This window comes from Nonomuraea longispora (assembly GCF_004348345.1).
GTDB lineage: Bacteria > Actinomycetota > Actinomycetes > Streptosporangiales > Streptosporangiaceae > Nonomuraea > Nonomuraea longispora.
This window is the reverse complement of sequence record NZ_SMJZ01000050.1, coordinates 1-46253: the sequence shown is the minus strand read 5'-3', so window position 1 is coordinate 46253 and position 46253 is coordinate 1. Positions and strand designations below refer to the sequence as shown.

Genomic DNA, 46253 nt, shown 5'->3' with positions numbered 1-46253 from the left:
ACCTGGCGCTCACCGTGGACGACGCCCGCGCCGAGCACGCCCGGCTGTCGGCGGCCGGCGTCACGTTCGTCAGCCCGCCCGCCGAGATCACCGCCGGTGTCAACGAGGGCGGCTACGCCTGCTACTTCCTCGACCCCGACGCGATCACCCTGGAACTCGTCGAACCTCCGCGCGTCCCTGGCCGGCCGTGTGTACGCTCAAAACGATCATGCGAGGAGGACGGATGACCGTCGTTGACGCCCACCAGCACTTCTGGAACCTGGAGACGGGGTCCTACCCGTGGCTGACCCCCGCGTCCGGGCCGATCTTCCGCACCTTCGAGCCGGCCGAGCTCCTCCCCCAGCTCGCCGCGGCGGGAGTCGAGCGCACGGTGCTGGTGCAGGCGATGGACTCCTACGCCGACACCGACGCCATGCTCGCGCGGGCCGACGCCCACGACGTCATCGGCGCGGTGGTGGGCTGGGTGCCGCTGTGGCGGCCCGGCGAGGCGGCCGAGGCCCTGGAGCGCTACCGGCGTCATCCGAAGTTCGCCGGGGTGCGCCACCTCATCCACGACGAGCCCGACCCCGACTGGGTGCTGCGGGACTCCGTGGTCGAGGGGCTGCGGCTGCTGGCGGCGGCGGGGCTGCCGTTCGACGTGGTGGCCGTGCTGCCCCGGCACCTGGAGCACGTTCCGGTGCTGGCCGAGCGGGTGCCGGGGCTGCGGATGGTCATCGACCACCTCGCCAAGCCGCCCATCAAGGAGAAGGGCTGGGAGCCGTGGGCGTCGCTGCTGGCCCGGGCGGCGGAGTGCCCGCAGGTGTACGCCAAGGTGTCCGGGCTGAACACCGCGGCCGACGCCGCGATCTGGACGGCGGACGACCTGCGGCCGTACGTGGAGCACGCGCTGGAGTCGTTCGGGCCCGAGCGGCTGATGTTCGGCAGCGACTGGCCGGTGGCGCTGCTGGCCGGCGACTACGCGAAGGTGTGGCGGGAGACGGGCGCGGTGTTGTCGGGGCTGCCGGCGGCCGGGCGCGCGGCCGTACTGGGCGGCACCGCGACGCGCTTCTACGGCATGGAGGAGCCCGGATGATCGACGTGTTCGCGCCCATCGCGGCCGCGGCCGACCTGTCCGTCCCCGCCGGTCACCGGCTGCCGATCGCGGTGGTCGGCGCCGGGGCGATCGTCGACGTGGCCCACCTGCCCGCCTACCGGAAGGCCGGGCTGGAGGTGACGGGCCTGTACGACCTCGACGCCGCCCGCGCGGCCGAGGTGGCGGGCCGGCACGGGGTGCCGCGGACGTACGGGTCGCTGGCGGAGCTGCTGGCCGACGCGCGGGCCGCCGTGGTGGACATCGCGGTCGCGCCCGAGGCGCAGCCCGGCATCGCGAGGGAGGCGCTGGCGGCCGGCAGGCACCTGCTGTGCCAGAAGCCGTTCGCGCCCGACGTCGCGACAGGCCGGGAGATCGTCGAGCTGGCGGCGGCCCGCGGGCTGAAGGTCGCGGTCAACCAGCAGCTCCGCTTCGACGAGGGCATCGCCGCCGCCCGCGCCATGGTCCGCGCGGGCTGGATCGGCGAGCCGACGGCCATGACGTTCACCGTGAACATCCACACCGACTGGAGCGCCTGGGAATGGCTCGTCGGCGCCGACCGGCTGGAGATCGTCTACCACTCCATCCACTACCTCGACGCGATCCGCTCGATCCTGGGCGACCCCGAGCTCGTCTTCTGCGCCGGCGGCCGCACGCCCGGCCAGGTCGCCAGGGGCGAGACGAGGACGATGAGCACGCTGGTCTACCCGGGAGACGTGCGGGCGCTGGTCCACGCCACGCACGAGAACCGCACCGGCGACCAGGAGGCGTCGTTCCGCATCGACGGGACGCATGGCGCGGTCAAGGGCACGCTGGGCCTGCTCTACGACTATCCCCACGGCCGCCCTGACACCCTGGCCGTCCACAGCCGCTCGTTGCCCACGGACGGCTGGTTGCCGTACCCGGTGACCACGCGCTGGCTGCCCGACGCGATGGCCGGGCCGATGGGCTCGCTGCTGCGGGCGATCGCCGAGGGCGGCGAGCCGGAGACGTCCGGCTCGGACAACCTCGGCACGCTCCGCCTGCTGCACGCCCTCTACCGCTCGATGGACACGGGTGAGAGCGTGCGCCCAGGATCGACGGCATGAAGCGCTCACGGGTCACGCTCTCCGACGTCGCCGCGATGGCGAGGGTCGACAGGGCCGTCGTCTCCCGGGTGATCAACAAGGACCCCACGCTCAACATCCGCCAGGAGACGCGCGAGCGGGTGCTGGCCGCGATCGACCGGCTCGGCTACCGGCCGAACGTGGCCGCGCGGAGCCTGCGCACCGCGCGTGCGCACATGTTCGGGCTGTTCATCCCCGACTTCGCCAACCCCGTCTACGCGGAGATCATCAAGGGCGCCGAATCGGAGGCGGCCTCCCAGGGATACGTGCTGGTCACCGGCAGCGCGAGCGGCGCCGGGCTCGGCGAGTACATGGACCGGATCGGGCAGGGCCGCATCGACGGCCTGCTGCTGGCCGGGGCGGGCGACGAGTCCGGGCTGGTCGAGCATCTCGACAGGGCCGCCATTCCCTGGATCATGCTCAACAACCGCAGCAGGAGCGTCGAGCGGTACGTCATCCTCGACGACGAGCGGGCCGCCGCGCTCGCGGTGGAGCACCTCGTAGGCCTCGGTCACCGCCGCATCGCGCACCTGGCGGGACCGGCCCACGCCGACACCGCCGGCCGCAGGTCGGCGGGATACGCGGCGGCGATGCGCGAGGCCGGGCTGCCGCTGGGACCGATCGTGGCGGCCGACTACACGCCGGCCGGCGGCGCGGCGGCGATGACCCGCCTGCTCGCGGGCCCCGGGCGGCCGACGGCGGTTTTCGTGGCGAACGTCGCCTCGGCGATCGGCGCGATGGAGGGCGCGCGCTCGGCCGGTCTCGAGATCCCGCGCGACGTCTCGATCGTCGCCGTGCACGACCTTGAGCTGGCCGGCTACCTGTTCCCGGCGCTGACCACCGTACGCATGCCGCTGGCGGAGCTGGGCCGCCGCGGTGTCACCCTGCTCGCGGGGCTCAAGCCCGACGGCAAGGTGAGTGAGGTGCTGGCCGGGCCCATCGAGCTCGTCCAGCGCCGCTCCACCGCTGCGCCGCCCGGGTGACGCGACGGTGCCCTGGTGGTGGCTGTGGCGCAGCGCGGCAGGCACTGTTAGCGCTAACATCGGGGACGAAAGCGGCTTGAACGTAGCCCGGCCAACGCCCCCTGTCAAGCCCGGCAGCGGGCGGCGTGCGGCGGGCCCGGTCGGCCGTGAAAGTTTCATCCGGCGGTTGACGTCCGTCAGAAGCCGGGTTTACATGTCGTCCGGCGCAGCGTCAGGCAGGCGAACGGCGAGCGGCGGCACTCCGCCCCCCTCGCCACCCCTCTCCCGTCCCCGAAGGAGGACCCCTGTGCGTCGCCTGTCACGTCTCATCGGCACCGCGTCCGCCGCGCTCGCGCTTCTCGCGAGCACGGCCTTCGCCTACCCCGGCCCCGGCCACGTCACCGGAGACGTCGTCGTCCACGACCCCACGATGATCCGCACCTCCACCGGATATGTGCTCTACTCCACCCACGGCTACCTGGAGGCGCGCACCTCCGCCGACCGCGTCGCCTTCTCCCGCGCCGGCTCCGCCTTCCGGACGCCGCCGTCGTGGTGGCGTACCTACTCCTCCGGCAACGACCCGTGGGCGCCCGACATCTCCCAGCACGGCGGGCGCTACCTGCTCTACTACGCGGTTTCCGGCTTCGGCTCCAACCACTCCGCGATCGGGCTGGCCACCAGCACGACCGGGCAGCCGGGCTCGTGGAGCGACCAGGGCGTCGTCTACGCGACCACGACGAGCTCCGACCACAACGCCATCGACCCGAACCTGCTCGTCGACTCCTCCGGCCGGTGGTGGCTGAGCTTCGGCTCGCACTGGACCGGCATCCGGATGATCCGGCTGGACCCCTCGACGGGCAAGCGGCTGCCCGGCGACGGCACGCTCCACCACCTCGCCACCCGCCCGGACGCGCCCCACGCCGTCGAGGCGCCCCACATCGTCCGGCACGGCGGCCACTACTACCTGTTCGCCTCCTACGACCAGTGCTGCGCCGGCACGAGCAGCACGTACAAGATCAAGGTGGGCCGCTCCACCAGCCCGACCGGCCCGTACGCCGACCGCTCGGGGCGGTCCATGCTGAACGGCGGGGGCACGACGGTCCTGGAGACGCACGGCCGGATCGTCGGCCCCGGCGGGCAGAGCGTCATGCGGGACGTGGACGGCGACCTGCTCGTCTACCACTACTACGACGGCGCGGACAACGGCACCCCCAAGCTCGGGGTCAACCTCCTCGGCTGGGACGCCGACGGCTGGCCATACGTTCGCTGAGGCCCCATGCGCGTGCCCCGGCCATACGGACGCGGCCGGGGCCGCCTTTCCGGACGTCCGAATCAACGCCATTGACATCCCCGCAAAACGGACTCTAGGTTGTGCGAAACGTTTCGACTACCGTATCGGCCCCCTCCGGCCGAGCGTGCCCAGGGTCGGGAGCAGGATGTCGTCATTACGTGATGTGGCCGAGCGCGCACAGGTCGCGGTCAGCACCGTGTCCGCCGCGCTCAACGGCACCCGGCCGGTCGCGGCCGGCACCAAACGCCGCATCGAACAGGCGGCGGCCGAGCTCGGCTACCGCCCCAACCTGCTGGCCAGGGGCCTGCAGAGCAAGCGCACCCGCATCCTCGCCCTGCTCTACCCGGCGCCGCGCAGCGGCTTCGGCCTGACGGAGATGCAGTTCGCCACCGGGGCCGCCGAGGCCGCCCGCGAGCTGGGCCACCACCTGCTGCTCTCCCCCGAGAACGCCGACCCGATCGAGGAGCTGCGCCACCTCACCGGCCTGGGGCTGGTGGACGGGGTGCTGCTCATGGAGGTCGGCCTCGACGACGAGCGCGCGGCCTTCCTGGCAGCGGCGGGCGTGCCGTTCAGCATGATAGGACGCACCCGCGACCCCGGCTCGATCGACTACGCCGACATCGACTTCGCGGCCACGGCCGGGGACGCCGTGGCGCACGTCGCCTCGCTCGGCCATCGCAGCCTGGCCCTCTTCAACCTCTCCGCCGGCGCGTACGGCGACGGCTACGGCCCCGCGATCCGCGCGGGCGAGGAGTTCGCCGCCGCCGCGCGGGCCGCCGGGATCGGTTACGTGGACGGCCACCGTCCCGGGTCGGCGGAGGAGGGCCGGGAGGCGTTCGAGCGGCTCATGGACGCGCATCCCGACGTGACCGCGCTGGCCGTGATGGACGACCACGCGGCGGTCGGGGTGATCGCGGCCGTGGCGGCGCGCGGATGGCGGATCCCCGACGACCTGACGCTGATGCTGGTGTTGTCGTCGGCCAGGGTCGCGGAGATGTTCCATCCCCGGCTGACGACGCTGGAGCCGCCCGGCACCGAGCTCGGCAGGCTCGGCGCGCGCATGCTCGTCGACCGGCTGAGCGGCGACGGGCCGCCCCAGCAGCGGCTTGTTCCCTGCCGGCTGGTCGCCGGCGACAGCAGCGCGGCGCCCCCACCGAAGCCGCGTGAGAGGAGGCCGGCATGACCGCACGGCCGGGCATGCACACGCTCACCGCGGGCCGCGGGCTGCTGTTCGGCGGCGACTACAACCCGGAGCAGTGGCCGGAGGAGGTGTGGCCGCAGGACGCCGAGCTGATGCGCGCCGCCGGGGTCAACCTGGTCACCGTCGGCGTGTTCAGCTGGGCCAGGCTCGAGCCCGAACCGGACATACGGGACTTCGCCTGGCTCGACCGGGTGCTCGACCTGATGCACGAGAACGGCGTCGCGGTGGACCTCGCCACCCCCACCGCGTCACCGCCGCCGTGGCTGGGCCACCGCTGGCCGCAGACGCTCCCCGTCGACGAGTCGGGGCACCGGCTCTGGTACGGCGCGCGCAACCAGTTCTGCCCCTCCTCCCCCGTCTACCGCGAGCGTGCCCTGTCGATCGTCTCCGCCCTGGCCTCCCGGTACGCGGGCCACCCGGCGCTTGCCCTGTGGCACGTGGGCAACGAGTACGGACAGGTGTGCCACTGCGACGAGTCGGCGGCCGCGTTCCGGGCCTGGCTGCGCGGGCGCCACGGCGACCTGGAGACGCTCAACGACGCGTGGGGCACCACGTTCTGGAGCCAGCGCTACGGCGACTGGGCCGAGATCGTCCCCCCGCGGCGGGCCCCGTACACCGTCAACCCGTCGCAGCGCCTCGACTGGCGGCGGTTCTGCTCCGACGCGCTGCTGGAGCACTACCGGGCCGAACGCGACGTCCTGCGGGAGCACACCCCCGGTACGCCGGTCACGACGAACTTCATGGGGCTGTTCAAGCCGGTCGACTACTGGTCGTGGGCGGCCGAGGAGGACATCGTCTCCAACGACTGGTATCCCGAGCCGGGCGACCCGCTGGCCCCGGCGCGCACGGCGCTCACCCACGACCTGATGCGCGGGCTCGCGGGAGGCCGGCCGTGGCTGCTGATGGAGCAGGCCACGAGCGCCGTCAACTGGCGCCCGCACAACCTGCCCAAACCGCCCGGCCAGTTCCGGCTGGAGTCGCTGCAGGCGCTGGCCCGCGGCGCGGACGGGCTCTGCTACTTCCAGTGGCGGGCCTCCCGGTTCGGCGCCGAACGTTTCCACGCCGCGATGGTGCCGCACGCCGGGCCGGACACGCGGCTGCACGCCGCGGTCCGCGCCCACGGCCGGGAGCTGCGCGGGCTGGCCCGCGTGGCGGGCACGCCGGTGCCCGCGCGGGTGGCGATGGTGTTCGACTGGGCGAGCTGGTGGGCGCTGGAGGAACGGGGCCGACCCAGTGACCGGATCAACGCGACGGACCAGCTGCTGAGCTACTACCTGCCGCTGTGGGAGCGCGGCGTGAGCGTGGACGTGGTGCCGCCGTCGGCGGACCTGTCCGGCTACGCGCTGGTGGTGGCGCCGAACCTGTTCCTGGTCGGCGACCGGGACGCGGCGGCGCTGACCGCGTACGCGCGCGGCGGAGGCGTGCTGGTGGTCGGGCCGTTCTCCGGGGTGGTGGACGAGCGGTCACACGTGCGTACCGGGCGGTTCCCCGCGCCGCTGCGCGAGGTGCTGGGCGCGTCCGGCGAGGAGTGGCTGCCCGCGCCCGACGACGAGCCCGTGCGCTGCCGGTGGGCCGGCGGCGCCGCCTTCACCGCGCGCACCTGGACGGAGCTGGTGGCGGCGGAGGGCGCCGAGGCGGTGGCGGAGTTCGCCGACGGCGACCTGGCCGGCCACCCCGCCGTGCTGCGTCACCGCGCCGGCGACGGCGTCGCCTGGTACGTCGCGACCATGCCCGAGGCCGCCGCGCTCGGCGAGATCGCCGAGCGTGCGCTGGTCGACGCCGGCGTGGCCGGCGCGCTGCCGCGGCTTCCTCCCGGCGTCGAGGCGGTGCGCCGCGGCGACGTGCTGTTCCTGCTCAACCACGGCGCCGAGACGGCCGCCGTGCCCCTTCCCGAGCCGGCGCGGGACCTGCTGACCGGAGCCGTCGCGGACGGCCAGGTCACGCTGGCGCCCCGCGACGTCGTCGCGCTGCGCCCTGGCGCGTAGCACCCCCCACCCCACTGATGTGAAAGGAGGGCGCTGCCCGCGCCGGTCCCCGCCGGCGTGGCAGCGCGCCACGATGAAGTTCAAGGACGGCTACTGGCGGATGCGCCCGGGGGTGCGGGGCGACTACGCCGCCTGCGCCCACGACGTGAGCGCCGACGCGGGCTCGCTGCGGGTGCTCGCCCCCACCCGGGAGATCACCCGCCGCGGCCACACCCTCGACGGCCCGGTGCTGCGGCTCGACCTGTCGTCGCCGATGCCGGACGTGATCAGGGTCCGTACGGTGCACTTCGCCGGGTCGGTCCCGGACGCGCCCGTCTTCGAGGTGCGCGACGAGCGGCCGGAGGCGCGGGTCGCCGTGGACGGCGAGACCGCGAGCCTGACCAGCGGCGGCCTCACCGTACGGGTGCGCAGGGACGCGCCGTGGGAGATGACCTTCAGCGCCGCCGGCCGCGAGCTGACCCGCAGCGCCGGCAAGAGCCTCGGCGTGATGCACGACGCGCAGGCCCGGCACTTCATGGTCGAGCAGCTGCGCCTGAGCGCCGGGGAACTCGTGTACGGCCTCGGCGAGCGCTTCGGCCCTCTGGTGCGCAACGGGCAGTCGGTGGACGTCTGGAACGAGGACGGCGGCACCAGCAGCGAGATGGCCTACAAGAACGTGCCCTTCTACCTCACCAACCGCGGCTACGGGGTGTTCGTCAACCATCCCGGCCGGGTGTCGTTCGAGGTGGGCTCGGAGTCGGTGTCGCGGGTGCAGTTCAGCGTCGAGGGCCACGACCTGGAGTACCTCGTCGTTCACGGGCCGACGCCGGCCGACATCCTGCGCCGCTACACGGCGCTGACCGGCCGCCCCGCGCTGCCGCCCGCGTGGTCGTTCGGGCTGTGGTTGTCGACGTCGTTCACCACCGACTACGACGAGGCCACGGTGACGTCGTTCGTGGACGGGATGGCCGGGCGGGACCTGCCGCTGAGCGTCTTCCACTTCGACTGCTTCTGGATGCGGCGCTACCGGTGGTGCGACTTCGAGTGGGACCCGGAGGTGTTCCCCGACCCGAGGGGCATGCTGCGCCGGCTCAAGGAGCGCGGGCTGCGGGTGTGCGTGTGGATCAACCCGTACATCGGGCAGGCGTCGGCGTTGTTCGACGAGGGCGCCGCCGCCGGGCACCTGCTGCGCCGCCGCGACGGGACCGTCTGGCAGGATGACCACTGGCAGGCTGGCCGGGCGCTGGTGGACTTCACCTCCCCCGCCGCCAGGGAATGGTACGCGGCGAAGCTGCGCGGGCTGCTCGACATGGGGGTGGACGCGTTCAAGACCGACTTCGGGGAGCGCATCCCGACCGACGTGGTCTACGCCGACGGCTCCGACCCCGAGCGGATGCACAACTACTACAGCCTGGTCTACAACGAGACCGTGCACCGGGTGCTGGCCGAGCGGGGCGCGCCCGTGCTGTTCGCCCGGTCGGCCACCGTGGGCGGGCAGCGCATGCCGGTGCACTGGGGCGGCGACTGCGAGTCGACGTTCGAGGCGATGGCCGAGTCGCTGCGGGGCGGCCTGTCGCTGGGCCTGGCCGGGTTCGGGTTCTGGAGCCACGACATCGGCGGCTTCGAGGGGCGGCCCGATCCGGCGGTGTTCAAGCGGTGGGTGGCCTTCGGGCTGCTGTCGTCGCACAGCCGGCTGCACGGCAGCGGGTCCTACCGGGTGCCGTGGTCGTTCGACGAGGAGTCGGTCGACGTGCTGCGCGCGTTCACCCGGCTCAAGGCGCGGCTGATGCCCTACCTGTACACCGCCGCCGTCCAGGCCGTCCAGGAGGGCCTGCCGGTGATGCGGGCGATGCAACTGGAGTTCCCCGATGACCGGGCCTGTGACCACCTGGACGCCCAGTACATGCTGGGGCCGGACCTGCTGGTGGCGCCGGTGATGTCCGCCGATGGCGACATTTCCTATTACGTCCCCGAGGGGGTGTGGACCCGGCTGCTCGACGGCGCGACCGTCACCGGGCCCGGCTGGCGTACCGAACGGCACGGGTTCGACAGCCTGCCGCTGCTGGTGCGGCCCGGCGCGGTGCTGCCGCTCGGAGCCCGCGACGACCGGCCCGACTACGACTACTCCGACGGCGTCACCCTGCGGACCGGCCACCTCGCCGACGGCGAGAGCCGCACGGTCACGGTGCCCACGCCCGTGGACGGCGGCGTCGCCGCGGTGTTCGAGGTCTCGCGCACGGGCGATCGGGTACGCGCCCGCCGCGTCCTCGGCGCCCCCGCGCCCTGGAATCTGCTGCTCGCCGGGGTGCGCGAGGCTCTGCACTCCGACCTTGAGACGACCCCCGGCGGCGTGCGGGTGGCCGCCGGGCCCGGCACCGACGACATCGAGATCATCCTCCGAGGAGCAGCATGATCACCTTTCCCGAGAACTTCCTGTGGGGCACCGCCACCGCCGCCTACCAGGTGGAGGGCGCCTGGAACGAGGACGGCAGGGGCCCGTCGATCTGGGACACCTTCTCCCACACCCCCGGCCTCGTCACGAACGGCGACACCGGCGACGTGGCCTGCGACCATTACCACCGCCTGGAGGAGGACCTCGACACGCTGGCCGCGCTGGGCGTCCGCGCCTACCGTTTCTCCGTCTCCTGGCCGCGCGTGCAGCCCGGCGGCAGCGGCCCGGTCAACCGGCCGGGACTCGACTTCTACTCCCGCCTGGTGGACGGCCTGCTCGCCAGAGACATCGCGCCCGTGGCCACGCTCTACCACTGGGACCTGCCGCAGGAGCTGGAGGACGCGGGCGGCTGGCCGAACCGCGACACGGCGGAGCGCTTCGCCGAGTACGCCCGGCTCATGGGCGACGCGCTCGGCGACCGCGTGCACACCTGGATCACGCTGAACGAGCCGTGGTGCTCGGCCTACCTCGGCTACGCCTCCGGCGTGCACGCACCCGCGCGGACCGAGCCCGCCGCCGCGCTGGCCGCGCTGCACCACCTCAACCTCGGCCACGGCCTGGCCGTCCAGGCGCTGCGCACCACCGCCGCCTCCTCCGCGCAGATGTCGGTCACGCTCAACCTGCACCACGTGCGCGGCGTGTCCGAGCGCGACGCCGACGCCGTGCGGCGCGCGGACGCGCTGGCCAACCGGGCCTTCCTCGGCCCCATGCTGGAGGGCGCCTACCCGCGCGACCTCATCGCCGACACCGCCTCGGTGACCGACTGGTCGTTCGTCCGCGACGGCGACGAGGCCGCCGCGTGCCGGTCGCTGGACGTGCTCGGGGTCAACTACTACAACCCCACCCTCGTACGCCAGTGGGACGGCTCCTCGCGGCGGGAGACCGCCGACGGGCACCAGGACGGAACGGCCTCGCCGTGGATCGCGTGCGAGGACGTCGAGTTCGTCCGCCAGCCGGGGCCGTACACCGAGATGGGCTGGAACATCGACGAGAGCGGCCTGACCGAGCTGCTGCTGCGGCTGCACCGTGACCACCCCGGCCTGCCCCTCGTGATCACCGAGAACGGGGCCGCGTTCGCCGACGTCGTGGACGCCGACGGGCGCATCCGTGACGAGCGCCGCATCGACTACCTGCGCCGCCACCTGACGGCCGTGACCGAGGCGATCGCGGCCGGGGCGGACGTGCGGGGTTACTTCGTGTGGTCGCTGATGGACAACTTCGAGTGGGCGCACGGGTACGCCAAGCGGTTCGGCATCGTACGGGTGGACCGTGACACCATGCGGCGCACCTGGAAGGACAGCGCCCACTGGTACCGCGAGGTGGTCGCCACCGGCAAGCTGCCGTCCTAGGGTTTGCGGGCCACGCCTCCGACGAAGGTGTGGTAGGTGACGCCCGGCGTCGCGTGGTCGTCGGCGCCGGGCCGCCACTCCGGCAGCGGCACCAGGCCGGGCTCCAGCAGGTCCAGCCCGCCGAAGAAGGCGAGGATCTCCTCGCGGGTGCGCCAGCGACCGGTGCCGAGGTGCTCGTTGAAGAGCCTCTCCGCGGCGTACGCCTGCCGCGACACCTCGGGCATGGCCTCGCCCGGGTTGCGGAAGTGCGAGATCACCACGTGGCTGCCCGGGGCGAGCGGCCGGACGAGCCGGGCCACGATGCCGGCCGGGTCCTCGTCGTCGCGCAGGTGGTGCAGGATCGCGTACATCAGCAGCCCGACCGGCTGGGAGAAGTCGATGAGGCCGCGCGTGTTCCTGTCGGCGAGGATGGCCTCGGGGTCACGGGCGTCGGCTTCGATGATCGTGGTGGTCTGGTCGACGGCCAGCAGCGCGCGGCCGTGCACGAGCACGATCGGGTCGTGGTCGACGTAGACGACGCGGGAGCGCGGGGCGACGGCCTGGGCGATCTCGTGCACGTTGCCCTGCGTCGGCAGGCCCGAGCCGAGGTCCAGGAACTGGCGGATGCCGGCCTCCGCCGTCAGGTGGTGCACGGTGCGGCGGAGGAACTCCCTGTTGGCTCTGGCCGACTCGGGCGCGTCCGGCGCGATCTTCAGCGCCATGGCGGCCATCTGGCGGTCGACCTCGTAGTTGTCCTTGCCGCCGAGCATGTGGTCGTAGACGCGGGAGACGCTGGGCTTGCTGGTGTCGATACCGGGCGGGGCTTTTTCCTGCTCGCTCTCGGACACGGCCGGCTCCTCGGATGGTCATGGGTGCTAGGCCCATGATCCTAGATCGACATCCTCATATATGCGGACATTTCATGACCAAAGGACCGCCCTCTGGGAGGCGGCCAGCCGCCGAGGCGGACCCCGCCGAGCGAGGTGTAGCGCACGGACGCACGACCACGCCGTCCGCCTCCCCCTCAGGTCCCGCCCAGGCGTCCACGTCCACCGCCGCCGCACGGGCGCGCAGCCCCCGGCGTGCTGCATACGATCATGGTGAAGGAGCGGCGCCCTCACGCGCCGGCGCGGTCATGATCGGCCGAGCTCTTCCCGCAGCAGGAGGGCCGCGCCCGCCATGGCGCGCATCTTGCCCTCCGCCGACTCCCTGGGCAGATATTTCATCCCGCAGTCCGTGGCGATGACGACGCGCTCGGGCGGCACCCGGTCGAACGCCTTGCACACCCGATCCGCCACCACCTCGACCGGCTCGACGTCGGACGTGGACAGATCGATCACCCCGAGGATGACGGTCTTGTCCTTCAGATCGGACAGCACCCCCAGGTCGAGACCGGACTGGGCGGTCTCTATCGACACCTGCTCGACCGGGCAGCCGGCCAGCTCGGGCAGGAACGAGTACGCCTCGGGCCGCTCATGGATGATCGCCGCGTACCCGAAGCAGATGTGCACCGCGGTCGTGCCGGTGACGCCGTCGAGCGCGGCGTTCAGCGCGGCCAGCCCGTAGGCGCGCGCCTGGTCGGGCCTGGCCTGCATGTACGGCTCGTCGATCTGGACGATGTCCGCGCCTGCCGCGAACAGGTCGCGGATCTCGGCGTTGACGGCCGCCGCGTAGTCCATCGCGGCCGCCTCGGCGTCGGGATAGTGCTCGTTCTGGGCCTGCTGGCTCATCGTGAACGGGCCCGGCACCGTCATCTTGATCGTGCGGGCGGTGTGGGCGCGCAGGAACCGAAGGTCCTCCACCTCGATCGGGCGGGTGCGGCGGATCGGGCCGACGATGCGCGGCACCGGGTTGGGATGCCCGCTGCGGTCGAGCGCCGTGCCGGGATTGTCGATGTCGATGCCGTCGAGGGCCGTGGCGAAGTGGTTGGAGTAGCTCTCGCGCCGGATCTCGCCGTCGGTGACGATGTCCAGCCCGGCGCGCTCCTGCGCCCTGATGGCCAGCTCTGTGGCGTCGTCCTGGGCCTGGGCGAGCAGCTCGGGCGCGACGCGCCACAGCTCCCTGGCCCGCACCCGCGGGGGGAACCGCTCGGCCAGCCGGGCGCGGTCGATCAGCCATTCGGGCTGGGCGTAGCTTCCGACCAGGGACGTCGGCAACGTGGGCAGGGGGATCACGGGCTCTCCTTCACATAGGTGCACATAGGTGGTGCTACGACTGCGGCTTACCAGCGATCGAGGTGGAGCACCTCGTCGAGCGGCTGCCGATGGGCGGGCCTGAACGTCTCACCGGTGTAGTAGGCGGTGGGGATGAGCACGCCCTGGCGGACGTCGGCGGGGATGCCGAGCAACTCGGCGATCTCGCTCTCGTACGCCAGGTGCAGGGACGTCCAGGCGGTGCCGAGGCCCCGGGCGCGGGCGGCCAGCATATAGCTCCACGCGGCGGGCAGCAGCGAACCCCAGAGCCCGGCCTGGTTGCCCTCGGGCAGCCCGCCGGGCGTCTGGATGCACCCGAGCACCAGGACCGGCACGTCGCCCATGCGCTCGCTCAGGTAGCCGGCGCTCTCGGAGACCCGCCGCTGGGTGGCGGCCCGCGCCGGATCGTCCTCGAACAACGACCCGGCCGAGCCGCCCGAGGCCCGGTACGCGCCGAACGAGCGCCGGTAGTAACCGCCGATCGCCTTGCGCAGCTCAGGATCGCTCACCACCACCCAGTGCCAGCCCTGCCGGTTGCTGCCGCTGGGCGCCTGAAGCGCGACCTCCAGGCACTCGCGCACCAGCTCCGCAGGCACGGGACGGGTCAGATCGAGGCGCTTGCGCACGCTTCGGGTGGTGGTGAGCAGTTCGTCGGGGCTCAGCGGAATGATCGTCACACGGCCATCATGTCAACCCCGCCGCGTGATCCACAGGACCCCGTGAGCCGGACTCGGCCGGGCTCCGCGCTCAGAGGCGGCCGAGCGCCTCCATCGCGGGCAGCGCCCGGTCGTCATAGCCGAACAGCGCCTGGTTCTCCCAGGCGTTGCCCGACGACGGGTCGGCCGGATCCCAGCCGTTGCCGCGCACGCCGGTCCACGTGGCCTCCCACGTGAACAGGCCGAGGCCCAGGCCGCCCGGCACCCGGCGGACGATTTCGGCCACGCTCGTCAGCATCGCCGCCTGCCCCTCCGGGCTCGCCCGGTAGCCGGGGTACGGCTCGGTGGCCGTGATGATGTTGGCCCAGCCGTCGTCGTCGGCCGTCGTGAACGGGTACGCGGTCTCCACCACGACCACCGGCTTGCCGTACCTGGCGGCCACGTCGTTGATGTTGGCCCTGAACGTCTCCAGCGTGCCGTGCCAGTAGGCGTAGTACGACATCCCGATCACGTCGTGGCGCACGCCGTTCGCGTTAGCGTTGTCGAACCACCACCGGTAGAGGCCGTTGTCGCCGCCGTCGGCCAGGTGCAGCACGACCTTGGTCGAACCCGACACCCGCTTGACCGCGTCGTAGCCGGCGTTCAGCAGCGCCGCCGTGTTCGGCCAGGCCGAGGTGGAGCCGTCGGGCCAGAGCAGGCCGCCGTTGATCTCGTTGCCGACCTGCACCATGTCGGCCGTGGTGCCCTGGCGGCGCAGCGCGTCGAGCACATCGTACGTGTGGTCGTACACGGCCTGCCTGAGCCGGTCGAACGGCAGCGACTCCCAGGCGGCGGGTTTGTACTGCTTGCCCGGGTCGGCCCACGTGTCGGAGTAGTGGAAGTCGATGAGGAGCTTCATGCCCTGGGCCTTGGCCCGCCTGGCCAGGCCCAGCACCTGCGTCTTGGTGTTGTAGCCGTCGGCCGGGTCCACCCAGACCTTGAGCCTGACGTGGTTGAGGCCGGCCCGCGACAGGATGCGCAGCGCGTCGCCGGTGCGGCCGCGGGCGTCGCGGTAGACGCCGCCGAGCGCCTCCGACTTCGCCAGGCTGGAGACGTCGGCGCCCCTGATCTGCAGCGCCGCCCTGGACGTACCGGCGTGCGCGGGCTGGACGGCGGGCTGGACGACGGGCTGCACCGCCGCGGCGACCAGCAGCAGTGCGGTGAGTAACCGTTTCATCGCATCTCCCTGGGGATGGGGGTTTCGGCGACGACGGTGACCGCGCCGGGCGCGACGGTGACCGCGCCGTCGTGCCGTACGCCGTCGAACACGCTGACGCCGCTCACCCCCTCGACCGTCACGGGCTCGTCGCCGTGGTTGATCAGGAAGACGTGGCCGCCCCTGCGCACCAGTTCGAGGGTCTCGGGCAGGCCGGGCGGCCGGGACACGCCCGCGTGGTCGAGCACCTGCGCGAGGAGGCCGCGCAGGCCGGCGACGGGTGCCGTGGCGAGGTACCAGGCGGTGCCGGCGCCGAGGTCGTGACGGGTGAAGGCGGGGTGTCCCGCGTCGGGCCCGCCGGAGAAGGAGCGCACGGTGACCGCGCCGGCCGGGCGGACCCGCTCCGACCAGACGCGGGCGGTGAGGCTCGCGGGGCCGTCCAGCTCGACCGTCTCGTGCTCGCGCAGCGGGTGGAACTCCTCGATGGACAGGCCGAGCAGCTCGCGCAGGGCGCCGGGATAGGCGCCCGGGTGGAGGGTGTCGTGCTGGTCCACGATGCCGGAGAAGTACGACATGAGCAGGTGGCCGCCTGCTTCGACGTACCGGTGGAGGTTCTTGGCGGAGGCTTCGGTGAGGAGGTACGAGCTGGGCGCGACCACCAGCCGATAACCCGAAATATCGGCGGAAGGGTGGACGAAGTCCACCGTCACGTGCTCCCGCCACAACGCCTCGTAGAAGGCGTCCATCCGCTCACGGAACGTCAGGTCCACCGACGGCCGCCAGTCCAGCTCCAGCGCCCAGTACGACTCCCAGTCCCAGACGATCGCCACCTCGGCCCGCACCCGGCCGCCCCTGACGCCGGCCAGCGCGCGCAGGTCGGCGCCCAGCCGCACCACCTCGCGCCACTGCTCGGAGTCGGTCCCCGCGTGCGGGACCAGGCCCGAGTGGAACTTCTCCGCCCCGAACCGCGAGGCCCGCCACTGGAAGAACAGCACGCTGTCCGAGCCGCGGGCGACGTGCGCGAGGCTGTTGCGGCGCAGCTCGCCCGGCCGTTTGGCGAGGTTGCGCGGCTGCCAGTTGACCGCGCCCGCCGAGTGCTCCATGAGCATCCACGGCGCCCCGCCGGCGACCGAGCGGGCCAGGTCGGCGGACATCGCCAGGTCGATGTGGTTGTCGGGCAGCTCGGCCTTCAGGTAGTGGTCGTTGGCGATCACGTCGACCTCGCGGGCCCACCGCCACAGGTCGGTGGACTTGCAGTTGACCGTACCGGCGAAGTTCGTGGTCACCGGGACGCCCGGGGTGAGCTCGCGCAGGATGTCACGCTGGAGCGCGTAGTGCTCGCGGTGCTGGCCGTCGCTGAAGCGGGCGTAGTCGAGCCGCTGGGCCGGGTTGAGCACCGTGTGGTTGGCGCGCGGGGCGTCGATCTCGGACCAGTCGGTATAGGTCTGTCCCCAGAACGTGGTGCCCCAGGCGTCGTTCAACGCCGCGAGGTCGCGGTACGTCCGGCGCAGCCAGCCGCGCCAGGCCGCCACGCTGTGCTCGCAGTAACACTCGCCCAGCGGGGCTCCGTACTCGTTGTGCACGTGCCACATGACCACGGCGGGATGGCCGCGGTAGTGCTCGCCCAGCGCGCGCACCAGGCGCGCGGTCGCCTCGCGGAAGGCCGGGGCGCTGGAGCAGGCGCTCTGCCTGCCGCCGAACCCGATCCGCGTGCCCTCCCTGGTCACCGGCAGCACGTCGGGATGCCGGGCGACGAACCAGGCGGGCGGCGCGGCGGTGGGCGTGGCCAGGTCGACCGCGACGCCCGCCTCGTGCAACCGGTCGACGACCTCGTCCAGCCGGCCGAACGTGTAGCGCCCTTCCTCGGGCTCCATCGACGCCCACGTGAACATGCCCAGGCTGACCAGGTTGACCCCGGCCTCGCGCATCAGGGCCACGTCCTCGTCGAGAATGTCGCGCGGCCACTGCTCTGGGTTGTAGTCCCCGCCAAAGGCGATACCGGCAGGACGCTCCGGATACATCCATCCCCCTCGAAATACTTCTGTGAACGTGCACAGTAAGGCACGCTGTCGAACATGGGAACCGTCACCGTGCAAATTGCTGCGAACGCGGAAGGTTAACGAGAGCGTAACAACCCCTTGACGGCCTTTTCCGCCCTCATCCACTCTGTGCACGTTCACAGAACTTCTGGAGGTACGCATGCGCGCCAACCGCCTTGGAGCAGCCCTGGCCGTCGCACTCTCGGTGACCTGCGTGTCGGGCGCCCTCGTGAGCTGCGGGTCCGGCGAGCCCGCCGGGAGCCCCGAGGCGGCGCCGGAGACGGCCGCCCCCCAAGGGCCCGTCAAGCTCACGTACTGGGCCTGGGCCCCCAACATGGACAAGATCGTCAAGGTCTGGAACGCCGCCAACCCCGACATCCAGGTGACGGTCAGCAAGCAGGCCGGCGGCGACGACGCGGCCGCGAAATACCTCACGGCCGCCAAGGCCGGCAACCCGCCCGACCTGGTACAGGCGGAGTACCAGCACCTGCCGTCGTTCATCGCCGCCGACGCCGTGGCCGACCTCAAGGCCGAGACCGCCCCGATCAAGGGCGAGTTCTCCGACGGCCTGTGGAACCTCGTCACCCTCGGCACCGACGCGGTCTACGGCGTCCCCCAGGACAGCGGCCCGATGATGCTCTTCTACCGCAAGGACCTGTTCGACAAGTACGGCATCGAGGTCCCGGAGACCTGGCAGGACTACGCCGAGGCGGCCCGCACGGTGCGCAAGAAGGACCCCAAGGCGTACCTGGGCACGTTCTCCAGCAAGGACCCGGGAGCGTTCACAGGCCTCGCCCAGCAGGCCGGAGCGCAGTGGTGGTCGATCAGCGGCGAGTCGTGGAAGGTCAACGTCGCCGACGAGCCCACCAGGAAGGTCGCCGACTACTGGGGCGGGCTCGTCAAGGAGGGCGCCATCGACGACATGCCGTACTTCACCCCCGAATGGAACAAGGCGCTCAACGACGGCAAGCTGCTGACCTGGCCGTCGGCCGTGTGGGCGCCCGGCGTGTTGTCGAGCAACGCGCCCAAGGCCAAGGGCAAGTGGGCCGTCGCGCCGCTCCCCCAGTGGAACGCCGGCGAGAACTTCAGCGGCTTCTGGGGCGGCTCGTCCACCGCCGTGTCGGCCAGGACGCCGCACAAGGCCGCCGCCACGAAGTTCGCCACGTGGCTCAACACCGACCAGGAGGCCATCGACCTGCTCGTCAAGGAGGCCGCGATCTACCCGGCCACGACCAAGGCGCAGTCGGCGCTCGGTGAGGCGCCCGCCTACTTCTCCAACCAGCCCGACTTCTGGCAGCAGGCCGCCACCGTGTCCGCGGGTGCGCGCGGCTTCACCTTCGGGCCGAACGTCGGCGTGACGTACAACGCCTTCAAGGACGGCTTCGACAAGGCGCTGCAGGACGGCACGCCGTTCTCCGCGGCCGTGCGGGCCATGCAGGACGTCACGGTCGCCGACATGCGCAAGTCCGGCTTCCAGATCGCGCCATGAGGCGTCCGGGAAGGGGGGCGTGGCCGTACCTGTTCCTGACCCCCGCCATCGTGTTGTTCACGCTCTTCCTCGCGGTGCCCATCGCCTACACCGTCTACCTGGCGATGCACAGGACCAGGGTGTCCGGGCTCGGGCTCGGGAAAGGCGCGCGCCGCGAGGTCTTCGTCGGGTTCGACAACTTCGCCGCCGCCCTGGCCGACGCCGAGTTGTGGCAGGGCTGGCTGCGGGTGCTCGGCTACGGCGCGCTGGTGCTGGTCGTGATGCTCGGCCTGGCGCTGCTGTTCGCCCTGCTGCTGGACTCGGCGCGGGTGCGGCTGGCCCGCTTCTCCCGGATCGCGATCTTCCTGCCGTACGCGGTGCCGGGGGTGGCGGCCACCCTGCTGTGGGGGTTCCTCTACCTGCCCTCGCTCAGCCCGCTCAAGGCGGTTCTCGACGTCGACTACCTGGGCGCGACCACCGTCACGTACTCCATGGCGAACGTGGCCGTGTGGGGCGGGACCGGCTTCAACATGCTCGTGCTCTACACCGCGCTCCGGGCGATCCCCCGCGACCTGTACGAGGCCGCCCGCCTCGACGGCGCCTCCGAGGTGCAGATCGCGCTCCGGGTCAAGATCCCGATGCTGACCCCCGCGATCGTCCTCACCACCGTGTTCTCGATCATCGCTACCATCCAGGTGTTCACCGAGCCCACCGCGCTCCGGCCGCTGACGAACACGATCAGCTCGACGTGGAGCCCGCTCATGAAGGTCTACCGCGACGCCTTCGTCACCGGCGACCTGTACTCGGCCGCCGCCACCTCGATCGTCATCGCGGCGATCTCTCTCTTCCTGTCGTTCGGCTTCCTGCGCGTGGTCCGCGACCGCGCCTTCAGGGAGGGCTGATGGCCGGGGTCACCGCCGCCACCGCACACCGCCGCCGCGCGCACGGCGCGTTCGCGGGCAGGCCCTGGGGGGTGGCGCCCACGGCGCTGCTCCTCCTCGGCGCGATCTACTGCCTGTTCCCCGTGTTCTGGGTGCTGATCGCGGCCACCAAGTCGCCCGGCGAGCTGTTCAGCACCCCGACGCTCGCGTTCGGCACCGGCTTCTTCGACAACGTCGCGGAGTTGTTCGCCTACCGCGACGGGGTGTTCTGGCTCTGGGCGGCCAACACGCTCATCTACGCGGGCGGCGGCGCGCTGCTGTCGACCGCGGTCTCGGCCGTTTCGGGGTACGCCCTGGCGAAATACCGTTTCCCCGGCCGTAACGCGATCTTCAACCTGCTCATCGGGGGCATCCTCGTGCCCGCCGTGGTGCTGGCCATCCCGCAGTATCTGCTGTTCTCCCAGATCGGCCTGGCCGACAGCCACTGGGCCGTGCTGCTGCCGCAGATCCTGCACCCGTACGGCATCTATCTGGCCCGCGTCTACGCGGCCGCCGCGATCCCCGACTCACTGCTGGAGGCCGGGCGGATCGACGGGGCCGGCGAAGGGCACCTCATGACGCGGGTGGCGCTGCCGCTGATGGTGCCGGGCATGGTGACGATCTTCCTGTTCCAGTTCGTGGCCATCTGGAACAACTTCCTGCTGCCGTTCATCATGCTCGGCGACGACCAGAAGTTCCCGCTCACGGTCGGCCTCTTCACGCTGCTGCAGGCCGGGGCGAACCAGCCGGCCCTCTACAACCTGATCCTCACGGGCGCGCTGCTGTCGATCGTGCCCTTGATCGCGCTCTTCCTCACGATGCAGCGATACTGGAAGACCGACCTGTCCTCCGGAGCCGTCAAGTGAAACGCCCCACGATCCACGATGTCGCCGCCGCCGCGGGCGTGTCCCGCGGCACGGTGTCCCGCCTGCTCAACGGCGACAAGTACGTGAGCCCGGCGGCGCGCGTGGCCATCGAGAGGGCGATCTCCGAGACCGGCTACGTCGTCAACCGGGCCGCCCGCAGCCTGGTCACCCAGCGCACCGGCTCGGTCGTGATGGTGCTCTCGGAGCCGTACGAGAAGTTGTTCGAGGACCCCAACTACAGCACCCTCATCAGGGTCGCCATCAAGATGCTGGCCGAGCGCGACCTGTCGCTGGTCATGATGCTGGCGGGCGACGCGGCCGAGCGGGAGCGGGTGGTGCGCTACGTGCGCGGCGGCCACGCCGACGGCGTGCTGCTGGTCTCGACGCACGCGGGCGACCCCCTCGTGGAGGCGCTCGGCTCCGGGCCGCCCGCCGTCTCGTGCGGCGCCGTCATCGGCCACGAGAACGTCATCCCGTACGCCGCCGCCGACGAACGGCTCGGGGCCCGCCAGATGACCGAATACTTCGTCGACCAGGGCCGCAGGCGCATCGCCATGATCACCGGCCCGATGGACACGCCGGGCGGCATCCAGCGGCTGGAGGGCTTCGCCGAGGTGCTGGGGCGCAGGGCCACCTCGAAGCTGATCGCGCACGGCGACTGGACCCGGGCCAGCGGCGAGCGGGCGATGGCCGAGCTGTTGGAGCGCGCGCCCGACATCGACGCCGTCTTCGTGGCCTCCGACCTGATGGCGGCGGGCGCGCTGGCGGCGTTGCGGGCGGCCGGGCGCGGCGTGCCGGGCGACGTCGCGGTGGGCGGGTTCGACGACTCCTCCGTGGCCCTGTCCACGCATCCGCCGCTGACCACGGTCCGTCAGCCGCTGACCGAAATGGCCCAGGAGACCATCCGCCTGCTGCTGGCGCTCATCGACGGGGCAGGCGGCCTGGAGCCGGTGATACTCCCCACCGAACTCGTGATCCGCGAGTCCGCCTGACCCGTCCTGACATCGTCCCTGACTGTCCTTTACCCATATCGGCGATAAGCCGTAAATATCGACAGTTCAGCGGTATGATCGCGCCAGTCGTCTTCGTGACGTTGCCCCAAAGGAGCCGACGATGGCCGAGAGCGAGCCGGCGCGCCCGCCGCAGGACGTGGACACCACCAGGCCCAGCGTCTCCCGCGTCTACGACTACATGCTCGGCGGCAAGGACAACTACGAGGCCGACCGCGTGATGGCCCGGCTCGCGCTCGAAGTCGCCCCGGACGCGCCGCAGGCGGCGCGGGCCAACAGGGAGTTCCTCAAACGCGTCGTCCGCCACCTCGCGGCGGAGGCCGGCATCCGCCAGTTCCTCGACATCGGCTCGGGCCTGCCCACGCAGGGCAACGTGCACGAGATCGCCCAGGCGTCCGCACCGGGCACGCGGGTGGTCTACGTCGACAACGACCCCATCGTCCTCGTCCACGGCCACGCCCTGCTCGCCGTCGACGACACCACCGCCGTCGTCGAGGCCGACCTGCGCGAGCCCGAAGTGATCCTCGACCACCCCGAGGTCAGGAAGCTCATCGACTTCGGCGAGCCGGTGGGGCTGCTGATGCTCGCCATCCTGCACCACCTGACGGACGCCGCGAACCCGGCCGGCATCGTCGCCAGGATGCTCGCCCGCCTCCCGCCCGGCAGTCACCTGGCCGTCTCCCACTTCTGCAACCCCGGCCAGGCGCACCCGGAGGTGTCCAGGCAGGCGTACCAGGCGGAGAAGCTCTTCAACGAGCACCTGGGCGCCGGGCGGTGGCGTACCCGCGAGGAGATCCTCACCTGTTTCGACGGGCTCGAGGTGCTGGAGCCCGGCCTCGTGCCCCTGCCCGAATGGCGGCCGGACCCCGGCGACCAGGCCGAGCTCGGCATCACGTACCACGCCTTCGTCGGAGCGGTGGCCCGCAAGCCATAGCGCCGGGGGCGCAGCTCGGCGGCTTCCCCGTCCAGTGGCAGCCGCCCCGGCCTCGGACCACGTGAAGGGCCGGTGCGCCCCGAGGATGGCGGTGCTCCTCCATCTCGCCCGCACGGCCGCGTTCGACGTGCGTGTGCCCGCCGAGCCGCCTCCGCGCCGCTACCCCGCTCGAGTGATCTCCCCGAGTTGTGCGGTGAGACCGGACAGCGTGAGGCCCAGCGGGGCGTCCACGGTGAGGGTGGCGTCGGCGTCGCCGCCGGTCGGGCCCTGGTTGACGATGGCGATCGGGATGCCGAGCTCGGCGGCCCTGGTGACGAACCGCAGCCCCGACCTGATCTTGAGCGAGGAGCCGAGCACGAGCAGCGCCCGCGCCCCCGCCACCAGACCGAAACATTCGTCGACGCGGGTCCGTGGCACGTTCTCGCCGAAGAAGATCACGTCGGGCTTGAGCAGCCCGCCGCACCCCGCGCAGTCGACCACCCGGAACCCCGACACCTGCGCGTCGGTGAGCACGGCGTCGCCGTCGGGGTTGATCGCGCCGGAAGCCGCCCACCCGGCGTTGGCCTCGCGCAGCCGGCGTTCCAGCTCGGCGCGGGAAGTGCGCTCCCGGCACGACAGGCAGACGACCCGGTCGAGCCCGCCGTGCAGCTCGATCACCCGCCTCGCGCCCGCCGCCTGGTGCAGCCCGTCGACGTTCTGGGTGACGATGCCGGACAGCAGGCCGCGCCGCTCCAGCTCCGCCACGGCCAGGTGCCCGGCGTTGGGCCGCGCGTCGCCGATCTGCCGCCAGCCGACGTGGCTGCGCGCCCAGTAGCGCCGCCGCGCCTCCGCGCTGCCGACGAACCTCTGGTACGTCATCGGCTCGGCGCGGCGCGAGCGGCCCGTCGGCCCCCGGTAGTCGGGGATGCCCGACTCGGTGGACAGGCCGGCGCCGCTGAGCACCGCCACCCCGCCCTGAGCGACCAGTCCGGTCAGCTCCGCGAGCTTCGTGGTCGTCGTCACACGATCCATGGTGCCCGACACCGCGTGGTGCGTCGCCCGCGGGCGCCGACGGGTGAACCGACCCCACGATCGGCGCGTACCTCCACACATCGGACACGTGTTCCATGGAGGTGTCGTGGAGCTCAGCCTCTTGCGGGCACAGGCGCACAGCCCGTCGTACTTCTCCCTCATGCGCGGCTCGGCCGGAGAGCGCGCACCGGTGGACTTCTGCATCCCGTGCAATCCCTATTTCCCGACGTCCGAAATCTTCGAGCATCTCGGGAGGAACCTGGAGACGATCCTCAAGTTCTATCCGAGCGACGCGAACACCATCGCCGAGGAGCTCTGCTCCACCCTCGGCCTGCACCCCAAGACGGTCGCCATGGGCAACGGCTCGACCGAGCTGATCACCTGGATCGACCACCTCCTGGTGCGCGAGAGCCTGGCGGTGCCGATCCCGACGTTCGGCCGCTGGACGGACCAGCCGCTGGAGACGGGCAAGCGGGTGGACATGTATCCGCTGCTGGAGAGCCGCAACTTCACGCTCGACGTGAACGACTACGTCTCGTTCATCCGTACGCGCGGCTCGCGGGTGGCGGTGATCTGCAATCCCAACAACCCTGACGGCGGCTACCTGCCCAAGCACGAGGTCCTGCGGCTCCTGGACGAGCTGATCGACCTCGACCTGGTGATCGTGGACGAGTCGTTCGGCGAGTTCGTGGACGCCGAGCCGTACCCTGGCATGGCCGCCGAGGCCGCGGTCCGGCCGAACGTGATCGTGCTGCGCAGCCTGGGCAAGAGCTTCGGCCTGCACGGCATCCGCTTCGGCTACATGGTCGCCAACCCGGCGCTGGCCGGGCGGGTGCGCGACGCGCTGCCCAAGTGGAACCTCAACTCGTTCGCCGAGGTCGTGGTGTTCATGATGCGGCAGTTCTGGCCGGAATACCAGGAGAGCCTCAAGCGGCTCGGCAACGACAGGCGGGCGATGTTCCAGCAGCTCAGCACGATGCCGGGGCTGTCGGTGTTCGCGTCGCAGGGCAACTTCCTGCTGGTGAAGCTGCCGCCGGGCCACGACGGGGTGCCGCTGCGCGACCACCTGCTCACCGAGCACGGCGTGTACGTCAGGGAGTGCGGCAACAAGCTCGGCACGACCAGCCGGTTCCTGCGCCTGGTGGTGCGCCCGCAGGAGGATGTGCGGCGGCTGCTCATCGGCATGACGCAGTTCCTGTACTCGGGCAGCCTGCACGAGATCCCGGTCATCGGGCTGCACCACCGTCACGTCAACCCGCTGTCCGCCTGAACCCGGCGCCCGCCTCCGGGCGGGCGCGAACGGCCGGCGCCGTTGTAAGCTGTCCCGGCTATCCCCTTACATCATAAACAGTCGGCCGACGACGGAAGGGTTCCGTGCTCTCCAGCCAGCAGGCAAGCGCCGTCCAGCACCACGACCACACCGCCGCTGACAGCCACGACCGCATCCAGGTCCGCGGCGCCAGGGAGAACAACCTCAAGGGCGTCTCCCTCGACATCCCCAAGCGGCGTCTCACCGTCTTCACCGGAGTGTCCGGCTCCGGCAAGTCCTCGCTCGTCTTCGACACGATCGCCGCGGAGTCCCGCCGGCTGATCGACGAGACCTACACCGCGTTCATCCAGGCCTTCATGCCGAGCCTGGCCCGCCCTGACGTCGACGCGCTGCACAACCTGAGCGCGGCGATCATCGTCGACCAGGAGCGCATGGGCGCCAACGCCCGCTCCACCGTAGGCACGGCCACCGACGCGCACACCATGCTGCGCATCGTTTTCAGCCGCCTCGGCGAGCCGCCCGCCGGCCCGGCCGGCGCTTTCAGCTTCAACACGGCCGAGGGCATGTGCCCCGGGTGCGAGGGGCTGGGCAAGGCCTCCGACATCGACGTGGACGAGCTGGTCGACCGGGAGCTGTCGTTGAACGACGGCGCCATCAAGGTCCCCGGCTACGCGGTCGACAGCTGGCCGTGGCAGGTCGTGGCCGGCTCGGGCCTGTTCGACCCCGCCGTCAGGCTGAAGGACTTCACCCCCGAGCAGTGGGAGGACCTCCTCCACAAGCCGCCCACCAAGCTCAAGTACGGCTCCAGCAACTTCACGTACGAGGGCCTCGTCCCCCGGATCAGGCGCGCCTACCTCGCCAAGGACCGCGAGTCGATGCAGCCGTCGGCGCGGGCGTTCGCCGACCGGGCGGTCAGGCTGATCCGCTGTCCCTCCTGCGCGGGCACCCGGCTGAACGAGGCCGCCCGCTCCAGCCTGGTCGACGGCAGGAGCATCGCCGACTGCTCGGCCATGCAGATCGACGACCTGGCCGCCTTCGTCCGCAGCATCACACACGAGGCCGTCGGCCCGGTGCTGGACGGCCTGCTCTCCACGCTCGACTCTCTGGTCGGGATCGGCCTCGGCTATCTCAGCCTCGACCGCGAGTCGTCCACGCTGTCGGGCGGAGAGGCGCAGCGCGTCAAGATGGTGCGCCACCTCAACTCCAGCCTGACCGACGTCACCTACGTCTTCGACGAGCCGACGGCCGGCCTGCACCCGCACGACATCCAGCGCATGAACACCCTGCTGCTCCAGCTGCGTGACAAGGGCAACACGGTGCTGGTCGTCGAGCACAAGCCGGAGACCATCGCCATCGCCGACCACGTCGTCGACCTCGGCCCAGGCGCCGGCGCGGCCGGCGGGCAGCTCTGCTACGCCGGCGACCTCGGCGGGCTGCGCACCTCCGGCACGCTGACCGGCCGCTACCTCGACCACCGGGTGCGCCTGCGCGAGAAGGTCCGCGAGCCGTCCGGGAACCTGCCGATCAGGAACGCCACCCTGCACAACTTGCGCGACGTGAGCGTGGACGTCCCGCTGGGCGTGCTGACCGTGGTCACCGGCGTGGCCGGGTCGGGCAAGAGCTCGCTGATCCACGGCTACGTCGCGGGCCGCGACGGCGTGGTGGTGGCCGACCAGTCGCCGATCCGCGGCTCGCGCAGGAGCAACCCGGCGACGTACACCGGGGTGCTCGACCCGATCCGGGCGGCGTTCGCCAAGGCCAACGGCGTCAAGCCGGGCCTGTTCAGCGCCAACTCGGCGGGCGCCTGCCCGAAGTGCAAGGGCATCGGGCTCATCTACACCGACCTGGCGGTGATGGCCGAGGTGGCGTCGGTGTGCGAGGAGTGCGAGGGCAAACGGTTCACGCCCGAGGTGCTGACGTACACGCTGCGGGGCAAGAACATCAGCGAGGTGCTCGCCATGCCGGTGGCCGAGGCCCGCGACTTCTTCACCACCGGCCAGGCCCGTACGATCCTCGACCGGCTGACCTCGGTCGGCCTCGGCTACGTCGGGCTCGGCCAGCCGCTGACCACGCTGTCGGGCGGCGAGCGGCAGCGGCTCAAGCTGGCCATCAACATGGCGAAGAACGGCACCACGTACGTGCTGGACGAGCCCACGACAGGGCTGCACCTGGCGGACGTGGACCAGCTCCTGGCCCTGCTCGACCGGCTGGTGGACGACGGCAACACGGTCATCGTGATCGAGCACCACCAGGCCGTCATGGCCCACGCCGACTGGATCATCGACCTGGGGCCGGGAGCCGGACACGACGGCGGCCGGGTCGTGTTCTCCGGCACCCCCGGTGAGCTGGTCGCCACCGGTTCCTCACTGACCGCGCTCCACCTGCGCGACTACGTGGACCGGTCGTAGCAGCATGACGACGGGAAGGCCCGGCGAGGTGGCGGCGCCGCGCGAGCGGCTCCGTCACGTCCGCTGGATCGCGGTGGGAGCGGCGAGCAGGCCCTCGGGGTCAGGGGTCAGACGGCCAGCCGGGCCAGGACCTCGGCGAACTCCGGCGGCGGCGCCACGACGAGCCGGGCGTGGCCGCTCTGCAGCACGATGTCGGCCTTGATGAGCGTCAGCGCTCCCCGGTGCCACCAGTAGACCTGTGAGCTGAGCCCGTCGGTCTGGGCCGCGTGCACCCGCAGCCGCTCGATGGCCCGCACGACGCCGATCCCGTCGACCGGATGGAGGAGCAGGGTGTAGGGGTCGGGCAGCACCACGAGCGCCCCGTCGGCGGGCACGGGCAGGTAGGAGCCGAGCCAGCGCAGATGCGTGGCGGCTGCGGGGGTGGCCGCGGTCAGGCGGGTCACCGGGGTGCCCGACAACTCGATCCGCTCGACCAGCAGCCGCTCGTCGCGGCGTACATTGGCCACGGCGAGGTCGAGGGCCCGCGCCGGCGGGACGGGCCAGCAGCCCGCCTCCTCGGGGCGCACGGCCCGTGTGCCGACGGTGAGCAGCTCCACGAGGTCGGCGTTGAGGTGGCGGCCCACCACGCGGGTCAGGTCGCTCACCTCGTCGACGGACTCGACCCGGGTGCGCATGAGCGGCTTGGCCTGCTCCAGGTCGCACACGTCGAGCCGGTCGCCGACGGTGGCGACGGCGTGGGCGAGGTGCTCGGAGACCAGCATCGGCCAGTCTTCCCTGGCTCTGCGCGCGGCCTCGCGCCGCAACCCGGTGAGCCGGACGACGAGCGGCTCGCCCGCGCCGGTGCCGGAGCCGGTGACGCTCGTCAGCCTCACGGAGCCTCCGTCGCGCGCGAACTCGAAGGAGTAGCCGAGCGACTCCGCGACGAGCGCGAGCAAGGAGTCGAGGTCGACGTCCTCGACCGGCCGGCGTGAGGGCTCGCGGTCACGCCCGAACAAATTCACGCGCCGTGTCCCTTCTGTCGGTTTCGTCCCTCCTACCTTGCCTGCTCCCCATCGCCGATCCGACCAGCGAGGGAGCACGATTCGGTATCGATAACACCAAGCGCTCCCAGCCACACGCTCATCTGTGGCGACCCGTGTCCCACCGGCAACCCCGCCACCACCGGCACCCCGAGCGGCCCCAGACGGTCGAGCAGCACGGGGTAGGGATCGCCGCAGTCGACCCACGAGCCGAGCGCGATGCCCCGTACCCCGTCGAACACCCCCGCCTGCAGCAACTGCGTCAGCATGCGGTCGATCCGGTAGGGCTCCTCCGTCACGTCCTCCAGGAAGGCGATCCGGCCCCGGAACGACGGCTGCCACCGGGTGCCGCACATGGAGGCGAGCAGCGACAGGTTACCGCCGGACAGCACGCCCTCGGCCCGCCCCGGCACCAGCACCCGGTCGCCGTGCACGACGCCTGTGGGGCCGAACAGCGCCGACTGCAGGCTCTCCCAGCTCCGCGGCTCCGGCGGCTTCTCGTCGGCCATGATTTTGGAGGCGGGCATCGGCCCGTGCAGCGTGGGCACGCCCAGCTCGATGGCGAACGCGTTGTGCAGCGCCGTGATGTCGCTCGACCCGACCAGGACCTTGCGGCCCGCCGCGCGCATGGCGTTCCAGTCGAGGCGGTCGAGCAGCCGCGCGGCGCCGTAGCCGCCCCGGCAGCAGAACACCGCGGAGACGGCCGGGTCGCACCAGGCCGCCTGCAGGTCGGCGGCCCTGGCCGCGTCGCTGCCCGCGAGGTAGTCGAGCCCCTGGCGGTCGAGCGCGTGCGCGCCGATCACCACCTTCAGCCCGAGCCCCTCCAGACGCTCGACGCCGCGCCTCAGCATCACGGCGTTGGGCGGGCCCGACGGCGAGACGATCGCGACGGTGTCACCAGCCTGCATTGATCAACTCCTTACATGCCTGCTTCGGTGAGCACCGATGCGGCGCTGGCTCGTTCACGTGCCAAACGGTGCCACACTTACCTGTCGTATGCGACTTCCGCCCCACATCCTCGTGGTCAACGGCATCAAGGTCCGCCGGCCGGTCTTCCTGCTCGGAGCCCCGCATTCCGGCACGGATCTGCTCGCCCGCGCCCTGAAACGATCCCCTGGCTTCCACGTGACGATGGGCCGCGCGAGCCTGGCGCACGTGGTGTACGCCTTCGCCCGCAAGCCGTCGCTCGCCGCCACGTCCGGCGCCGTGCGCGTCATGCGCGACGCCCTCGCCGAGGCGTGGCAGGTGCTGCCCCGATCGTGCGGCCAGTGCGCCGAGCCGTGCAGGGACGCGGGCGGCGTCACCGGCGCGGGCCCCTGCGTGAACGCCGGCGACGTCACCCGGTTCGGCGACGGCAGCCCCGACCTGCTCTACAGCGTGCCCGTGCTGCTCCAGGCGTTCCCTGACGCCCGGTTCGTGCAGCTCATCCGCGACGGCAGGGACGCCGTGGCCGGCATGCTGGCCGACCCGGCGTGCCTGACCTGGTTCAAGCCGGCGATGGTGACGGGCCAGACCGAGTTCCCCAACGCGTTCTTCGGCATCAGCAAGGACGAGCACCTCGACCGCTGGCGTGAGATGCCCGACTCGGGCAAGAGCGCGCTGCGCTGGCGCAGCGCCGTGCGGGTCAGCGCCGAACTGCGCAGGACCCTGCCCGAGGAGCGGCTCCTGACGCTGCGCTACGAGGACCTGGTGCTCAGACCGCCGCAGTCGGTGGCCACGCTCACGGAGTTCCTGCAGACGCGGGTGTCCAAGGTCGTCCTGTACGACCCCGCCGTCCCCATGCCGGGCGCCTGGAGGTCCCGGCTCACCCGCGACGACGTGAAGCTGGTGGAGAAGGTCGCCCGCGAGGAGCTCAAGCGGCTGGGCTACCTGAGGAAGAAGTGAACTGGGTGCGGTAGAGCTCGGCGTAGAGCCCGTCGCGCGCCAGCAGCTCGTCGTGCCTGCCGCGTTCGGCGATGCGGCCGTCGTGGACGACCAGGATCTCGTCGGCCTCCCTGATCGTCGACAGCCGGTGCGCGATGACCAGCGACGTGCGGCCCTCCAGCGCGGTCTTCAGCGCCACCTGCACCGCCGCCTCCGACTCGGAGTCGAGGTGGGCGGTGGCCTCGTCGAGCACCACCACGCGCGGTGCCTTGAGCAGCAGCCTGGCCAGCGCGAGGCGCTGCTTCTCGCCGCCGGACAGCCGGTAGCCGCGATCGCCCACCACGGTCTCCAGCCCGTCGGGCAGGCCCTCCACGAGGTCACCTATCTGCGCGGCCCTGAGAGCCTCCCAGATCTCCTCGTCCCCGGCCTCCGGCCTGGCATAGCGGAGGTTGGCCGCGATCGTGTCATGGAAGAGATGAGCGTCCTGCATGACCACCCCCACGGTGTCGCGCAGGGAGTCGAGGGTGGCGTCGCGCACGTCGAGCCCGTTGATCCTGACCGCGCCCTCGTCGACGTCGTAGAGACGGGAGACCAGCGAGGTCATCGTCGTCTTCCCGGCGCCCGAGTGGCCGACGAGGGCGATCAGCTGCCCGGGCCCGGCCCGGAACGACACCCCCTTCAGCACCGGCTGGGACGGCCCGGTGTCCTGCCGGGCGACCGACTCCAGCGAGGCGAGGGAGACCTCCTCGGCGGAGGGGTAGCGGAAGCGCACGTCGTCGAACTCGATCGTCACCGGGCCCTCGGGCACCGGCACGGCGCCGGGGCGCTGCGCCACCATGGGTTCGAGGTCGAGGACCTCGAAGACCCGGTCGAAGCTCACCAGGGCCGTCATCACGTCCACGTGCACGTTGGACAGCGACGTCAGGGGGCCGTACAGGCGCATCAGCAGGGCGGCCAGGGCCACCAGCGTGCCCAGCTCGAAGACGTCCGAGACGGACAGCACGCCGCCGATGCCGTAGACGAGGGCGGTGGCCAGCGCGGCCACGAGCCCGAGCGCGACCCTGAACACGGTGCCGTACATGCCGACGGTCACGCCCACGTCGCGGACCCTGGCGGCGCGGCTGCCGAACACCTCGGCGTCGTCCTCCGGCCGGCCGTAGAGCTTGGCGACCGTCGCGCCCGCCACGTTGAACCGCTCGGTGGTCACCGAGCTCATCTCGGCGTCGAGCTGCATCTGCTCCCGGGTCAGCGCCGACATGCGGCGGCCCACGAACTTGGCGGGGACGATGAAGATCGGCAGCAGCACCAGCGCGACCAGGGTGACCTGCCACGACAGGGCGAGCATGGCGCCAAGCACCAGGACCAGGCTGACGACGTTGGAGACCACGGACGACAGCGTGCTCGTCAGCGCCCGCTGGGCGCCGATCACGTCGGTGTTGAGCCTGCTGACCAGCGCGCCGGTCTGCGCCCGCATGAAGAACGCCACCGGCATGCGCTGCACGTGGCCGAACACCTCGGTACGCAGGTCGAAGATCAGGCCCTCGCCGACGCGCGCGGAGAACCACCGCTGCACCAGCGTCAGCCCGGCGTCGACCAGGGCCAGCACGGCGATGGCCACGGCCAGCCCGACCACGATGCCCGGCCGCTTGGGCAGGATGCCGTCGTCGATGATCGCCTTCATCAGCAGCGGGTTGGCGATCACGATCACCGCGCCCAGCACGACGAGCCCGAGGAACGCCACGATCTGCCGGGTGTACGGCCTGGCGTAGCGCGCGATGCGCCGCACGACGCCGGGCCGCAGCCGCTGCCTGGTCACCGATTCGTCGCGCCGCAGGGACGCCATCACACCGGGGCCGAAGCCCCCGCCCATCATCGCCATTCGGGGTCCTCCCCCGGGCTCAGCGCCACCATGGCGCACGAGGATTCCCGACTCAGCTCACCGCGAAATCGAGAGCCCTGGTCCGTCCGCGAGAACCCCCTGCCCACGCGGCCCCTGATCAGCCGAACAGGGCCTTGAGCCGGGCGGCCTGCTCGGCTCCCTCGGCCGCGCACTGCTCCTCCAGGGAACGGCCCTGCGCCCTCTGGAGAAGCCGCTTGGTCGCGGCGGCCGCGTCACGGTTGACGGCGAGCAGCTGCGCGATCTTGTCTTCTACCGCCTGGTCGAGGTCGCTCCCCGGGACCACCTTTTCCGCGAGGCCGATCCGCACGGCCTCGTCCGCGTGCACCACCCTGGCCGTCAGGCACAGGTCCTTCGCCTTGGCCAGGCCGACCAGCTCGACCAGGGGCTTGGTGCCGGTCAGGTCGGGCACGAGGCCCAGCGCGGCCTCCTTCATGCAGAACGCGACGTCGTCGGCGACGATCCGCAGGTCGCAGGCGAGCGCCAACTGAAACCCAGCGCCGATCGCGTGCCCCCGCACGGCGGCGATGGAGACGATCTCCGGGCGGCGCAGCCACAGGTATCCCGCCTGAGCCTGCTGCAGGCGCTGCTCGAAGGTGGCGGCGTCAGCAGCGGCCGCCGAACTGAAAGAGCCCTGTCCGGGCACCCCCTCCGGTGTGAACATTCGCAGGTCGATTCCTGCCGAGAAGGACGGTCCCTCACCTTTCACGACGACGACGCGCACCTGCTCGGGCAGGTTCTCGCCGATGCCAGCCAGTGCCGACCATGTCGCGAACGTCATGGCGTTGCGCTTTTCCGGCCGGTCCAGCGTGATCGTCGCTATCTCACCGTCCACCTCGAATCGGAGCCCGCCTTGGGCCGGCTGCCCGGCTGAGACGTCCTCCGCATACCCCCCGCGCTGTTGCGCCTGCGCTTCCGCCATCGCCCGCTCCTCGTGTCCCGGCCGCGCACGGGGTGCGCTGCAGAGTGCTGACCGTCGCGCCCGAGCCTACAGAATGTCGTTCTGGCCCGGGCGCGACGTCGGCTGTCAAGGGACGAGCGGCTGCGGTCGCACGTTCCGAGGCGGCCGTCAGCGCTTGGACTTGCCCCGGGTCGCCCCGCCGCGCCCGCGCAGAGTCACGCCGGACTCGCTAAGGATGCGGTGGATGAACCCGTAGGACCGGCCGGTGGAAGCGGCCAGGGCGCGGATGCTCTCGCCCTGGGCATAGCGCTTCTTGAGATCGCCGGCCAGTTTTTCCCGGTCGGCCCCGGTGACCCGGGTGCCCTTCTTCAGTGTCTCGGCCACGAGTACCTCCTGTAGTGCCGGACTTCCGCAGCGTTACTCCGCCATGATCAGTCATTTCAGCGGGATCGGCTACCTACTCCACGGGAAAAGATCCGTACCCACTCAAATTAAGATCAGGCAAGTGCCACAAGATCGGAAAATTCGTCGCTCCATGCGTCTTCAGTTCCGTCAGGTAGCAAGATCACCCTATCCGGTGACAGGGCGTCAACGGCACCCTCGTCATGCGTGACTAGGACGATTGCCCCTGAATACGACCTTAGAGCGTTGAGAACCTGCTCGCGGCTGACCGGGTCGAGGTTGTTCGTGGGCTCGTCGAGAAGCAGGACATTGGCGCTCGAAAGCACCAGGATGGCCAGCGCGAGCCGAGTCTTCTCGCCGCCGGAGAGCACCCCGGCAGGCTTGTCGGCGTCGTCTCCGGAGAACAGGAACGAGCCGAGCACCTTGCGCAACTCGGTGTCGGTGAACTGGCCACCGGCCGAGCGCATGTTCTCCAGGAGCGTGCGGTCGTTGTCGAGGGTCTCGTGCTCCTGGGCGTAATAACCGATCTTGAGGCCGTGACCGGGCCTGATCTCACCGGTGTCGGGCTTTTCCACGCCGCCGAGCAGGCGCAGCAGCGTGGTCTTGCCCGCGCCGTTGAGGCCGAGGATGACGACGCGGTGACCGCGGTCGATGGCCACGTTGACGTCGGTGAAGACCTCGAGCGAGCCGTACGACTTCGACAGGCCCTCGGCCATGAGCGGGGTGCGCCCGCACGGCTGCGGCTCGGGGAACCGCAGCTTGGCCACCTTGTCGCTCTGGCGCTCCTCCTCCGTGCCCGCGAGCAACCGGTGCGCGCGCCGCATCATGTCCTGGGCGGCCTTGGCCTTGGTGGCCTTGGCGCGCATCTTGTCGGCCTGCGCCAGCAGCGCGCCCGCCTGCTTCTCGGCGTTGGCGCGCTCGCGCTTCCTGCGCTTTTCGTCGGTCTCGCGCTGGGCGAGGTAGGCCTTCCAGCCCACGTTGTAGTGGTCGATCACCGAGCGGTTGGCGTCAAGGTGCAGGACCTTGTTGACCGTCGCTTCAAGAAGGCCGACGTCGTGGCTGATGATCACCAAGCCGCCTTGATGGGATCGCAAAAAATCACGAAGCCACCCGATTGAGTCCGCATCTAGGTGGTTTGTCGGCTCGTCGAGAAGGAGAGTTTCCGCTCCGCTGAAAAGAATTCTCGCCAATTCGACGCGCCTGCGCTGACCCCCGGAAAGCGTTTGCAACGGCTGGGTGAGCACCCTGTCCGGCAGGCCGAGGCTGGAGGCGATGGAGGCGGCCTCCGACTCGGCCGCGTAGCCGCCGAGCACGTGCATCTGGTCCTCAAGGCGGCCGTACCGCTTCACCGCCCGCTCGCGCGTGCGGTCGTCGGCGGAGGACATGCCGAGCTCGGCCGCACGCAGCTCGCGCAGCACCTGGTCGAGCCCGCGCGCCGACAGGATGCGGTCGCGGGCCAGCACCTGCAGGTCGCCGGTGCGCGGGTCCTGCGGCAGGTAGCCGACACTGCCGGACCTGGTGACGGTGCCGGACGCGGGCAACCCCTCGCCCGCCAGCACCCTGGTCAGGGTCGTCTTGCCCGCGCCGTTGCGGCCGACGAGCCCGATCTTGTCGCCGGGATTGACCCGGAACGTGGCTTTCTCGATGAGCAGGCGCGCGCCCGCGCGCAGCTCGATATCGCTGGCGATGATCATGGTGGCGGAACACTCCCGAGCTAGGAAACGAGGGTTGGGGCGTGCGACGCCGATCAATCGGGAGTATGCATACCGATCAGTGTAGAGCCCCCGCAGGGGCCCCACCCCTGGTTAACCGTCCGCCAGGTGCTCCCCGATCAGGGCCAGGTTGCAGATCGCGGCCAGGCCGTACTGCGCCGCGCTGTTGGTGGACACGAACGGCGCCTCACGCACCGGCGAGGGCACCTCAGGGCCGTCGACCGTCGTCAGCTCCCACTTCTCCTCGTGCTGCAGCGGATTGCGGTTGAGCTGGTCCCCCTCGCCGAGCCGGAACTTGCGCCACGCCCACGCGGCCAGCTCGTCGTCGCCGGTGCGGGCCGCGGCGTACGCGGTGAGCCTGCTGTGCGCCTGGATCAGCGAGATCCCGCGCAGCGGCCGGCCCACCTCCGCCTCCTGCTGCCCGGGGGTGGCGAGATAGAGGCGGCAGTACTCCAGCCACGCCTCCTCGAAACCCGGGACGCCGAGGTCGAGCGCGATGAGCTCCGCGCAGATCTCCGGCAGCCCGAACAGCGACGACAGGTGGGAGACGGAGATCTGGTCCCGCGAGGTGTCGAAGCGGCCCGTCCCGAGGTTCAGCCGGCCCTCGCCGGACAGGAACCGGCGCGGCATCGCGCCGATGTCGGCCATCGTGCCCAGCAGCCGGTCCCTGGCCCGCTCGTCGCCGTGCCGCTCCCACCGGGCCAGCCACGCCGCCGCCAGCGAGCCCCAGTCCGTGCCCAGGCCGACCGACAGCGCCGCCGGATCGGGTGTGTAGACGTCCTCGCGTACCTTGCGCGTCGGGTCGATCACCAGGAACGTCTCCTCCGGCGTGCTCAGCTCGTCCATGAGGTCGCCGGTGCGCTCGTCGGCCGTCAGGTAGTAGTAGAAGCGGCGATAGGCGGCGTTGGAGATGCGCAGCTGTTTGCAGCTGCAGCCCCAGTGCTGCACGTTGTGCCGGCTGCCCAGGCCCTTCCACCTGCCGAGATGGTAGACGTCGACCTCGCCCGTGTGCCGGGTCATGGCCTCGGCGAACCGGAAGACGTCGGCGCGTCCCGTACGCAGATACTGCAGCCACAACCACAGGTCGGGCGACAGCTCCGAGTTGTCCCACGCGTAGCCGCCCACGTCGTAACGCCAGGTGTGCCGGTCGGGGTCGTAGGTGTGCATGACGTCGCCGTAGTCCCAGAACCCGTACCACCTGCGCTGCTCGCGCTCCATCACGTACAGGTCGAACAGGAAGTCCAGGCGGTCCTCGATCAGGGCGCGCGCCGGCGTGGAGCGGTCGGGCAGCCCCCAGACCCCGAACACGCCTGCCTCGCGCGCCCGCTCGGGCGCCACGGCCAGCAGTCCCGGCCGGTCCAGCGCGGCGGCGTGCGCGGCCAGGTCCGCGGCGGAGGGCGTGGCGTCGCAGGCGCGCAGGGTCAGCTCGTGCGTACGCGCCACGCCGTGGGCGTCGCCGAAGCCCGGCTCGTAGTCCTCATACGTGATCTCCAGCCCTTCGAGCTGCTCGGCGAACGTGTCCTGGCCCATGCCGTCGTGGTAGAAGCGCAGGTCCATGGCCGGCGCGGACGGCGACCACAACCAGACGGTCGCCGTGGCCATGCCGGTGGCGGCGTTCCTGACGTCGAGGCGGGTGGGGTGCAGGCGCCAGAAGTCGCGCAGCCCGAAGCCGAGGCCGCCACTGACGCCACCGACGTAGCCGTAGCCGCCCGAGCGCGTCCCCGAGGGGATCGTCACCCATGCGTGGCCGTCCGCGGTGCGTTTGCGCAGCGTGAAGCCGTCGGCCGAGCCCTGGTCGAGCGTGTAGTCGTTCCAGGCGGGGATGAGGTGCAGCCGGCTCGCCACCTCGGGGGCGATCTCCCCGGCCGGCCTGCCCTCGACCTGCGCCCGGCGTACGTGCTCACCCGGGTCGCGGCGCAGGCCGGTCAGACCGCGTACCGCCTCGGTGAGGAAACCCTCCGCCCCGGCCAGCCGTACGTGCCGGTCGTGGAGCTGATCGCGCATGACCACGTCGGCGCGCAGGCCGAGCCCGGCCAGGAAGTCGCGCTCCGGATCGCCGTCCCAGACGAAGGTGTGCATGATCCGCACCTGTTCGGCGCCGGCGTGGAAGTACAGGCGCACGGTGAACGGCAGCCAGTCACCGTGCCGGCCCTCCAGCCGCACGACGGCGCGCAGCGGGCCGTCCTGCTCGACGGTGACGCTCTCGACGACGCCCTCGCCCTGCTCGCGGGCCACGGCGCCGCCCTCGTCGGGGGTGGGCTCCCCCTGCCGGAGGCTGACCAGGCGGACGTTCCTCGCGATCTCGCGGTTCCCGCGTGAGATCGACCGGGCGACCGTCCCGCCGCCGAGCTCCCAGGTGACCACGCCCGTGCTCACGACCAGCCCACCGCGCTCGCGTGCCACGGTCACGGCCGTAGCGGGCGCGGCGGGCGCGGCGGGCGCGGCGGGCTCGCGGCCCGGTTCCAGCCGGTACGCCCGCGCGACGTCCCGCTGCGCGCCGATGGCGTGGGCCGACCACTTGACCGAGCCGTCTGGCCAGGTGGCGGTCACCCAGCTCTGCACGGGCACCTCGCGGCCCGCGTCGTCAGCCAGGGCGAACGGCGCGTCCCGCGCCACCGCGCCGCGCGGCCACGGGACCCCCCAGGTCGTTCCTTCCTCACCCGGACGGTCCAGCCAGCGAAGCTCGGTCATGTGATCTCCTTCAGTCGGGGCTCGGGGCCGGGCCTCATTCCTTGACCGACCCGATCAGTACACCCTTGGCGAAGTGTTTCTGCAGGAACGGGTAGAAGAACAGGATCGGCAGGGTCGCGATGACGACGACGGCGAACTTGAGGCCCTGCTCGGGCGGCACCCAGGTCCGGTCCATCTGGGACAGGGCGGTGGCGGCGTCGGTGCTGGTCAGCTGCCGTACGAGGACCTGCAGCGTCCACTTGTCCGGGTCGCTTATGTACAGCAGCGGCGACATGTAGTCGTTCCAGATGGCCACCGCGTAGAACAGCGAGAACGTGGCGATGACCGGCTTGGACAACGGCAGGACGATCTTGAAGAACACGCCCATCTCGTTGCAGCCGTCGATGCGCGCCGCCTCCTCCAGGGCCTGCGGCAGCTCCTGGAAGAAGCTCTTGACGATGATCAGGTAGAACGGGTTGATCGCCAGCGGCAGGATCAGCGCCCAATAGCTGTCGAGCAGCCCCAGGTCACGCACCACCAGATAGGTGGGGATCATGCCGCCCGAAAAGACCATCGTGAAGATCACCAGGTTCAGTACCAGCGCCCTGCCCGGGAGATAGCGTTTGGCCAGCGGGTAGGCCATGGTGAACGTCAGCAACAGCTGGACCACCGTGCCGACCGCCGTCACGACGACGGTCGTGAGCAGGGCGCGGACGAACGTGTCGGTGGCGAAGATGTACGCGTACGACTCGGTGACGAACTTCTCCGGCCACAGGAAGAACGGGCGCGAGGAGATCTCCGCCTCGCCCGCGAACGATCCGGCCAGCACATAAAGCAGCGGCAGCACCGTGATCAACGCCATCCCGACGAGCACGACGACGTTGAGCGTGTCGAACACGCGGCCGGAGAGCGAGCTGTTGTTGTCGACCGGCTGCGTGGCCTTGGTCTCGGTCATGGTCGGCATGCCGGGGCTCCTCAGAACAGTCCACGCTGGCCGAGGCGCTTGGCCAGCCAGTTCGAGCCGAAGATCAGGATGACGCCCGCCACGCCCTTGAACAGGCCGACGGCGGTGGAGTAGCTGATGGCGCCCTGGGTGATTCCGGCGTAGTAGACGTAGGTGTCGAACACGTCGGCCACCGAGCGGTTCAGCGAGGTGGTCATGAGCCAGATCTGCTCGAAACCGGAGTCGAGCAGGTTGCCCGAGGCGAGGATCGCCATCACGACGACCGTCGGGCGGATCGCGGGCAGGGTGACGTGCCAGAGCTGGCGGAAGCGTCCCGCGCCGTCCATGCGGGCGGCCTCGTACAGGTTGGGGTCGACGCCCGCCAGCGCGGCGAGGTAGATGATCGTCCCCCAGCCGGTCTGCTTCCACAGCTGCTGCAGAATGATCAGTGGCCGGAACCATTCCTCCTGCGCCATGTAGTCGACCCTCGCGGTGTCACCGAGAACGTCGCGGATCCATCCGGAGATCACACCGAAGTCCGCCGCGAACAGCAGGTACGTCAGCGACGCGACGATCGTCCAGGACAGGAAGTGCGGGATGTAGATCAGCGACTGGACCGAGCGCTTGACGAGGCTGACGCGCAGCTCGTTGAGCATCAGGGCGACGATGATCGGCGCGGGGAAGACGATGACGACGTGCAGCAGCGCCAGGAACAGCGTGTTGAACATCAGCCGGCCGAAGTCGGGGCCGGAGAACAGGTCCTCGAAGTGTTTGAAGCCGACCCAGGGGCTGCCCGAGTAGCCGAGGAAGGGCAGGAAGTCCTGGAACGCGATCGTCACGCCGTACATCGGCAGATACTTGAAGAGCACGAAGTAGGCGACACCCGGAACGAGCATCAGGTAGAGCCAGCGGTAGCGCCTCAGCGCCGCGCGGAGCGGCACCTTGCCGGCCTTCCGCTTCTTCGTCTCGGTGGCCGCCTTCGGTGGAGGCGGCGCCAGGTCGGTGGCCACAGCGGCCTCCCTTCGTGTGAGAGGCCCGGGAGCGCGGGCCCCGGGCCTCTCGACGCGGCGTCTACTGGCCGAGCTTGGACACCAGGTCGTTGATCTCGGCGGCCACCTGCGTGCCGCCGCTGTCGTACCAGCGCTTGATCTCCGCCTTGAGCTGGTCCTCGGTGAAGGTGCCCGACAGATACTTGATCCGGGCGTCCGAGACGATCTTGTCGATCTGAGCGCCCTTCGCCACGGCGGTGGGCGAGATCACGGGCAGCGCCACGTTGTGCACGGCCGTCTTGAGGTCCTCCTCCACCAGTTCCTTCTGGAGCGCGAGCATCTTCTGGTACGGCTCCCCCGACGGCACCCGCTGGTAGGCGATTCCGCCGATGGACACGTCACCCTTGGTGCTGAGCTGGATGAAGGCGTCGTCCACGTCGTTCTGGATGGTCTTGACCTCGGGGTCGTCCTCGTTGATCAGCGCGGCGGTGTCACCGTTCTCGACCTTGAAGTTGCGGCCCTCGATGCCGTTGGTGAGCAGGACCTGGCCCTCCTTGGTCGCCAGCTTGTCGAGGGTCTTCAGCACGTTGTCGAGCTCCGCCTCGGTCCTCACGCTCTGCTTGGAGATGGCCAGAGAGTCGAGGTAGCCGGTGAACGGATAGGAGAACTTCTCGCCGTCGGAGCGCTTGAGGTTGCCGACCATGGTGACCTTGTCGCCGTAGGTCTCCTTGTCCTGCTCGAAGAACAGGTCGAGCCACTGCCTGGAGCGGATGTTGACGTCGATGATGATGCCGCCCCGGTTCTGCTGGACGGGGTCGTTCCACTTGCCGGCGTCGAGGGTGGCGAAGTCGGGGTTGACCATGCCGCCGTCGACCATCTTCTTCAGCCACCGGTTGGCCTCGAGGAACTCGGGGGTGTCGAAGCCGGGCACGATCTTGCCGTTGCGCTCGCCCCAGCCGTTGGGGGCGCCGAACCAGGTCTCGATCACGTCGTACGGGCTGGAGCTTGCGTAGTCGCCCGGCCATTTCGGGATGACGAGCCCGTAGGTGTCCTTCTTGCCGTTGCCGTCCGGGTCCTTCTCGGTGAACGCCTTGGCGATCTCGTAGAGGTCGTCGACCGTCTCGGGCTCGTCGAGGCCGACCTTCTCCAGCCAGTCCTTGCGGATGACGACCGCCGAGCGCAGGAGCGGCCGCATCCGGTAGAGGCCGTAGGTCCTGCCGTTGACGGAGGCGTTGAGCGCCGTCTGCGCGTCGGCGGGCTTGAGGTTCGGGTACTTGTCCAGTTTGTCGGTGAGGTCCCAGAAGGCTCCGGCCTGGGCTGCCTTGACGAAGGCCGGGAGGTGCGGGTCCACGACCATGACCTGCGGGAGGTCGTCCGAGGCCAGCGTGACGTTCAGCTTCTCGGTGTACTCGGCGTTGGGCACCCAGGTGATCCTCAGTTTCTTGCCGAGGAACTTCTCGACCGCCTGGTGCATCTCACCCTCGGGGTCTGGCGCGGTGCCGAACAACTTCGACATGAAGGTGATCGTGCCGGGGTCGGACTGGGGCGCGTCACCGCCGGAGCAGGCCGAGGCGGTGAGGGCGACCGTTAGCGTTAACACACCGGCAAGGAGCCGCCGGCGACGGGATGCGCTCATGAGTTCCCTTTCGAATGCAGCCGCGCCTCGTTCTCCTCGAAGAAGCGCTGACAGAGCCACGTGTTGAGGTAGATCCACGCGCCGACGCCGATCACCGGGGCCAGGACGGGCAGCACCGCGGTCGCGTAGGCGATGGACGAGAGCACCAGCAGCAACAGCACGGACGAAGCCGGACGCATGAGTGCCAGCTGTGTCGCTTTGGGCCAGTAGGCCCACAGCGGAAGGTCGTAGTGCACGTAGAGCGGGCCGACGTACGCCCCCACGCCGGCCAGCGCGATGAGCGCCGCGAAGGTCGCGATCCGCGGCGTCCCCATCCCCGGCCCGGCGGCCGACAGGTAGAGGTAGTTGCCGACCAGCACGATGGCGAGCGCCGCGACGGGAAGGACCAGCAGCGAGGCACGGACGAACTCCCGCCGGTAGACGATCCAGAAGTCTTCCCAGTGAATCGATTCACCCCGGGCGTGGCGACGTGCGACGGTGTACGCGGCCACGGTGGCGGGCCCGAGCCCGAGGAGCACGCCGCCGAGCATGGTGAAGGCGATCCACATCAGGTTGAGCCTGGCCGCCCAGAAGATCTCCGAGCAGACTGCTTGAACCTTCATTGACATGGCTGGATGGCTCATCCCGCAGCACCTTCTGACGGCGTGTGCGCGGACACGGGGGCGGAGTGTTGCGCCGTGGTTCCCCCGCCGTTACGAGAGGGTGAACCCCGGTGGTGTTGCGAAATTAGTGTTGAATCGACTCAAAGTCAATGACGCGAAATCCGCAGATTTCCGTACTCGCCGATGAGCGGAGCCATCTGCCGGAACCCGATCTTGCCTCCTGCCAGGGCAGGCCCGCCCACAGCGCCGTCGTCGACCCACCGGAACGAGACCAAATCGTTGACCGAGAACGTTACCTCGCCGGCGCGCACGTCGATGCGCATCGCGTACGGGCCGTCGGCGTCGAGCACCCCGGGCAGCGGGTCCGGCCCCTGCGCGACCAGGTGGAACCCGTGGCTCTTGCGCAGGTTGCAGGTGTGCAGGGCGCGCTCCGACGCCCACATGCGGCGGAAGTAGGAGATGTGGTAGGCGTCGATGTCGCCGTGGTGGTACTGCTCGTACGGGCCGGTGCGCCTGGCCAGGCCGGGGTCGAAGAGGTCGGCGCCCTTCCTGCCCCTGGCGTGGAAGAACATGATGGCGAGGCCGGGTTCCCTGATCGGCAGGAAGTCCCACTCGATCCGCACATCGGCGGGCAGGTCCGCGGGGCACCAGAGCACGACGTTGGCCGCCTGGCCGTCGGACGGCGGCCTGCGACTCTCCAGGCGCATCCGGCCCTGGGGGAAGGACGTGACGCCGTCGCCCTCCATGCGGAAACCCGCCAGGTCCTCCGGACGGGCCAGGGCGTTGCGGTAGAGCTCGGTCAAAGGGGGCTCCTTCCGGGAGTCGCGCCGTACGTGCGGCGTCCCCGGCCTCGGGTCGTACGCCGCCGCGGCCGGGTACGGCGTCGCGCCGGCACCCGGGCCCGGACCCACGGCGCCGGGCGGCTGGATGAAACGGTTCACGGCTGGGGGCGGTAGGGCGCGCTGGACTCGCGGACCACCAGGTCGGGCTGGAAGATGACCTGCCGGTGCCGGTGCCGTCCGGGCTCGGCCACCTCTTCGAGCAGTAAGTCGATCGCCGTGCGGCCCAGCAGCTCGCGCGGCTGCCGCACCGACGACAGCGGCACCGCGGCCGCCGCGGCGAAGTCGATGTCGTCGTAGCCGATGATGGCCAGGTCGTCGGGCACCCGCAGGCCGTGCGTGGCCATCGCCTGGAGCAGGCCGAGCGCCATCATGTCGTTGGCGCAGAAGGCGGCCGTGGGCCGCTCGGCGGCCGGCAGCGCCGCCATGCGCTCGCCGATGGCCCGCCCCTCGGCGACGGTCAGCGCGGGCGCGGTGGCGGTGAGCAGCTCGACGTCACCGCCGGCGGCGGCCACCGCCCCGGCCACGCCCGCGTGCCGGTCGGCCACCTGCTTGACCGACATTGGCCCTCCGACGAACGCGATCCGCCGGTGCCCGCGCTCGATGAGGTGCGCCCCGGCGATCTGCCCGCCCAGCCGGTCGTCGACCGCCACCGAGCACTGCAGGCCGGTGGCCGGGCTGTCGACCAGCACCACGGGAATCCCGCGGGCGGACAGTTCCTGTGGCCAGGGCGTCTCCGCCTCGACGGGGGTGATGAGGATGCCCATCACCCGCTGCTGTTCGAGCTGATCGAGGTGGCGGCGCTCACGACCGGCGTCACCGGCGCTGTTGCACAGCACCACCATCGTGTCGTGGTCGTCGGCCACCGCCTCGGCGCCCCTCGCCACGTCGACGAAGAAGGGGTTGGCCACGTCGAGCACGACGAGCCCGACCGTGCGGCTGTGGCCCACCCGCAGGTGGCGCGCCACCTCGTTGCGGACGAACCCCAGCTCCTTGATGGCGTCGAAGACGCGTTCGCGGGTGGCGGGCGACACGATCTCCGGGCGGTTGAGCACGTTGCTCACCGTGCCCACCGAGACGCGCGCCAGCTGCGCGACCTCCTTGATGTTCCTGGTCGCCATCGATCCTCACGAGGCCGTGCCGCTGTAAGTGCATGAGCCGCTACTCGGGAAGGTGGTCCGCGGACGCGGCCACCGTGCAGAAACCGCTGCCTGCCGGTGGGACGGCCGGACGCCGCCCACCGTGAACCCGGCCATCATAGCGGCAATCAAGATTGAATTGAATCGACTCAACCCTTGTCGGACAAGGTAAGGACTCGGGGGCTTTCATGCGCCGGGCATCAGGCGCAGGTGTCTCCCGAGGTCGGCGGGCGACCGGTAAAGGGGGCGGTCGTGCCTTCCCACGAGCCCTCAGGGTTCGGCGAAGACAGCGGTGATCGGGTCCACCAGAAGCAGAACCGGTACGCCGCCTGCTGCGTACATGGAGGACTTCTTCACCCGATCGTCTTAGCCTCCCGTGAGACCCGGATGCGGCGGCTGCGAAGGTCCGCCTGATCCCCGGCATGGGGAGAACCCCGCCGATCCGGCGCGCAGGGGCTCATCCGGGAGAGCTGCCGCCTGGAGCATCCACCACTCGGACGCGGACCGCGCGGAACGTGGCCGGGGTGTCCTTCAGCACCGCCAGCTTCGGGTCGGGCACCACCAGGAAGGGCTCGGTCTCCAGGGCCAGCAGGGGCGCGAGCCGCCGGTCGTGCCGCAGGGCGTCGACGGCCCGCCGGTCCCCGCCGAGCACCACCGCGTCCAGCTCCCCCAGGTGCGGCGACAAGACCCGGACGGCCGTCGCCACCGCGTCGTCGAACGCCTGGGCCGCCTGCTTGCGCCGCCGCCTGGCGAAGCGCTGCTGCGACCATCCCCCGGCCGCCGTGCGCCCCTGCACCAGCCGTGACCCCACTTTCGACGCGACCAGCCCGGACCCGTGGAAGACACCGGCGGCGTACCCGCCGAGCCGCACCAGGAACACCCCCACCCGCCGCTCCGCGGACGCGTGGGCGACCAGCCGGGTGACGTGGGGCGGGCCAGGAGGCGTCATGGGAGGGAAGGGCACGTGCAGTTCGGCCCGGGCGCCGTCGTCGGCGAGCAGCCGCACCACCCGGTCGTCCCCCGAGGCGGAGAAGGGCCCGTGACGACCGGCGAACCCGTCGATCCACGGGTGCAGGCGCTCCGGCGGCACGGTCACCCACCGGCCGCCGCCGCTGGCCGGACGGGCGTTCATGATGGGAAGGCTAGCCGAAGCCATGTCGGTGGGAGCGGGCGAGAACCCGAACGGAAATGTCGGTTAATTTTGGTTCGCGGGACTTCTGCGGCGGTTGCGGCTACAGGAGCATCTGTACACGTGTCCTCCCTGCTCACCAGCCCCATCGTGGATCTCGACACCGGGGCCGTCATCGCACATCCGGCCGTCGTCGACCCGGCCGGCGTCCTCCGGGCGGCCCCGCTCCCCATGGTGCTCGAACTTCCCATCCGGGTGGTCCTGCCGGGCGCCGGCGCGCTGGCTCCCCTCCACGAGGCGCTCAGGAGGGCGGGCAGGCATCCGCGCGAGGCCATCCTGCTGCTCACCGGAGCGTGCCACGAGCAGGACCGGCCGCTGCTCAGGGCCGGGGCGGACGGCCTGCGCACGATCGGCTACCTGCTCGGGTTCGCGGGCGTCGGCACCACCGGCGGCGCGGCGCTCGACCTGGTCACCGAGTCGTCGCCGTACCTGTTGGCGCTCGATCCCGAGCTGGTCACGCGCATCCCCGCCGACCACCGGGCGACCGCGGTGGCGCGGGCGGTGGTGTCGCTGGCCCGCGGCATCGGGGCGCACGTCCTGGCTCCGGGCGTCGAGCGCGAGCCACAGGTGGCGGTGGTGCGCGGCCTCGGCGTACGCCTCGCGCACGGCCCCCTGCTGGCCCCCGGCCCCGACGGCAAGGTACGCGTGCCGCTGCCCGTCGCCGACGAGTCGCCCGCCACGGTGATGCTCGGCCCGCGCGTGCAGGAGCTGCTGATCCCTGCGGTGACGCTGCCGGAGGCGGCGCGGGCGGAGGAGGCGGTGGCGGCGTTCGGGCATGAGCCGACGATCACCAGTGTGATCCTGGTGGATGAGTTCCAGCGGCCGAAGGGCAGCCTGGACCGCAGCCGGTTCCTGCTGTCGTTCGCCGCCCGTTACGGGCACGCCCTGCACGGCGCGAAGCCGGCGCAGCGGCTGGCCGACCCGCCGCGCACGGTCCCGCGGACGGCCCCTGCCATCGCGGCCATGCAGGCGGCGAGCAGGGACGCGGCCCGGGTCTACGACGACCTGGTCGTGACCGACGAGCTCAACCGCTGCCTGGGCATCGTCCGCATTTCCGACCTGATCAGGCAGGTCACCGCGATCCAGGGCTGACGTCCTCCCCCCTCCCCC

38 protein-coding genes are annotated in these 46253 nt (G+C 71.1%); 18 read left to right on the top strand and 20 right to left on the bottom strand.

Annotated features, from left to right (window positions below):
• From E1267_RS15630 to E1267_RS15590, 9 genes are all read left to right on the top strand, one after another.
• Positions 1–227, top strand: a 227-nt coding sequence (locus tag E1267_RS15630; RefSeq protein ID WP_220449503.1) for a VOC family protein, incomplete at its 5' end; no start/stop codon positions are given.
• The gene (locus tag E1267_RS15625; protein ID WP_132333180.1) at positions 224–1072 is read left to right on the top strand and encodes an amidohydrolase family protein; all 849 of its coding nucleotides are present in this window, start codon (positions 224–226) and stop codon (positions 1070–1072) included. The genes E1267_RS15630 and E1267_RS15625, both read left to right, overlap by 4 nt.
• On the top strand, positions 1069–2157 hold the full coding sequence (locus E1267_RS15620) for a Gfo/Idh/MocA family protein (RefSeq protein ID WP_132333179.1): 1089 nt from the start codon (positions 1069–1071) through the stop codon (positions 2155–2157). The genes E1267_RS15625 and E1267_RS15620 overlap by 4 nt, the downstream gene beginning before the upstream one ends.
• Positions 2154–3158 (top strand): LacI family DNA-binding transcriptional regulator, encoded by a 1005-nt coding sequence (locus tag E1267_RS15615; protein WP_132333178.1) that lies wholly within the window; start codon positions 2154–2156, stop codon positions 3156–3158. Before E1267_RS15620 ends, E1267_RS15615 begins: the two co-directional genes overlap by 4 nt.
• Positions 3159–3444: 286 nt before the next feature.
• Complete coding sequence (locus E1267_RS15610) at positions 3445–4407, top strand: arabinan endo-1,5-alpha-L-arabinosidase (RefSeq protein WP_246063912.1); 963 nt, start codon at positions 3445–3447, stop codon at positions 4405–4407.
• Between the two features lie 166 nt (positions 4408–4573).
• Positions 4574–5611: a LacI family DNA-binding transcriptional regulator gene (locus tag E1267_RS15605; protein WP_132333176.1), complete on the top strand. Its 1038-nt coding sequence runs from the start codon at positions 4574–4576 to the stop codon at positions 5609–5611.
• Positions 5608–7614: a beta-galactosidase gene (locus tag E1267_RS15600; protein WP_132333175.1), complete on the top strand. Its 2007-nt coding sequence runs from the start codon at positions 5608–5610 to the stop codon at positions 7612–7614. The genes E1267_RS15605 and E1267_RS15600 overlap by 4 nt, the downstream gene beginning before the upstream one ends.
• A 73-nt stretch (positions 7615–7687) precedes the next feature.
• Positions 7688–10006 (top strand): alpha-xylosidase, encoded by a 2319-nt coding sequence (yicI, locus tag E1267_RS15595; RefSeq protein ID WP_132333174.1) that lies wholly within the window; start codon positions 7688–7690, stop codon positions 10004–10006.
• Positions 10003–11394: a GH1 family beta-glucosidase gene (locus E1267_RS15590; protein WP_132333173.1), complete on the top strand. Its 1392-nt coding sequence runs from the start codon at positions 10003–10005 to the stop codon at positions 11392–11394. The genes yicI and E1267_RS15590 overlap by 4 nt, the downstream gene beginning before the upstream one ends.
• Here E1267_RS15590 and E1267_RS15585 read toward each other — a convergent pair.
• The 5 genes from E1267_RS15585 to E1267_RS15565 all read right to left on the bottom strand — a co-directional run bounded on the left by E1267_RS15585 (position 11391) and on the right by E1267_RS15565 (position 17437).
• A complete protein-coding gene (locus E1267_RS15585; protein WP_132333172.1) occupies positions 11391–12221 on the bottom strand; it encodes an SAM-dependent methyltransferase in 831 nt (276 codons plus the stop codon). The two genes, E1267_RS15590 and E1267_RS15585, sit on opposite strands and share 4 nt — an antisense overlap.
• Positions 12222–12506: 285 nt before the next feature.
• Positions 12507–13547, bottom strand: coding sequence for a uroporphyrinogen decarboxylase family protein (locus E1267_RS15580; RefSeq protein WP_132333171.1), 1041 nt, complete (start codon positions 13545–13547; stop codon positions 12507–12509).
• A 47-nt stretch (positions 13548–13594) separates the two neighbouring features.
• Positions 13595–14242 (bottom strand): nitroreductase family protein, encoded by a 648-nt coding sequence (locus E1267_RS15575; RefSeq protein WP_138200271.1) that lies wholly within the window; start codon positions 14240–14242, stop codon positions 13595–13597.
• A gap of 70 nt (positions 14243–14312) precedes the next feature.
• Positions 14313–15437 (bottom strand): glycoside hydrolase family 53 protein, encoded by a 1125-nt coding sequence (locus E1267_RS15570; RefSeq protein WP_132333170.1) that lies wholly within the window; start codon positions 15435–15437, stop codon positions 14313–14315.
• Positions 15434–17437: a beta-galactosidase gene (locus E1267_RS15565; RefSeq protein ID WP_132333169.1), complete on the bottom strand. Its 2004-nt coding sequence runs from the start codon at positions 17435–17437 to the stop codon at positions 15434–15436. Before E1267_RS15565 ends, E1267_RS15570 begins: the two co-directional genes overlap by 4 nt.
• A 178-nt stretch (positions 17438–17615) precedes the next feature.
• Here E1267_RS15565 and E1267_RS15560 point away from each other — a divergent pair, with 178 nt between their 5' ends.
• From E1267_RS15560 to E1267_RS15540, 5 genes are all read left to right on the top strand, one after another.
• A complete protein-coding gene (locus E1267_RS15560) occupies positions 17616–18944 on the top strand; it encodes an ABC transporter substrate-binding protein (RefSeq protein ID WP_132333168.1) in 1329 nt (442 codons plus the stop codon).
• Positions 18941–19825 carry a carbohydrate ABC transporter permease gene (locus E1267_RS15555; RefSeq protein WP_132333167.1) on the top strand — a complete coding sequence of 295 codons (885 nt, stop codon included), beginning with the start codon at positions 18941–18943 and terminating at the stop codon, positions 19823–19825. The genes E1267_RS15560 and E1267_RS15555 overlap by 4 nt, the downstream gene beginning before the upstream one ends.
• Positions 19825–20709 (top strand): carbohydrate ABC transporter permease, encoded by an 885-nt coding sequence (locus E1267_RS15550; protein WP_132333166.1) that lies wholly within the window; start codon positions 19825–19827, stop codon positions 20707–20709. Before E1267_RS15555 ends, E1267_RS15550 begins: the two co-directional genes overlap by 1 nt.
• Positions 20706–21701, top strand: coding sequence for a LacI family DNA-binding transcriptional regulator (locus E1267_RS15545; protein WP_220449502.1), 996 nt, complete (start codon positions 20706–20708; stop codon positions 21699–21701). Before E1267_RS15550 ends, E1267_RS15545 begins: the two co-directional genes overlap by 4 nt.
• Positions 21702–21822: 121 nt before the next feature.
• Positions 21823–22653, top strand: a complete 831-nt coding sequence (locus E1267_RS15540) for an SAM-dependent methyltransferase (protein ID WP_132333164.1) — start codon at positions 21823–21825, stop codon at positions 22651–22653.
• Between the two features lie 159 nt (positions 22654–22812).
• Here E1267_RS15540 and E1267_RS15535 read toward each other — a convergent pair whose 3' ends face one another.
• The gene (locus tag E1267_RS15535) at positions 22813–23664 is read right to left on the bottom strand and encodes an NAD-dependent protein deacetylase (RefSeq protein ID WP_132333163.1); all 852 of its coding nucleotides are present in this window, start codon (positions 23662–23664) and stop codon (positions 22813–22815) included.
• Positions 23665–23770: 106 nt separating this feature from the next.
• Between E1267_RS15535 and E1267_RS15530 the strand changes: the two genes are divergently transcribed.
• Positions 23771–24934: a pyridoxal phosphate-dependent aminotransferase gene (locus tag E1267_RS15530; RefSeq protein WP_220449501.1), complete on the top strand. Its 1164-nt coding sequence runs from the start codon at positions 23771–23773 to the stop codon at positions 24932–24934.
• A gap of 104 nt (positions 24935–25038) precedes the next feature.
• Positions 25039–27342 carry an ATP-binding cassette domain-containing protein gene (locus tag E1267_RS15525; RefSeq protein ID WP_132333161.1) on the top strand — a complete coding sequence of 768 codons (2304 nt, stop codon included), beginning with the start codon at positions 25039–25041 and terminating at the stop codon, positions 27340–27342.
• A gap of 107 nt (positions 27343–27449) precedes the next feature.
• On the opposite strand, the gene E1267_RS15520 is transcribed toward E1267_RS15525, so the two are convergent.
• Positions 27450–28343 carry a hypothetical protein gene (locus E1267_RS15520; RefSeq protein WP_132333160.1) on the bottom strand — a complete coding sequence of 298 codons (894 nt, stop codon included), beginning with the start codon at positions 28341–28343 and terminating at the stop codon, positions 27450–27452.
• Positions 28344–28375: 32 nt separating this feature from the next.
• Positions 28376–29269 (bottom strand): S66 peptidase family protein, encoded by an 894-nt coding sequence (locus E1267_RS15515; RefSeq protein WP_132333159.1) that lies wholly within the window; start codon positions 29267–29269, stop codon positions 28376–28378.
• 88 nt (positions 29270–29357) lie between these two features.
• On the opposite strand from E1267_RS15515, the gene E1267_RS15510 reads away from it, so the two are divergent.
• Positions 29358–30245, top strand: coding sequence for a sulfotransferase family protein (locus E1267_RS15510; RefSeq protein ID WP_132333158.1), 888 nt, complete (start codon positions 29358–29360; stop codon positions 30243–30245).
• On the opposite strand, the gene E1267_RS15505 is transcribed toward E1267_RS15510, so the two are convergent.
• The 12 genes from E1267_RS15505 to E1267_RS15450 form a co-directional block, all read right to left on the bottom strand.
• Positions 30214–32103 (bottom strand): ABC transporter ATP-binding protein, encoded by a 1890-nt coding sequence (locus E1267_RS15505; protein ID WP_132333157.1) that lies wholly within the window; start codon positions 32101–32103, stop codon positions 30214–30216. The two genes, E1267_RS15510 and E1267_RS15505, sit on opposite strands and share 32 nt — an antisense overlap.
• A 118-nt stretch (positions 32104–32221) precedes the next feature.
• Positions 32222–33043 carry an enoyl-CoA hydratase/isomerase family protein gene (locus tag E1267_RS15500; protein ID WP_132333156.1) on the bottom strand — a complete coding sequence of 274 codons (822 nt, stop codon included), beginning with the start codon at positions 33041–33043 and terminating at the stop codon, positions 32222–32224.
• Positions 33044–33190: 147 nt separating this feature from the next.
• Positions 33191–33406 carry a helix-turn-helix domain-containing protein gene (locus tag E1267_RS15495; protein ID WP_125642298.1) on the bottom strand — a complete coding sequence of 72 codons (216 nt, stop codon included), beginning with the start codon at positions 33404–33406 and terminating at the stop codon, positions 33191–33193.
• A gap of 113 nt (positions 33407–33519) precedes the next feature.
• Positions 33520–35118, bottom strand: coding sequence for an ABC-F family ATP-binding cassette domain-containing protein (locus E1267_RS15490; RefSeq protein WP_132333155.1), 1599 nt, complete (start codon positions 35116–35118; stop codon positions 33520–33522).
• A gap of 111 nt (positions 35119–35229) precedes the next feature.
• Positions 35230–37827 (bottom strand): exo-rhamnogalacturonan lyase family protein, encoded by a 2598-nt coding sequence (locus E1267_RS15485; RefSeq protein ID WP_132333154.1) that lies wholly within the window; start codon positions 37825–37827, stop codon positions 35230–35232.
• 34 nt (positions 37828–37861) lie between these two features.
• On the bottom strand, positions 37862–38770 hold the full coding sequence (locus E1267_RS15480) for a carbohydrate ABC transporter permease (protein ID WP_132333153.1): 909 nt from the start codon (positions 38768–38770) through the stop codon (positions 37862–37864).
• Positions 38771–38781: 11 nt separating this feature from the next.
• Entirely contained in the window at positions 38782–39759 is a 978-nt protein-coding gene (locus E1267_RS15475) for an ABC transporter permease (RefSeq protein WP_132333152.1), read from the bottom strand.
• A 61-nt stretch (positions 39760–39820) separates the two neighbouring features.
• Complete coding sequence (locus E1267_RS15470) at positions 39821–41338, bottom strand: extracellular solute-binding protein (RefSeq protein ID WP_246063908.1); 1518 nt, start codon at positions 41336–41338, stop codon at positions 39821–39823.
• Between the two features lie 32 nt (positions 41339–41370).
• Entirely contained in the window at positions 41371–41976 is a 606-nt protein-coding gene (locus E1267_RS15465) for a YesL family protein (protein ID WP_246063907.1), read from the bottom strand.
• A 146-nt stretch (positions 41977–42122) separates the two neighbouring features.
• Complete coding sequence (locus E1267_RS15460) at positions 42123–42779, bottom strand: DUF1961 family protein (protein WP_132333150.1); 657 nt, start codon at positions 42777–42779, stop codon at positions 42123–42125.
• 134 nt (positions 42780–42913) lie between these two features.
• Positions 42914–43936: a LacI family DNA-binding transcriptional regulator gene (locus tag E1267_RS15455; RefSeq protein ID WP_132333149.1), complete on the bottom strand. Its 1023-nt coding sequence runs from the start codon at positions 43934–43936 to the stop codon at positions 42914–42916.
• 475 nt (positions 43937–44411) lie between these two features.
• Positions 44412–45086 (bottom strand): acVLRF1 family peptidyl-tRNA hydrolase, encoded by a 675-nt coding sequence (locus tag E1267_RS15450; RefSeq protein ID WP_132333148.1) that lies wholly within the window; start codon positions 45084–45086, stop codon positions 44412–44414.
• Positions 45087–45206: 120 nt separating this feature from the next.
• On the opposite strand from E1267_RS15450, the gene E1267_RS15445 reads away from it, so the two are divergent.
• The gene (locus tag E1267_RS15445) at positions 45207–46235 is read left to right on the top strand and encodes an EAL domain-containing protein (protein ID WP_132333147.1); all 1029 of its coding nucleotides are present in this window, start codon (positions 45207–45209) and stop codon (positions 46233–46235) included.
• Positions 46236–46253: the final 18 nt, after the last annotated feature.

What these genes read in the sequence shown, in the direction of transcription:
- E1267_RS15625 (WP_132333180.1), top strand. Translation starts at nt 224, where the DNA reads ATGACCGTCGTTGACGCCCACCAGCACTTCTGGAACCTGGAGACGGGG.
- E1267_RS15620 (WP_132333179.1), top strand. Translation starts at nt 1,069, where the DNA reads ATGATCGACGTGTTCGCGCCCATCGCGGCCGCGGCCGACCTGTCCGTC.
- E1267_RS15615 (WP_132333178.1), top strand. Translation starts at nt 2,154, where the DNA reads ATGAAGCGCTCACGGGTCACGCTCTCCGACGTCGCCGCGATGGCGAGG.
- E1267_RS15605 (WP_132333176.1), top strand. Translation starts at nt 4,574, where the DNA reads ATGTCGTCATTACGTGATGTGGCCGAGCGCGCACAGGTCGCGGTCAGC.
- E1267_RS15600 (WP_132333175.1), top strand. Translation starts at nt 5,608, where the DNA reads ATGACCGCACGGCCGGGCATGCACACGCTCACCGCGGGCCGCGGGCTG.
- yicI (WP_132333174.1), top strand. Translation starts at nt 7,688, where the DNA reads ATGAAGTTCAAGGACGGCTACTGGCGGATGCGCCCGGGGGTGCGGGGC.
- E1267_RS15590 (WP_132333173.1), top strand. Translation starts at nt 10,003, where the DNA reads ATGATCACCTTTCCCGAGAACTTCCTGTGGGGCACCGCCACCGCCGCC.
- E1267_RS15570 (WP_132333170.1), bottom strand. Translation starts at nt 15,437, where the DNA reads ATGAAACGGTTACTCACCGCACTGCTGCTGGTCGCCGCGGCGGTGCAG.
- E1267_RS15565 (WP_132333169.1), bottom strand. Translation starts at nt 17,437, where the DNA reads ATGTATCCGGAGCGTCCTGCCGGTATCGCCTTTGGCGGGGACTACAAC.
- E1267_RS15560 (WP_132333168.1), top strand. Translation starts at nt 17,616, where the DNA reads ATGCGCGCCAACCGCCTTGGAGCAGCCCTGGCCGTCGCACTCTCGGTG.
- E1267_RS15555 (WP_132333167.1), top strand. Translation starts at nt 18,941, where the DNA reads ATGAGGCGTCCGGGAAGGGGGGCGTGGCCGTACCTGTTCCTGACCCCC.
- E1267_RS15550 (WP_132333166.1), top strand. Translation starts at nt 19,825, where the DNA reads ATGGCCGGGGTCACCGCCGCCACCGCACACCGCCGCCGCGCGCACGGC.
- E1267_RS15540 (WP_132333164.1), top strand. Translation starts at nt 21,823, where the DNA reads ATGGCCGAGAGCGAGCCGGCGCGCCCGCCGCAGGACGTGGACACCACC.
- E1267_RS15535 (WP_132333163.1), bottom strand. Translation starts at nt 23,664, where the DNA reads ATGGATCGTGTGACGACGACCACGAAGCTCGCGGAGCTGACCGGACTG.
- E1267_RS15515 (WP_132333159.1), bottom strand. Translation starts at nt 29,269, where the DNA reads ATGCAGGCTGGTGACACCGTCGCGATCGTCTCGCCGTCGGGCCCGCCC.
- E1267_RS15510 (WP_132333158.1), top strand. Translation starts at nt 29,358, where the DNA reads ATGCGACTTCCGCCCCACATCCTCGTGGTCAACGGCATCAAGGTCCGC.
- E1267_RS15505 (WP_132333157.1), bottom strand. Translation starts at nt 32,103, where the DNA reads ATGGCGATGATGGGCGGGGGCTTCGGCCCCGGTGTGATGGCGTCCCTG.
- E1267_RS15500 (WP_132333156.1), bottom strand. Translation starts at nt 33,043, where the DNA reads ATGGCGGAAGCGCAGGCGCAACAGCGCGGGGGGTATGCGGAGGACGTC.
- E1267_RS15490 (WP_132333155.1), bottom strand. Translation starts at nt 35,118, where the DNA reads ATGATCATCGCCAGCGATATCGAGCTGCGCGCGGGCGCGCGCCTGCTC.
- E1267_RS15485 (WP_132333154.1), bottom strand. Translation starts at nt 37,827, where the DNA reads ATGACCGAGCTTCGCTGGCTGGACCGTCCGGGTGAGGAAGGAACGACC.
- E1267_RS15480 (WP_132333153.1), bottom strand. Translation starts at nt 38,770, where the DNA reads ATGCCGACCATGACCGAGACCAAGGCCACGCAGCCGGTCGACAACAAC.
- E1267_RS15465 (WP_246063907.1), bottom strand. Translation starts at nt 41,976, where the DNA reads ATGAAGGTTCAAGCAGTCTGCTCGGAGATCTTCTGGGCGGCCAGGCTC.
- E1267_RS15455 (WP_132333149.1), bottom strand. Translation starts at nt 43,936, where the DNA reads ATGGCGACCAGGAACATCAAGGAGGTCGCGCAGCTGGCGCGCGTCTCG.
- E1267_RS15450 (WP_132333148.1), bottom strand. Translation starts at nt 45,086, where the DNA reads ATGAACGCCCGTCCGGCCAGCGGCGGCGGCCGGTGGGTGACCGTGCCG.